The following is a 57671-nucleotide window of genomic DNA, read 5'->3' as shown; positions in this document are numbered from 1 at the left end:
TTGCCCCGAAGCAGGGTGCGTGCCAGCACAACGCCGATGGCGAGTGAAAGCAGCAGCATCAGGCGCAGAATGTTGGTGGTATTATCGACCTGTTTGGCTTCAGTGGGCAGGGTGTGGGTATCAAGGGTGAGGCGCAGATAACCCAGCGGGCCATTCTTCCCCTGAATAGGTTCAACAAGCTGTTGGTTGAAGTAGCCGCCGGCTTTTTTGCCGTCCAGCGCCAGCCTGTCTCGCACGTCGACGTGCTCACCCGCGCGGGCAATCAGGTTGCCTTGCTCATCATAGACACCGGCATCAAGAATGCGACTGTTCTCCGTGAGCAGGCGTAAAACCTGGCCTATCCGCTTCTCGTCAGGCGTTTCGTTACGCATGGACGGCGCGACGTTGAGCGTGACCTGGCGTGCCAGCGTGCGGGCCAGCTCTTCAAACTGCGGGTTGCGTTGCCGTTGATGGTTCTGGCTAAACCACGATGCCCCTTGCATCAGCACCACTAAGAGTGCGAGACAGGAAAGGACAATCACGGCGCGATGGAGCCGGAATTTCAGTTTTGCGCGAGCCATATTCCACCTGCTGAAAATTTACGGCTTAATGTTGCCAGAAGTGATGGTTACAGGGTAGCCTCATGCGTTATTTTCCCTCTGCAACCTTCCGGCGCGAACGAAATTACAGGAGCTTTAATGCCGAACATTACCTGGTGTGACCTGCCAACGGATGTCTCTTTATGGCCAGGATTGCCGCTCTCTTTAAGTGGCGATGAGGTGATGCCTCTGGATTACCACGCCGGTCGTAGCGGCTGGCTGCTGTACGGACGCGGTCTGGATAAGCAACGCCTGACCCAGTATCAAACCAAACTGGGGGCCGCGATGGTCATCGTCGCCGCCTGGTGCGTGGAAGACTACCAGGTCATTCGCCTGGCGGGATCTCTGACCCAGCGCGCCACGCGCCTGGCGCATGACGCCGGGCTGGATGTCGCACCATTGGGTAAAATTCCGCACCTGAAAACGCCTGGCCTGCTGGTCATGGACATGGACTCTACCGCCATTCAGATCGAGTGTATCGACGAAATTGCGAAGCTGGCGGGCAGCGGCGAGCTGGTGGCGGAAGTCACCGAGCGTGCGATGCGCGGCGAGCTGGATTTCACCGCCAGCCTGCGACAGCGCGTGGCGACCCTGAAAGGGGCCGATGCCAACATTCTGCGTCAGGTGCGCGATGAACTGCCCCTGATGCCAGGGCTGACGCAGCTGGTGCTGAAGCTGCAGTCCCTCGGCTGGAAGGTGGCGATCGCCTCCGGCGGCTTCACCTTCTTCGCGGATTATCTGCGGGAAAAACTGCATCTGACCACCGTGGTGGCTAACGAGCTGGAGATCATGGACGGCAAGCTGACCGGTCAGGTGATCGGCGATATTGTGGATGCTCAGTACAAAGCCAATACGCTGACGCGCCTCGCGGAAAAATATGAAATTCCGGTTGTCCAGACCGTCGCCATCGGTGACGGCGCGAACGACCTGCCGATGATCAAAGCGGCCGGTCTGGGCATTGCCTACCATGCCAAGCCAAAAGTGAATGAAAAGACGGAAGTGACTATCCGTCACGCTGACCTGATGGGGGTGTTCTGCATTCTCTCCGGCAGCCTTAATCAGAAATAACGGTCTGCTTTGTAGGCCGGGTAAGCGTAAGCACCACCCGGCTCGCAGGCCGCAGAGAAATAACGAGGTAAACCGTGGCGAAAGCTCCAAAACGCGCATTTGTCTGTAATGAATGTGGTGCGGATTATCCGCGCTGGCAGGGGCAATGCAGCGCCTGCCATGCCTGGAACACCATCACCGAAGTGCGTGGTGTGGCGGCTTCGCCGAGCGTGGCGCGCAATGAACGCCTGAGTGGCTATGCGGGCAATGCAGGCGTGTCGAAGGTACAAAAGCTTTCAGACATCAGCCTGGAGGCGCTGCCGCGCTTCTCCACCGGCTTCAAGGAATTTGACCGCGTGCTCGGCGGCGGCGTGGTGCCGGGCAGCGCGATCCTGATCGGCGGTAACCCGGGCGCGGGTAAATCGACTCTGCTGCTGCAAACGCTTTGCAAGCTCGCCGAACAGATGAAAACCCTGTACGTCACGGGCGAAGAATCACTCCAGCAGGTGGCGATGCGCGCGCACCGCCTGGGCCTGCCGACCGGCAACCTGAATATGCTGTCGGAAACCAGCATCGAGCAGATCTGCATGATCGCCGAAGAAGAGCAGCCGAAGCTGATGGTGATCGACTCCATCCAGGTGATGCACATGGCGGACATCCAGTCCTCGCCGGGCAGCGTCGCGCAGGTGCGTGAAACCGCGGCCTACCTGACGCGCTTTGCCAAAACGCGCGGCGTGGCGATTGTGATGGTGGGTCACGTGACCAAAGACGGCTCGCTGGCGGGACCGAAGGTGCTCGAACACTGTATCGACTGCTCGGTAATGCTCGACGGCGACGCAGACTCTCGCTTCCGTACCCTGCGCAGCCATAAAAACCGCTTTGGGGCGGTTAACGAACTGGGCGTGTTTGCCATGACCGAACAGGGGCTGCGCGAGGTCAGCAACCCGTCGGCCATCTTCCTGAGCCGGGGAGATGAGATCACCTCCGGCAGTTCGGTGATGGTGCTGTGGGAAGGGACGCGCCCGCTGCTCGTCGAAATTCAGGCGTTGGTCGATCACTCGATGATGGGCAACCCGCGGCGCGTAGCGGTTGGTCTGGAACAGAACCGTCTGGCGATCCTGCTGGCGGTGCTGCACCGTCACGGCGGGCTGCAGATGGCGGATCAGGACGTCTTCGTGAACGTGGTCGGCGGCGTCAAAGTCACCGAGACCAGCGCTGACCTGGCGCTGCTGCTGGCGATGGTCTCCAGCCTGCGCGACAGACCGCTGCCGCAGGATCTGGTCGTCTTTGGCGAAGTGGGCCTCGCCGGGGAAATCCGTCCGGTGCCGAGCGGCCAGGAGCGTATCTCCGAGGCGGCAAAACACGGTTTCCGTCGGGCTATCGTTCCCGCTGCCAACGTGCCGAAAAAAATCCCGGAAGGGATGCAGGTCTTTGGCGTGAAGAAACTCGCAGATGCGTTAAATGTCTTTGACGACTTATAATTACGTATTCGATTTTGCAGGAGGCACCGTAATTTATGTCATCATTTGACTACATCAAGACCGCTATCCGCCAGAAGGGCTGCACGCTGCAGCAGGTGGCTGACGCCAGCGGCATGACCAAAGGCTACCTGAGCCAACTGCTGAACGCCAAAATCAAAAGCCCCAGCGCGCAGAAGCTTGAAGCGCTGCACCGCTTTCTGGGGCTGGAATTCCCGCGTATGCAAAAGAACATTGGCGTGGTGTTCGGCAAGTTTTACCCGCTGCATACCGGGCATATCTATCTGATCCAGCGCGCCTGTAGCCAGGTGGACGAGCTGCACATCATCATGGGGTACGACGAAACCCGCGATCGTCAGCTGTTTGAAGACAGCGCCATGTCGCAGCAGCCGACCGTGCCGGACCGTCTGCGCTGGCTGCTTCAGACCTTCAAGTACCAGAAAAACATTCGCATTCATGCATTTAACGAAGAGGGTATGGAGCCGTACCCGCACGGCTGGGACGTGTGGAGCAACGGCATCAAAGCGTTTATGGAAGAGAAGGGCATTGCGCCTAACTGGATCTACACCTCTGAAGAGTCCGACGCGCCGCAGTTCCGCGAGCATCTGGGCATCGAGACGGTGCTGATCGATCCGAAACGCACCTTCATGAACATCAGCGGAGCGCAGATCCGCGAAAACCCGTTCCGCTACTGGGATTACATTCCGACCGAGGTGAAGCCGTTCTTTGTGCGCACGGTAGCTATTCTGGGCGGCGAGTCGAGCGGTAAATCAACGCTGGTCAACAAGCTCGCTAACATCTTCAACACCACCAGCGCGTGGGAGTACGGCCGTGACTATGTCTTCTCGCACCTGGGCGGCGACGAGATGGCGCTGCAGTATTCCGACTACGACAAAATCGCGCTCGGTCACGCTCAGTACATTGATTTCGCGGTGAAATACGCCAACAAGGTGGCGTTCATCGATACCGATTTTGTCACCACCCAGGCGTTCTGCAAAAAATACGAAGGGCGCGAGCACCCGTTCGTGCAGGCGCTGATTGACGAATATCGCTTTGACCTGGTGATCCTGCTGGAAAACAACACCCCGTGGGTGGCCGACGGCATGCGCAGCCTCGGCAGCTCGGTGGACAGGCGGGAATTCCAGTCCATGCTGGTGGAGATGCTCAACGAAAACAACGTTGAGTTTGTGCACGTTGAAGAGTCAGACTACGACTCCCGTTTCCTGCGCTGCGTCGAACTGGTGAAGGAGATGATGGGGGAGCAGGGGTAAGCGTTAACCGCCCTCTCCCTTTGGAGAGGGCCGGAGTGAGGGAATCAGTCCACTCAGAACTCAACCACCACTTTCCCACGCATATGCCCGTCCAGCACCTTGCGGTGCGCCTCGGTAATGCTTTCCACGCTCAGCCCGTGCAGCGTTTCACTCAGTGAGCTTTCCACCACGCCGTTATCCACCAGCTTCGCCACCTCATTGAGGATCTCACCCTGACGCGCCATATCAGCGGTCTGGTACATGCTGCGGGTGTACATGAATTCCCAGTGCAGCGCGGCGGATTTGGACTTCAGCTTGTCCTGGTTCAGCGGGTGTTCATTCTCCACGATAGAACAGATATGCCCCTGCGGTGCAATCAGGTCGCTGACCGCATCCCAGTGCCCGTCGGTGTCGTTGAGGATGAAAATGTAATCCACAAAGGTCAGCCCGTGCTTCGCCAGTTCGCCTTTCAGATCGCGGTAGTTCACCACCACATCTGCACCGCGATCGCGGCACCACCGGGCGGAATCTTCACGGGACGCGGTTGCGATCACCTTTACCTTGCTGTTGTGCTTCGCAAACGGGATCGCCAGCGATCCCACCCCGCCCGCACCGCCGATGATCAGCAGGGTTTTGTCCGCACCGGCGTCCTGAATGTTCAGCCGTTCAAACAGGCCTTCCCACGCGGTGAGCGCGGTCAACGGCAGCGCGGCGGCAGCCGCCCAGCCGAGGCTTGACGGTTTGTGCCCGACAATGCGCGCATCGATCAGCTGATGCGTAGCGTTGCTGCCCGGACGGGTGATGTCGCCTGCGTACCACACTTCATCTCCCGGTTTGAATCCGGTGACGCCAGCCCCAACGGCTTTGACGATCCCGCTGGCATCCCAACCCAGCACGCGCGGCTCCTTCAGCCCGCTTTTAGCAATACCCGCGTGGACTTTGGTATCGACCGGGTTAACGGAGACGGCTTTCACCTCCACCAGCAGATCGTGCTCGCCGGGCTGCGGCATCGGTGGAGTGATTTCAATGAAAGTAGAGGGATTTTCAGGGTTAACGGCGATGGCTTTAACTGACATGGTGTTCTCCTCAATGGCATGCGTTTTGTTGAGGCTAGTCTATTAAGTGGCCATCTGCGTGATAAGATGGACAATTAAGAACTCAGCGTTCGTACAGGATGAACAATCATGTTTAAACAGCTGCAGGATATGGCGCTATTCGCGCTGGTGGCCGAGATGGGCAGCTTTACCGCGGCAGCCCAGAAGGCGGAGCTGCCAAAATCCAGCGTGAGCCAGCGGATTAGCCAGCTGGAGCAGCAGGTGGGCATTCGCCTGCTTAACCGCACCACGCGCAGGCTGAACCTGACGTTTGCGGGCGAGCACTATCTGGTGCACTGCCGTGAAATGCTGGCGGCCAGCGAGCGGGCGGAGTACGCCATCCAGCGCCTGCGCGAAAACCCCAGCGGGCGGCTGCGCATCACCTGCCCGGCGGGGATTGGCGCGACGCTGCTGGCGCATATGAATGCCGAGTTCCAGCTTCGCTATCCCGAGGTTTCGCTGGACGTGTCGATCTCTGATGACGTGGTGGATCTGGTTGAGGCCGGCTTTGACGTGGCGCTGCGTACCGGCAAGCCGCAGGACTCCTCCCTGATTGGCCGCATGATCGGGCACTGCCCGCGCTACATGCTGGCCTCGCCGGACTATCTGGTGCGCCGTGGGCCGCTAACGCATCCCCGTCAGCTGGTGGAGCACCGCTGCATTACGCACAGAGCCTGGTCGGAGTGGCTTCTGCGAAGCGAGAGCGAGGATTACCGCTACCTGCCGGATAACGCGCACATGACCGATAACCTGGTATACGCCCGCGAATGTGCGATTGCCGGTGCGGGGATTACGCTCCTTCCGGCTTTTTTGCTGGAAGATAAGGTCGAGAAAGGGGCGCTGGTGCAGGTACTGCCGGAGTGGAACGTTGAAGGAAACGACCTGTGGCTGGCCTATCCGAGCCGTAAGCTCAACTCACCCGCGCTGATGAGCTATATCGACTTTGCAATGCAGTTTGATGAGGTGAAGCGGTATTACGTGGGTAAATAAAAAAGCCGGGTGGCGGCTTCGCCTTACCCGGCCTACAAACAGCGCAGAACCGTAGGCCGGGTAAGCGTGAGCGCCACCCGGCTTTTGGGCACTTACTTAGAAATACGCTTGTACTTAATACGCTTCGGCTCCAGCGCGTCGGCGCCCAGCGTGCGTTTCTTGTACTCTTCGTATTCGGTGAAGTTACCTTCGAAGAACTCCACTTTACCTTCATCCTGGTAGTCCAGAATGTGGGTCGCGATACGGTCAAGGAACCAGCGGTCGTGCGAGATAACCATTGCACATCCCGGGAACTCCAGCAGGGCGTTTTCCAGCGCGCGCAGGGTTTCGATATCCAGGTCGTTTGTTGGTTCATCGAGCAGCAGAACGTTACCGCCCACCTGCAGCAGCTTCGCCAGGTGCAGACGACCGCGCTCACCGCCGGACAGCTCGCCCACGCGTTTGCCCTGGTCGGTGCCTTTGAAGTTAAAGCGGCCAACGTAGGCGCGGCTTGGCATCTCGGTGTTGCCGATACGCATGATATCCAGACCGCCGGAGACTTCTTCCCACACGGTTTTGCTGTTATCCATCGCGTCGCGGAACTGGTCAACGGAGGCCAGCTTCACGGTCTCACCCAGGGTGATAGAGCCGCTGTCTGGCTGTTCCTGACCGGACATCATGCGGAACAGGGTCGATTTACCCGCGCCGTTCGGACCGATGATGCCCACGATAGCGCCTTTTGGTACGGAGAAGGTCAGATCGTCGATCAGCACGCGGTCGCCGTAGGACTTACGCAGGTTGGTCACTTCAACCACTTTATCCCCCAGACGCGCTCCAGGTGGAATAAACAGTTCGTTGGTTTCGTTACGTTTCTGGTATTCGGTGTTGTTCAGCTCTTCAAAGCGTGCCAGACGGGCTTTGCCCTTAGACTGACGGCCTTTCGTGCCCTGACGCACCCACTCCAGCTCTTTCTCGATAGACTTACGGCGCGCCGCTTCCTGAGACGCTTCCTGAGCCAGACGCTGATCTTTCTGCTCCAGCCAGGAGGAGTAGTTGCCTTCCCACGGAATACCTTCACCGCGGTCCAGCTCCAGGATCCAGCCGGCGACGTTGTCGAGGAAGTAACGGTCGTGGGTGATCGCCACAACGGTGCCTTCGAAGTCGTGCAGGAAGCGCTCCAGCCACGCCACGGATTCCGCATCCAGGTGGTTAGTCGGTTCGTCGAGCAGCAGCATGTCTGGTTTTTCCAGCAGCAGGCGGCACAGCGCCACGCGGCGGCGTTCACCCCCGGAGAGGTTCGCGATTTTTGCATCCCAGTCCGGCAGACGCAGGGCATCCGCCGCGCGCTCCAGCTGCACGTTCAGGTTGTGACCGTCGTGCGCCTGGATGATCTCTTCATACTTGCCCTGCTGTGCGGCCAGCTTGTCGAAGTCCGCATCCGGCTCGGCGTATTTGGCATACACTTCATCCAGACCTTTCAGGGCGTTAACCACTTCGGATACCGCTTCTTCAACAGATTCGCGAACGGTGTGTTCCGGGTTCAGCTGAGGTTCCTGCGGCAGGTAGCCAATCTTGATGCCAGGCTGCGGACGGGCTTCACCTTCGATGTCTGTATCAATGCCGGCCATGATGCGCAGCAGGGTGGACTTACCGGCACCGTTGAGACCCAGAACACCGATTTTTGCGCCCGGGAAGAAGCTCAGCGAGATATTTTTAAGAATATGACGTTTCGGCGGGACAACTTTGCCGACACGATGCATGGTATAAACGAATTGAGCCACGTTGGACTTCGCCTCTTTTATCGTAATGAGAAGGAATTTCAGCCTCGAAGTGTAGCCTTTTTCCCGCCCTAATCCCAGCCAGGAACGTCGGGAGTGTTAAAACGCGCAAGAAAGGTAAAAAAGTGTCCATGACGTGGCGCGTTGCAGGATGCCTGGTTAGCATAAGTTAATGAGACTTTGACGTGGCAAGACGCTGCAATTGACGAAAAAACAATGAGGAAGAGCTTGTGGAAAAAGCCAAACAGGTGGTCTGGCGTCTGCTGGCTGCCAGCGTATGCGTAATGGCGGTAAGCCAGGCGGTGCATGCCGATTCACTGGATGAACAACGTAGTCGCTACGCTCAGATTAAACAGGCGTGGGACAACAAGCAGATGGATACCGTTCAGGCGCTGATGCCGACGCTAAAGGATTATCCGCTGTATCCGTATCTGGAGTATCGTCAAATTACGGACGATCTCATGAACCAGCCCACCGTTACCGTGAATAACTTCATTCAGGCGAACCCGACCCTGCCGCCAGCCCGGAATCTTCAGTCTCGTTTTGTGAACGAACTGGCGCGACGTGAAGACTGGCGCGGGCTGCTGGCGTTTAGCCCTGAAAAGCCGAATACCACCGAAGCGCAGTGTAACTACTACTACGCAAAATGGGCGACCGGCCAGCAGGAAGAGGCCTGGGCTGGGGCGAAAGAGCTCTGGCTGACCGGGAAAAACCAGCCGAACGCCTGTGATTCCCTGTTCGGCGCGTGGCGTGCTTCCGGCAAGCAGGATCCGCTGTCCTACCTCGAGCGTATCCGCCTGGCGATGAAAGCCGGTAATACGCGTCTGGTGACTGCGCTGGCGGGGCAGATGCCGTCCGATTACCAGACGATCTCCACGGCAGTTATCTCGCTGGCAAACGATCCCAACAGCGTCCTGACCTTTGCCCGCAGTACGGGCGCGACCGATTTTACCCGCCAGATGGCGGCGGTGGCTTTTGCCAGCGTGGCGCGTGACGATGTAGAAAACGCGCGGCTGATGATCCCGCAGCTGGTGCAGGCGCAGCAGCTTAATGAGGAGCAAACGCAGGAGCTGCGCGATATCGTGGCGTGGCGACTGATGGGCACCGATGTGACCGACGAGCAGGCGCGCTGGCGAGACGATGCCATTATGCGTTCGAACTCCACGTCGCTGGTGGAACGTCGCGTGCGCATGGCGCTGGGTACGGGCGACCGTCGTGGGCTCAATACCTGGCTCGCCCGGTTGCCTATGGAGGCCAAAGAGAAAGATGAATGGCGCTACTGGCAGGCCGATCTGCTGCTGGAGCGCGGTCGTGATGATGAGGCCAAAGAAATTCTTCATACGCTGATGCAGCAGCGCGGGTTCTACCCGATGGCGGCGGCGCAGCGCCTGGGCGAGGAGTACACCTTCCGCATCGATAAAGCGCCCGCTAACGCGAATCCGGCGCTGACCCAGGGGCCAGAAATGGCGCGCGTTCGCGAGCTGATGTACTGGAATATGGACAACACCGCGCGCAGCGAGTGGGCGAATCTGGTGACCAGCCGCACCACCGATGAAAAAGCTCAGCTTGCCCGCTATGCGTTTGATAACCACTGGTGGGATCTGAGCGTGCAGGCGACGATCGCCGGTAAGCTCTGGGATCATCTCGAAGAGCGTTTCCCGCTGGCTTACAAGGATCTGTTCGATCGCTACACCAGCGGCAAAGATATCCCGCAAAGTTACGCGATGGCGATTGCCCGTCAGGAAAGCGCCTGGAACCCGAAAGTCCGTTCCCCGGTGGGCGCCAGCGGCCTGATGCAGATCATGCCGGGAACGGCGACGCACACGGTGAAGATGTTTAACATCCCTGGATACAGTAGCCCGTCACAGCTTCTCGATCCGGATACCAACATCAACATCGGTACCAGCTACCTGCAGTATGTGTATCAGCAGTTCGGCAACAACCGCATCTTCTCGTCGGCGGCATATAACGCGGGACCGGGTCGCGTGCGCACCTGGCTCGGCAACAGCGCCGGACGCATCGACGCCGTGGCGTTTGTCGAGAGCATCCCGTTCTCGGAAACGCGCGGCTACGTGAAGAACGTACTGGCTTATGACGCCTACTATCGCTACTTCATGGGGCAGAAAGATACCCTGATGAGCGATGCCGAGTGGCAGAGACGTTACTGATCGGCGTGGGTTGTGTTAAGCTGTACTCGCTAAAGAGTACAAGAGGCAGCATAACATGACCCAGCATTCCCCATATTCCTCGGCGATGGCCGAACAGCGTAACCAGGAGTGGCTTCGTTTTGTGGAGCTGCTTCGCCAGTCTTACGAGCAGGATTTGCATTTACCCCTTATGCAGCTAATGCTCACGCCAGACGAGCGTGAGGCGCTGGGCACGCGCGTGCGCATCATTGAAGAGCTGCTGCGCGGCGAGATGAGCCAGCGCGAGCTGAAAAATGAGCTCGGCGCGGGCATTGCGACGATTACCCGCGGATCGAACAGCCTGAAGTCGGCGCCCGTTGAGCTGCGCCAGTGGCTGGAAGCGGTGTTGTTGAAAAACGCCTAACGATAGATCGCGTTATGGAACGGGCTTAACGCCAGGATCACCGCCTGGTGGTAAACGCCTGAACGGGTCAGCGCGCCTGCGGTAAAGACGCCAATCGCCCCTTCTTTACGGCCAATCTCATCAATGCCGGTGTACTCCGACATCACCGGCCCGAGCGCTTCACCCGCACGCACTTTTTCCAGAATGATCTCCGGCAGGGGCAGGGTGGCCGAACGCGCTTCGCCGCGCTGTTCACGGCTTTCGATCACCACCCAGCTAAAGGTTGCGCCTTCGTCGATACCGGCTTCAATCGCCACCCAAAAGTCCGCATCCGGGGCCGCAGCTCTGGCATTTGCCACGCGATTTCGTGCGCCAGCGCGCGTTTCCTCGCTGCCAAACGGCTGTTCAGGAACGCCACTCTCGACGCCGATGGCCTCAATATGGCAGGATCCTGCGCCGAAGATCTCGTCAAATGCCCTTAGAATTGCCTGAATTTTGGCAGGATTAGTGGTAGCAGAGACAACATGGTGCATAATTAAGCTCGATTCAAAAAAAACTCATCGCAGTATAACGGAAAAAAAGCATGTTACAGGTATACCTTGTTCGCCACGGTGAAACGCAGTGGAACGCCGAGCGACGTATTCAAGGCCAGTCAGACAGTCCTCTCACTGAGAAGGGGGTGCAGCAAGCGTGGCAGGTGGCGGAACGCGCCAGAACGCTGGGCATTACCCACGTGATTACCAGCGATTTAGGTCGCACACAGCAGACGGCGCGCATCATCGCGGACGCCTGCGGCTGTGACGTCATGCTTGAGCCGCGCCTGCGCGAGCTGGATATGGGCGTGCTGGAAAAACGCCATATCGATACGCTGACGGAAACGGAAGAGGGCTGGCGTCGCACGCTGGTGAACGGTACCGAAGATGGCCGTATTCCTGAGGGCGAATCCATGCAGGAGCTCAGCGTACGTATGCATGCCGCCCTGGCGGAATGCCTGAAGCTCCCGGCAGGAAGCCGTCCGCTGCTGGTGAGTCATGGGATTGCGTTGGGATGCCTGGTGAGCACCATTCTGGGACTACCGGCTTACGCTGAGCGCCGTTTGCGTCTGCGCAACTGCTCTATTTCCCGAATTGATTATCAGGAGAGCGCGTGGCTGGCGTCAGGTTGGGTGGTGGAGATGGCAGGGGACATTTCGCATCTCGATGCCCCTGCGCTTGACGAACTGCAGCGTTAACGACGTATCGGAATCAAGAATTCCATACGCAGATTGATGGGGCCTTCTTCCGGTTTGGCATCCTGCGCCGGGTAGTAGCGCTCAATGTCCTGACCTTTACGGCGATTCAGATTCAGCATCGGCATGCAGGTTCCGTAAACGGTCAGGATGAACTCCTGAACGCCCGTTCCCAGCCCTTCATAGGCGAACATCACGTATTCACCGCCTTCCAGCACGACAGGTTTTGAACCCTGAATGTAGCCATTGGCCATCTCTGGCGTCAGCGCGGTGGTGTAGAACACCTCCTGCTCGTCGTCCTTTTCCTGGCTTGGGTGCGTTTCGTTGAGACCATACAGAATAGGCGGAATCGCCGGTGCGTGGCTCAGGAAGTCGCGCCAGAACTGGACGCGCATCTGATGACGGAACTCGGAAATCTGCTCCAGCGAACAGGAGTAGCTCTGCGTCGTGCCGATCAGATGGGTTTCCGGCAGGGTAATAATTTCATACTTCGGCATCGCGAACTCGCCCAGACGCAGCGGCGGACGCATGCCAAACGAGCTCCAGTCAGGCGAGCGACGATACAGCGCTGGCGTCAACGAGAACTGTTTTTTAAAGGCGCGGGTGAAGGTCTGCTGCGAATCGAAACGATATTGCAGGGCAATATCCAGAATCGGGCGCGCGGTCAGGCGCAGAGCCACAGCAGATTTCGATAAACGACGTGCGCGAATATAGGCCCCGATAGCATGACCGGTGACATCCTTGAACATCCTTTGCAGATGCCACTTGGAATAGCCTGCTTTAGCCGCCACATTATCCAGTGACAAAGGCTGGTCGAGATGACCTTCCAGCCAGGTGAGCAGGTCGCGAATAATTCCAGCCTGATCCATATACTATCCTCATCCTTAAAACAGCAGGTGCCTGATAACAGGTTAGCGGATAATAGCATTTTTTGATGTTTTAGCATTCAGTGTTTTTTTTGCGCATTCATGCTTTTTGTAGGGCATTATGGGCAAATATATTCTAATCCTGTGATCTTGCTACATTTTTGTCTAAAGTGTTGAATAATCGCTCAGTGTAATTTTAAAGAATGGTAACAATATGAAATACAAGACTTTGCTCTTCACCGCGCTGATGTTGATGGCCGGGCGCGTGGCACAGGCGGAACAGATAGGTTCTGTCGACACCGTGTTCAAAATGTTTGGCCCGGACCACAAAATCGTGGTGGAGGCGTTTGACGATCCGGACGTGAAAAACGTCACCTGCTATGTCAGCCGTGCGAAAACGGGCGGTATCAAGGGCGGTCTGGGGCTGGCTGAAGACACCTCCGATGCGGCGATCTCCTGTCAGCAGGTGGGCCCGGTTGAATTGAGCGATAAAATTAAAAACGGCAAAGCGCAGGGCGACGTGGTATTCCAGAAACGAACCTCGCTGGTGTTCAAAAAGCTGCAGGTTGTGCGTTTCTATGATGCCAAACGCAATACGCTGGCTTACCTGGCCTATTCCGACAAAGTGGTGGAAGGTTCACCGAAAAACGCGATCAGCGCGGTGCCGATTATGCCGTGGCGGGAATAAAAAAAACGGCGCAAATGCGCCGTTTTTTAATGCGTTAACTGCGGGATTACTCCTGCAGGTCACCGCAGAAACGGTACCCTTCGCCGTGGATCGTGGCGATGATTTCCGGCGTATCTGGTGTAGATTCGAAGTGCTTACGAATACGACGGATGGTGACGTCTACGGTACGGTCGTGCGGCTTCAGCTCACGGCCGGTCATTTTCTTCAGCAGCTCTGCACGGGACTGGATCTTGCCCGGGTTTTCGCAGAAGTGCAGCATCGCGCGGAATTCACTGCGCGGCAGTTTATACTGCTCGCCGTTCGGGCTAATCAGCGAACGGCTATTGATATCAAGTTCCCAGCCGTTGAATTTGTAGCTATCGACGCTACGACGCTCTTCGCTGACCGTGCCCAGGTTCATGGTGCGGGACAGCAGGTTGCGTGCACGAATGGTTAACTCGCGAGGGTTGAACGGCTTGGTGATGTAATCATCCGCACCGATTTCCAGGCCAAGAATTTTATCAACTTCGTTGTCACGGCCCGTCAGGAACATTAACGCGACGTTCGCCTGCTCGCGCAGTTCGCGCGCCAGAAGAAGACCGTTTTTGCCCGGCAGGTTAATATCCATGATCACCAGGTTGATATCATTTTCAGAAAGGATCTGATGCATCTCTGCGCCATCGGTCGCTTCAAAGACATCGTAGCCTTCTGCTTCGAAAATGCTCTTTAACGTGTTGCGTGTTACCAACTCGTCTTCAACGATAAGAATGTGCGGGGTCTGCATGTTTGCTACCTAAATTGCCAACTAAATCGAAACAGGAAGTACAAAAGTCCCTGACCTGCCTGATGCATGTCGCAAATTAACATGATCGGCTTAACGTGACTAAAGTACGTAATTGCGTTCTTGATGCACTTTCCATCAACGTCAACAACATCATTAGCTTGGTCTTGGGTACTTTCCCTTTGGACCCGACAGTGTCAAAAACGGCTGTCATCCTAACCATTTTAACAGCAACATAACAGGCTAAGTGACACCAGACACCCAATAAAACTACGCTTCGTTGACATATATCAAGTTCAATTGTAGCACATTAACAGTTTGATGAAATCATCGTAGCCGAATGCTAGCCTTTGTCACAATTTAACAATAAACCAACTAGTTGCGGACATTGATTTATAAACGAAGCGAATCCAATCAGAATAGAGTATTCATGTTACTATTATCATTATAAAACATAGGGATAATAGTGTTCTGTTAACATTCTAACTGATTGTTCAGACACAGAATAGTTTAGCGTTTTTAATTTGTTATGAAACGCTATTTCGGTGATTTGTGTTGCAATTTTGTAAATTCGCGCTGCGTAATATGTTGAAGTGCATCACATTTTTACCGGCTAACTGATTAAAAAGAGAGCATAAATGCATCTGTCGATTGTACTGGTTGCACCAGCCAGAGCAGAAAATATAGGCGCAGCGGCGCGTGCGATGAAGACCATGGGTTTTACCGATTTACGTATTGTGGACAGCACGGCCCATCTGGAGCCAGCCGCCCGGTGGGTGGCGCACGGTTCGGGAGATATTCTCGATAATATAACCACTTACGCTACGCTTGCCGACGCGCTGCATGACATTTCGTTTACCGTTGCAACCACCGCGCGCAGCCGGGCGAAGTTCCACTATTACGCCACGCCTGCTGAACTGGTACCCATGCTCGAAGAGAAAAGCCAGTGGCTGGAGAAAGCCGCGCTGGTATTTGGACGTGAAGATTCCGGATTAACCAACGAAGAGCTGGAATTGGCGGACGTTCTTACCGGTGCGCCGATGGTGGCCGATTATCCTTCCCTGAATTTGGGCCAGGCGGTCATGGTCTATTGCTATCAATTAGCCTCCCTAATGCAAATCCCTCAACCTCAGCCAGAAGCGGCAAATGAAAATCAGCTGGCCGCGCTGCGAACTCGCGTGCAGGGGCTGTTATCGAGCCTTGGCGTCGCGGACGATCAGAAAATGGCCGACTGGCTGCAGCAGCGTCTTGGTCGTCTTGAGCAACGGGACACCGCCATGTTGCACCGTTTGCTGCACGATATTGAAAAAAAATTGGCCGAGTAAAATACTGCCATAAGTTTTTATTATGGCGAATAAGTCTGTCTGAGCGGGTTGCGTTTGGGGTAATCGGATGAAAATAAAGCGGCGCGCAGCGAGACCTGAGAGTCTCCCAAAATGTGATCAAATTAAAAATCCATTGACTTAAGGGGCCCGATCCTTTAACCCTAAAAGAATACAGCACAGACAGATAATAATGACAGAGTACACAACATCCATGAAACGCATCAGCATCACCACCATTACCACAACCATCATCATTACCACAGGTAACGATGCGGGCTGACGCGTACAGGAAAAACAGAAAAAAGCCCGCACCTGAACAGTGCGGGCTTTTTTTTCGGCTAAAGGAAACGAGGTAGAACCATGCGAGTGTTGAAGTTCGGCGGTACATCAGTGGCAAATGCAGAACGTTTTCTGCGTGTTGCCGATATCCTGGAAAGCAACGCCAGGCAGGGGCAGGTTGCGACCGTGCTCTCTGCCCCGGCAAAAATCACGAACCATCTGGTGGCGATGATTGAAAAAACCATCGGTGGCCAGGATGCACTTCCGAACATCAGCGACGCAGAGCGTATCTTCGCTGACTTACTGCAAGGCCTGGCAGAAGCGCTGCCTGGCTTCCCGCATGCGCAGCTGAAGTCTATTGTTGAACAAGAATTCGCGCAAATTAAACATGTCCTGCACGGCATCAGCCTTCTCGGCCAATGCCCGGACAGCATCAATGCAGCGCTGATTTGTCGCGGTGAAAAACTCTCTATCGCCATCATGGCCGGCGTGCTGGAAGCGCGCGGCCATAGCGTGACCGTGATCGATCCCGTTGAAAAACTGCTGGCGGTGGGTCACTACCTCGAATCCACCGTTGATATTGCCGAATCAACCCGCCGTATCGCCGCCAGCAAAATTCCCGCTGACCACATGATCCTGATGGCAGGCTTCACCGCCGGTAACGAGAAGGGCGAGCTGGTGGTGCTGGGCCGTAACGGTTCCGACTACTCCGCCGCCGTGCTGGCCGCCTGTTTACGCGCGGACTGTTGTGAGATCTGGACCGATGTTGACGGCGTCTATACCTGCGATCCGCGCCAGGTACCGGACGCCAGGCTGCTGAAGTCGATGTCGTACCAGGAAGCGATGGAGCTTTCCTACTTCGGCGCCAAAGTACTTCACCCGCGTACCATCTCCCCGATTGCCCAGTTCCAGATCCCTTGCCTGATTAAAAACACCGGTAACCCGCAGGCGCCGGGTACGCTGATTGGCGCGAGTACCGATGAGGACGGACTGCCGGTGAAAGGCATCTCCAACCTGAACAACATGGCGATGTTCAGCGTCTCGGGTCCGGGGATGAAAGGGATGGTCGGCATGGCGGCACGCGTGTTTGCGGCCATGTCCCGCAACGGTATTTCGGTGGTGCTGATCACCCAGTCTTCTTCAGAGTACAGCATCAGCTTCTGCGTGCCGCAGGCTGACTGCCTTCGCGCCCGCCGCGCGCTGGAGGAAGAGTTCTATCTGGAGCTGAAAGAAGAATTGCTGGAGCCGCTCGCGATTCAGGAGCGTCTGGCGATCATCTCCGTGGTGGGCGACGGTATGCGCACCCTGCGCGGTATCTCCGCCAAATTCTTTGCCGCGCTGGCGCGCGCCAATATCAATATCGTGGCGATTGCCCAGGGCTCGTCAGAGCGTTCAATTTCTGTTGTTGTGGATAACGACGATGCCACCACCGGCGTTCGTGTGGTTCACCAGATGCTGTTCAACACCGATCAGGTCATCGAGCTGTTCCTGATTGGCGTGGGCGGCGTCGGCGGCGCGCTGCTGGAGCAGGTGAAGCGTCAGCAGGAATGGCTTAAGAAGAAACACATCGACCTGCGCGTCTGCGGGATCGCGAATTCCAGAGCGCTGCTGACCAACGTCCACGGCCTGAACCTGGAAAACTGGCAGGCCGAGATGAATGAGGCAAAAGAGCCGTTCAACCTGGGTCGGCTGATCCGTCTGGTAAAAGAGTATCATCTGCTTAACCCGGTGATCGTTGACTGTACCTCGAACCAGGCGGTGGCCGACCAGTACGCGGACTTCCTGCGCGAAGGTTTCCACGTGGTGACGCCGAACAAAAAGGCCAACACCTCGTCGATGGATTACTATCACCAGCTGCGTCTGGCAGCGAGCAAGTCGCGCCGCAAGTTCCTCTACGACACCAACGTGGGGGCAGGCCTGCCGGTTATCGAGAACCTGCAGAACCTGCTTAACGCGGGCGATGAGCTGCAGCGTTTCTCCGGCATTCTCTCCGGCTCGCTGTCGTTTATCTTCGGCAAGCTGGATGAGGGAATGAGCCTCTCGGAGGCCACCCGCGCCGCGCGCGAGCTGGGCTATACCGAGCCGGATCCGCGTGACGACCTTTCCGGTATGGACGTGGCGCGCAAGCTGCTGATCCTCGCGCGCGAAACGGGCCGTGAGCTTGAGCTTTCCGATATTGTGATTGAGCCGGTCCTGCCGGCAGAATTTGACAGCAGCGGTGACGTCAGCGCCTTTATGGCCAGGCTGCCGCAGCTTGACGACGCGTTTGCCGCCCGCGTGGCGAAAGCCCGTGATGAAGGTAAGGTATTGCGCTATGTTGGCAACATTGAAGAAGATGGCGTGTGCCGGGTGAAGATTGCCGAAGTGGATGGCAACGACCCGCTGTACAAAGTCAAAAACGGCGAAAACGCCCTCGCGTTTTACAGCCACTATTATCAGCCACTGCCGCTGGTGCTTCGCGGCTATGGCGCAGGGAACGATGTTACGGCGGCGGGTGTCTTTGCCGATCTGCTGCGTACCCTGTCATGGAAGTTAGGAGTTTAACATGGTCAAAGTTTATGCCCCGGCTTCCAGCGCGAATATGAGCGTCGGATTTGACGTGCTGGGTGCGGCGGTAACGCCGTTGGACGGTTCGCTGCTGGGCGATACGGTGACGGTGGAAGCGGCAGACAGCTTCAGCCTGAATAACGTGGGTCGCTTCGCCAGCAAACTGCCGTCTGAGCCACGCGAGAATATCGTCTATCAGTGCTGGGAGCGTTTCTGTCAGGAGATCGGTAAAAACGTGCCGGTCGCCATGACGCTGGAAAAAAGTATGCCGATTGGCTCCGGGCTGGGTTCCAGCGCCTGCTCGGTGGTCGCCGCGCTGGTGGCGATGAACGAGCACTGCGGCAAGCCGCTGAACAACAACCGCCTGCTTGCCTTAATGGGCGAGCTGGAAGGGCGTATCTCCGGCAGCATTCATTATGACAACGTCGCGCCATGCTTCCTCGGCGGCATGCAGCTGATGATCGAAGAAAATGGCATCATCAGCCAGCAGGTGCCAGGGTTTGATGAGTGGCTGTGGGTGCTGGCCTATCCGGGTATCAAGGTATCAACCGCGGAAGCGCGTGCGATCCTGCCCGCGCAGTATCGCCGTCAGGACTGTATCGCCCACGGGCGTCATCTGGCGGGCTTTATCCACGCCTGCTACACCCGTCAGCCGCAGCTGGCGGCCAAACTGATGAAGGACGTCATTGCCGAGCCGTACCGCACGAAGCTGCTGCCCGGCTTTAACGAGGCGCGACAGGCGTCCATGGATATCGGCGCGCAGGCGTGCGGCATCTCCGGCTCCGGCCCGACGCTGTTCGCCCTGTGCGACAAGCCTGACACTGCGCAGCGCGTGGCGGACTGGCTCTCTAAACACTACCTGCAAAATCAGGAAGGCTTTGTTCATATTTGCCGTCTGGACACGGCTGGCGCACGAGTACTGGGATAATTAATGAAACTCTACAACCTTAAAGATCATAACGAGCAGGTCAGCTTCGCGCAGGCGGTGACTCAGGGACTGGGCAAAAATCAGGGGCTGTTTTTCCCTCATGACCTGCCGGAATTCCAGCTGACCGAGATTGATGACCTGCTGAAGCAGGATTTTGTCACCCGCAGCACCAAAATTCTGTCCGCGTTTATCGGGGATGAAATTCCGCAGGAGCTGCTGGAAGAGCGCGTACGCGCGGCATTCGCCTTCCCGGCGCCGGTTCAGCAGGTTGAGCCCGATGTTGGCTGCCTGGAGCTGTTCCACGGTCCGACGCTGGCGTTCAAAGACTTCGGCGGCCGCTTTATGGCGCAGATGCTGACCCACATCAGTGGCGACAAGCCGGTGACCATCCTGACCGCGACCTCCGGGGATACCGGCGCGGCGGTCGCCCACGCGTTCTACGGCCTGAAAAACGTCCGCGTGGTGATCCTCTATCCGAAAGGCAAAATCAGCCCGCTGCAGGAGAAACTGTTCTGCACCCTCGGCGGCAACATTGAAACCGTGGCAATTGACGGCGATTTCGATGCCTGTCAGGCGCTGGTCAAGCAGGCCTTCGACGACGAAGAGCTGAAGGTGGCGCTGGGTCTGAACTCCGCCAACTCCATCAACATCAGCCGTCTGCTGGCGCAGATCTGCTACTACTTCGAAGCGGTGGCGCAGCTGCCGCAGGACGCGCGCAACCAGCTGGTGATCTCCGTGCCGAGCGGTAACTTCGGCGATCTGACGGCAGGCCTGCTGGCGAAATCCCTGGGGCTGCCGGTGAAACGCTTTATCGCCGCCACCAACGCCAATGACACCGTGCCGCGCTTCCTGAAAGACGGGAAGTGGGCGCCGAACGCCACGCAGGCGACCCTCTCCAATGCGATGGATGTGTCTCAGCCGAACAACTGGCCGCGCGTGGAAGAGCTGTTCCGCCGTAAGATCTGGCGCCTGGGTGACCTGGGCTATGCTGCGGTGACGGATGAGACCACCAAATCCACCATGCGCGAGCTGAAGGCGGTGGGATATACCTCTGAACCGCACGCGGCAATTGCTTACCGCGCGCTGCGCGACCAGCTTAACCCGGGTGAATACGGCCTGTTCCTGGGGACCGCACATCCGGCGAAGTTCAAAGAGAGCGTGGAAGCGATCCTGGGCGAAACGCTGCCGCTGCCGAAAGAACTGGCCGAGCGTGCCGATCTGCCGCTGCTGTCCCATGAGCTGCCGGCGGACTTTGCGGCGCTGCGTAAGCTGATGATGACCCGCGCGTGATTTTTGTCGGGTGCGGCTACGCCTTACCCGACCTACAACTGATGATGATGCGTGCGTGATTGTGTTGCCCGGTGGCGGCTTCGCCTTACCGGGCCTACCAAGATGAACAAATCGTAGGCCGGGTAAGCGAAGCGCCACCCGGCTTTTTTGTGAAGAAATTAAGGAGAAAAATAGCAGGGAAAAAGCAGAAATTCCCAATAAATGCGGTCACTTAGCGTTTAGGATTGCAGAGAATAACATCCCCCGTTCCCCTCGCGTAATCTCCTTACAACGGCCCACGTTGGGCAACGATAATAAGGAGTCACCGATGTCAAAACTGAAACCTGCGCTGATTGCGCTTTCACTGATGCTGGTCGCTCCCATGGCGGTTCAGGCATCTGAAATTACCCTCGTACCTGCGGTCAAACTGCAGATTGGCGACCGGGATAATAATGGGCACTACTGGGACGGTGGCCGCTGGCGCGACCATGACTGGTGGAAGGCGCATTATGACTGGCGCGATAACCGCTGGCGTCCCCAGGATGAGCATCGCGAGCGTGACCATCATCATGACGATCGTCGCCATGACGATCATCGTCCGGGCCCGGACTGGAAACACCACTAATGCAAAACCCCGCCAGCCGGCGGGGTTTGTTTTTACTGCTCGTGGCGCTTAAATACCAGCTCGCCTTTCCCCGACGCTTCTTCGTCAAAGAAATAGCCTTCGCTGTTGAAGGCGGTTAGCTGCTCCGGCTTCGTCAGGCGGTTCTGAATGATGTAGCGGCTCATCAGACCGCGCGCTTTCTTGGCGTAGAAGCTGATCACTTTGAACTTGCCGTTTTTCTTGTCGAGGAATACCGGCTTGATGACGTCGGCATCCAGTTTTTTCGGCTTTACCGACTTGTAGTATTCATCGGACGCCAGGTTAATCACTACGTTATCGCCCTGCGCGCGCAGCGCCGCATTCAGCTTATCGGTAATGATATCGCCCCAGAAATGGTACAGATCTTTGCCTTTGGCATTCTCCAGGCGAATCCCCATCTCCAGACGATAAGGCTGCATCAGATCCAGCGGGCGCAGTACGCCGTACAGGCCCGACAGCATGCGCAGATGCTGCTGGGCAAAATCGAAATCGGCTTCGCTAAAATCTTCCGCCTGCAGGCCGGTGTACACATCGCCTTTAAACGCCAGAATCGCCTGGCGAGCGTTAGCCGGGGTGAAATCCGGGTGCCACTCGTGAAAGCGGGTCGCGTTCAAATCGGCCAGCTTGTCGCTGATGCTCATCAGCGAGGCGATTTGCGGCGCTGAGAGCTTACGCGCTTCGCGGATCAGCTGTTGCGAGTAGTCCAGCAGTTCAGGCTGGGTATAGCGCTCGGTGGCGAGCGGGCTCTGGTAGTCGAGCGTTTTTGCAGGTGAAATCAGAATCAGCATATCCAGTCCTTGCAGGAAATTTAGAGCGACTTTAGCAAAAAATCGCCCTGAATTGATCGATAGCTGTTATTGCCGCGGCAAATCATCCCACGTGCCGGGGGCAAGCTGCGCCTTGATATCGGGATAGCGGGCGGGATCAAATACCGGCGGAACGCCGAGTTTGCGCTGACGCAGATAGTCTCTGGCAATCAGGGTCACCACGGGCGAGAGCAGCAGGATCGCCGTGAGGTTAGTGATTGCCATCAGCGCCATAATGATATCGGCCAGCTGCCAGACCAGCGGCATACTGAGCAGGGAGCCTACTACCACCATCAGGATAACCCCAAGACGCAGGGTTCCGATCGCGGCGCGGGAGTCGAGTTTCAGGAAAATAAGGTTATTTTCGGCGTAGAGGTAATTCACCACAATCGAGCTGAAGGCAAACAAGATCAGGATGAGAGAGACAAATCCGGCTCCCCAGCCGCCGGTCAGGGTCACCAGCGCCTGCTGGAGAAGCTGTATCCCGACGGTTCCCGACGCGTGGGGTACGGGGCCTGCCAGCAGCAAAATCATGGCGCTGGCGGAACAGATAATAATGGTATCGGTAAAGACGCCAATCATCTGCACAATGCCTTGTGCGGCCGGGTGTGGCGGCCAGGAAGAGGCGGCGGCTGCCGCATTGGGGGTTGACCCCATACCGGCTTCATTGGAGAACATGCCCCGCTGAAAACCCGCCATCAGCGCCTGGCTGAAGGTGTAGCCCAGCGCGCCGGATGCCACTTCGCGCCAGCCAAAGGCGCTTTTGACGATGGTGGCAAGCACGCCCGGCACCTGGTCGAGATGCAGTGCGGCGACGAACAGGCTCGCGGCAACCCAGAGCAGCGCCATAATGGGCACCAGCCACTGCATCAGGCGAGCGATACCCTTGAGACCGAATGAAATGGTAAGCAGAACGATCGAAGCTAAAGCGAGACCCGCGAGCCACTCGGGGCAGGAGAAGGCATAGCGCATGGCATGGGCGACCGAGTTCGCCTGGACGGTATTAAAAATAAGACCGTACGCGAGCAGTAAAAAAAGCGAGAACAGGACGCCCATCCAGCGCATCCCCAGGCCACGCGCCATGTACCAGGCTGGACCACCGCGAAACTGGCCGCGCTTATCTTTCTCTTTGTAGAGTTGCGCAAGCGAACTTTCGGCAAAGGAGGTGGCCATACCGAGAAGTGCCGTCATCCACATCCAGAAGACCGCGCCTGGCCCACCGGCGCTGATGGCCAGTGCTACCCCCGCCAGATTCCCGCTGCCCAGGCGTGCCGCAAGGCTGGTACAGAGCGCCTGAAACGACGTTAATCCGCCCGGCTGGGGCGTGACGCTGTTTTTCAGACTTCTGCCAAACTTGCGAATATAGCGAAACTGGATAAACCCACTGCGTAGCGTAAACCAAATACCTGCTCCCAGAAGCAGGTAAATCATTATCGAACCCCAGAGGACTTCGTTAATAAAGAAAAAGAAATCAGGCATTAACGTCCCTCTTGTTGATGCCAACGTGAATATGTAAGCGCTACCACTGATTGGGCATGCTGTTGCTTAGCAGCCTGTTAATATTCTGAGTTTATCATACTCTGCCTAAGCGCACTGTCTGCGGTTGCGCTACCCCTCCGTCGTGTTATCATCAGGGCAGACCGGTTACATCCCCCTAACAAGTAAACCTGTCATTTTTCCGCTGCAGGCATGCTGTCGGTAGCGTGAATTATCCAGGGCACGTTAAAAGAGAAACACTATCATGACGGATAAATTGACCTCCCTTCGTCAGTTCACCACTGTCGTAGCTGACACCGGAGATATCGCGGCAATGAAGCTGTACCAGCCGCAGGATGCCACAACTAACCCTTCTCTGATCCTTAACGCCGCACAGATCCCTGAGTATCGCAAACTGATTGACGAGGCTGTGACCTGGGCTAAAGCGCAGAGCAACGACCGCGCGCAGCAGGTTGTGGACGCTACTGATAAACTGGCCGTGAACATCGGTCTGGAGATCCTGAAACTGGTTCCGGGCCGTATCTCTACCGAAGTGGACGCGCGTCTCTCCTACGACACCGAAGCGTCTATCGCGAAAGCAAAACGTCTGATCAAACTGTACAACGATGCGGGTATCAGCAACGATCGTATCCTGATCAAACTGGCTTCTACCTGGCAGGGTATCCGCGCGGCGGAGCAGCTGGAAAAAGAAGGCATCAACTGTAACCTGACCCTGCTGTTCTCCTTCGCACAGGCGCGTGCATGTGCAGAAGCAGGCGTATACCTGATTTCTCCGTTCGTGGGCCGTATTCTGGACTGGTACAAAGCCAACACCGATAAGAAAGAGTACGCACCGGCTGAAGATCCAGGCGTGATTTCTGTGACTGAAATCTACGAATACTACAAACAGCATGGCTATGAGACCGTGGTTATGGGCGCAAGCTTCCGTAACGTCGGTGAAATCATCGAGCTGGCTGGCTGTGACCGCCTGACCATCGCGCCAGCGCTGCTGAAAGAGCTGGCTGAAAGCGAAGGTACTCTGGAGCGTAAACTCTCCTACACCGGTGAAGTGAAAGCACGCCCAGAGCGCATCACTGAATCCGAGTTCCTGTGGCAGCACAACCAGGATCCAATGGCGGTAGACAAGCTGGCGGACGGTATCCGTAAGTTTGCTGTTGACCAGGAAAAACTGGAAAAAATGATCGGCGACCTGCTGTAATCATTCCGCGTGACCGGGCTCCCGGTCACGCGACTGCTTTCGTACCCTGTCTGAATTTCCTCTCTGCGTGTATCATTCCCTTTAATCAGTACTCTTTGAATGGAATGGATATGAATACCTTACGCATCGGCTTAGTGTCGATTTCTGACCGCGCCTCCAGCGGTGTTTACCAGGATAAAGGCATCCCCGCTCTGGAAGCGTGGCTGGCCAGTGCACTGACTACCCCGTTTGAGATCCAGACTCGCCTGATTCCCGACGAACAGCCGATTATCGAGCAGACCCTGTGTGAGCTGGTGGATGAGATGAGCTGCCACCTTGTTCTGACGACGGGCGGAACCGGCCCCGCGCGCCGCGACGTGACGCCGGACGCAACGCTGGCGATCGCCGATCGTGAAATGCCGGGCTTCGGCGAACAGATGCGCCAGATCAGTCTACACTTTGTCCCGACGGCCATTCTTTCCCGCCAGGTGGGAGTGATCCGCAAGCAGGCGTTGATTCTGAACCTGCCGGGGCAGCCGAAGTCGATCAAAGAGACGCTGGAAGGGCTGAAGGCGGAAGATGGCAGCGTCCTCGTTCACGGCATCTTTGCAAGTGTACCGTATTGTATACAGCTGCTTGACGGCCCCTATGTGGAAACCGATGAGAAAGTAGTAGCAGTTTTTCGCCCGAAAAACGCACGTCGCGAAACAATCTCCTGAAATTAACCAATATGTGGCATTAGCTGAAGCGGCGATAGCGTGGTAAAGCTTTTACGGTATAGTAATTTTTTCTTTACGATTGCTGTAAAAATAAATCCACAATACACGCAAATGGTTCGCTATGTCACATAACACCCGACCTCTGAATCGACAGGACTACAAAACTCTCACGCTCGCGGCCTTAGGCGGCGCGCTGGAGTTTTACGACTTCATCATCTTTGTTTTCTTCGCCGCCGTGGTGGGAGAGCTCTTCTTCCCGGCGGATATCCCGGAATGGCTGCGTCAGGTGCAAACCTTCGGCATTTTTGCCGCCGGATATCTGGCGCGTCCGCTGGGCGGCATTATCATGGCACACTTTGGCGATCTGGTCGGGCGCAAGAAGATGTTTACCCTTAGCATTCTGCTGATGGCCGTACCGACGCTGGCCATTGGTCTGCTGCCCACCTATGCCTCGATGGGCATTCTTGCTCCGTTGCTGCTGTTGCTGATGCGCGTCCTTCAGGGCGCGGCGATTGGCGGTGAAGTGCCGGGCGCATGGGTGTTTGTCGCGGAGCATGTTCCGGCGCGCCGCATTGGTATCGCCTGCGGAACCTTAACCGCGGGGTTAACGGTAGGGATTTTGCTCGGTTCCGTCGTCGCAACAATTGTAAACACCAGCATGACGCAGCAGGCCGTGCACGACTGGGGCTGGCGTATTCCGTTCCTGCTGGGCGGGGCGTTTGGTCTGGTCGCGATGTACCTGCGCCGCTGGCTGCAGGAGACGCCGATTTTCCTCGAGATGCAGCAGCGCAAAGCGCTGGCGCAGGAGCTGCCGGTGAAGGCGGTCGTGGTACGTCATAAAAAAGCGGTGGTGGTGTCGATGCTGCTCACCTGGCTGCTCTCGGCCGGGATTGTGGTGGTGATATTGATGTCTCCGGTGTGGCTGCAAAAGCAGTACGGTTTCGCCCCAGCCGTGACGCTACAGGCGAACAGTATCGCGACAATCATGCTCTGCTTTGGCTGTCTGGCCGCCGGGCTGGCGGCAGATCGTTTCGGGGCCAGCGTTACCTTTATTGTCGGCAGCCTGTTACTGGCCGCTTCAAGCTGGGCGTTTTACCATCTGGCTGGCAGCCATCCTGAACAGCTGTTCCTGTTGTACGGCGTGGTAGGGCTGTGCGTGGGCGTTGTCGGCGCGGTACCTTACGTCATGGTGCGCGCGTTCCCGCCGGAGGTACGCTTCACTGGGATCTCATTTTCCTACAACGTGTCGTATGCCATTTTTGGCGGGCTGACGCCGATTGCGGTGACGGTGCTAATGGGCGTGTCGCCGATGGCGCCAGCCTGGTATGTACTCGCGCTCTCGCTGATGGGGCTGGTATTAGGATTTTGGCTTCGTCAGGCGGGGGGATGTCGTGCCCGCGAGGCGGGCACGACAGAGGGATCAGTGTTTTTCACCAATCGGTAGCACGGTGCGGTCAAACTGCTCCTTCAGCACTTCACCCATTGCGAGGTAGATAGCGCTTGCGCCGCAAACCAGACCAATCCAGCCTGCAACATGAACGATGCCTTCGTTATCCACCAGGTGACCAATCGCCAGCAGGGCGAACAGTACGGTCAGGCTCAGGAAAACGAACTGCAGCATGCGGTTGCCTTTCAGGGTACCGAAGAACATGAACAGGGTGAAGACGCCCCACAGGCCCAGGTAGACGCCCAGGAAGTGGGCGTTTGCCGCGTCCGCCATGCCCATTTTAGGCAGCAGCAGAATGGCAACCAGGGTCAGCCAGAAAGAACCGTAAGAGGTGAAGGCGGTTAAGCCGAAGGTGTTGCCTTTCTTATATTCCAGCAGGCCCGCAAAGATTTGCGCGATACCGCCATAAAAAATGCCCATCGCCAGGATGATGCCATCCATCGGGAACATCCCGATATTGTGCAGGTTCAGCAGAATAGTGGTCATGCCAAAACCCATCAGGCCCAGCGGAGCCGGATTAGCCAACTTAGTGTTGCCCATAAGTCCTCAAAAAAATCATCATTAATATGGTGAAATGGTTAAACCCGCGTCAGTTCTCCCTGACGGGGCGCGGCATCATAATGGGCGCAATCGATGGCGTCTATGATCTCATCAGGGTGAAATTAAAATTTTTTTTATGCTTGCCCCTTGATGGATGCCGTCGCGACCCCATCTTGTAGTCAACCGCAGTGTGTGGACCTGAAAAAAATCAAATCTGGGCAGTTGAAAAAGCACGTTCTGCCCTTATTACAGGTACACAACCACATGTTGACTGAATTTTTAGTGGAGACGTTTAGATGGGTAAAATTATTGGTATCGACCTGGGTACTACCAACTCTTGTGTAGCGATTATGGATGGCACTACTGCACGCGTGCTGGAGAACGCCGAGGGCGATCGCACCACGCCTTCTATCATTGCTTATACCCAGGACGGTGAAACTCTGGTTGGTCAGCCGGCTAAACGTCAGGCAGTGACAAACCCGCAAAACACTCTGTTTGCGATTAAACGCCTGATCGGTCGCCGCTTCCAGGACGAAGAAGTTCAGCGTGACGTTTCCATCATGCCTTACAAAATCATCGCGGCAGATAACGGCGATGCATGGCTTGATGTGAAAGGCACCAAAACGGCACCACCGCAGATTTCTGCTGAAGTGCTGAAAAAAATGAAGAAAACCGCTGAAGATTACCTGGGTGAGCCGGTAACTGAAGCTGTTATCACCGTTCCTGCCTACTTCAACGATGCTCAGCGTCAGGCAACCAAAGATGCTGGCCGTATCGCAGGTCTGGAAGTAAAACGTATCATCAACGAACCAACCGCGGCTGCTCTGGCTTACGGTCTGGATAAAGAAGTCGGCAACCGTACTATCGCGGTTTACGACCTGGGTGGTGGTACCTTCGATATCTCTATTATCGAAATCGACGAAGTTGACGGCGAAAAAACCTTCGAAGTTCTGGCAACCAACGGTGATACCCACCTGGGTGGTGAAGACTTCGATACCCGTCTGATCAACTACCTCGTTGACGAGTTCAAGAAAGATCAGGGCATTGACCTGCGTAATGACCCGCTGGCTATGCAGCGCCTGAAAGAAGCCGCTGAGAAAGCGAAGATCGAACTGTCTTCCGCTCAGCAGACCGACGTGAACCTGCCGTACATCACTGCAGACGCGACCGGTCCTAAACACATGAACATCAAAGTGACCCGTGCGAAACTGGAAAGCCTAGTAGAAGACCTGGTGAACCGTTCTATCGAGCCGCTGAAAGTTGCTCTGCAGGACGCTGGCCTGTCCGTGTCTGATATCAACGACGTTATCCTCGTTGGTGGCCAGACCCGTATGCCAATGGTGCAGAAGAAAGTGGCTGAGTTCTTTGGTAAAGAGCCACGTAAAGACGTTAACCCGGACGAAGCAGTGGCTATCGGTGCTGCGGTTCAGGGTGGCGTACTGACCGGTGAAGTGAAAGACGTACTGCTGCTGGACGTTACCCCGCTGTCTCTGGGTATCGAAACCATGGGCGGTGTGATGACTGCGCTCATCAACAAAAACACCACCATCCCAACCAAGCACAGCCAGGTGTTCTCTACCGCTGAAGACAACCAGTCTGCGGTAACCATCCATGTGCTGCAGGGTGAGCGTAAGCGTGCGGCAGATAACAAATCTCTGGGTCAGTTCAACCTGGACGGTATTAACCCGGCACCGCGCGGCATGCCACAGATCGAAGTCACCTTCGACATCGATGCTGACGGTATCCTGCACGTGTCTGCGAAAGACAAAAACAGCGGTAAAGAGCAGAAGATCACCATCAAGGCATCTTCTGGTCTGAACGAAGCGGAAATCGAAAAAATGGTTCGCGATGCCGAAGCTAACGCGGAATCCGACCGTAAGTTCGAAGAGCTGGTTCAGACCCGCAACCAGGGTGACCATCTGCTGCACAGCACCCGTAAGCAGGTTGAAGAAGCAGGCGATAAACTGCCAGCGGAAGACAAGACTGCTATCGAAGCTGCACTGAGTGCGCTGGAATCCTCACTGAAAGGTGAAGATAAAGCGGACATCGAAGCGAAGATGCAGGAACTGGCACAGGCTTCTCAGAAGCTGATGGAAATCGCTCAGCAGCAGCACGCTCAACAGCAGGCGGGCGCTGACGCTTCGGCGAACAATGCGAAAGACGACGACGTTGTCGACGCTGAGTTCGAAGAAGTTAAAGATAAAAAATAATCGCCCTGATGCAGGGTAATTAATCGGCACGGGCGTAGGAGAACTCTCCACGCCCGTGCTCGCATGTTAAGGGGCTTAAAAAAACCAATGGCAAAGCAAGACTATTACGAGATTTTAGGCGTTCCGAAAACTGCGGAAGAGCGTGAAATCAAAAAGGCGTATAAGCGCCTGGCCATGAAATTCCACCCGGACCGTAATCAGGGTGACAAAGAGGCTGAAGCCAAATTTAAAGAGATCAAAGAAGCCTACGAAGTCCTGACCGATGCACAAAAACGTGCAGCCTATGACCAGTACGGTCACGCAGCCTTTGAACAGGGCGGCATGGGCGGCGGTGGATTCGGTGGCGGCGGCTTTGGCGGCGGTGCCGACTTCAGCGATATCTTTGGCGATGTCTTCGGCGACATCTTCGGCGGTGGGCGTGGTCGTCAGCGCGCGGCGCGCGGCGCGGACCTGCGCTACAACATGGATCTGACGCTGGAAGAGGCCGTTCGCGGTGTTACCAAAGAGATCCGTATTCCGACTCTGGAAGAGTGTGACGTCTGCCACGGCAGCGGCGCGAAAGCGGGTACCCAGCCTCAGACCTGTCCAACCTGTCACGGCTCCGGCCAGGTCCAGATGCGTCAGGGCTTCTTCGCGGTACAGCAGGCCTGTCCGCACTGTCACGGTCGCGGTACGCTGATTAAAGATCCGTGCACCAAATGCCACGGCCACGGTCGCGTTGAGAAAACCAAGACCCTGTCCGTTAAAATCCCGGCTGGCGTGGATACGGGCGACCGCATCCGTCTGGCGGGTGAGGGTGAAGCTGGCGAACACGGCGCACCGGCAGGCGATCTGTACGTTCAGGTGCAGGTGAAACAGCACGCTATCTTCGAGCGCGAAGGGAACAACCTGTACTGTGAAGTGCCGATCAACTTCGCGATGGCGGCTCTCGGCGGCGAAATCGAAGTGCCGACGCTGGATGGTCGCGTCAATCTGAAGATCCCGGGCGAGACCCAGACCGGTAAGCTGTTCCGCATGCGCGGGAAAGGCGTTAAATCCGTTCGCGGTGGTGCGCAGGGCGACCTGCTGTGCCGCGTCGTCGTGGAAACGCCGGTTGGCCTGAACGATAAGCAGAAACAGCTGCTGAAAGAGTTGCAGGAGAGCTTTGGTGGTCCGACGGGAGAGAAAAACAGCCCGCGCTCCAAAAGCTTCTTCGATGGCGTCAAAAAATTCTTCGATGATTTGACCCGCTAATCCGTTAGCTGGTTTTCATCTTCAAAAAGCCCGGAAGCGATTCCGGGCTTTTTTTATTTACGGTTATTGCTCGGTAAAAGTGAATCTATACTCAATATTAATCTGTTTTTGCCGAGCTATTTGGCTTGGTATTATGGTTTTATCGAGGTATTGTTGTAAAAGAGAGAACTTAAATGAAATTACTACACCGTTTCTTTAGCAGTGAGGCGTCCGGTGGCGTGCTCCTGATTATTGCCGCAGCGGCCGCGATGGTGCTGGCTAATCTTGGCATCACACGGGATCTCTATCATGCATTTCTGGAAACGCCCGTTGAGCTGAAGGTCGGGGCGCTGGAAATTAACAAGAACATGCTGCTGTGGATCAACGATGCGCTGATGGCGGTGTTCTTCCTGCTGGTGGGGCTTGAAGTTAAGCGCGAGCTGGTGCTGGGCTCGCTTGCCAGCCGCCAGCGCGCGGCGTTCCCGGTCATTGCCGCGCTCGGTGGGATGGTGGTGCCGGCGCTGCTCTTCCTGGCGTTCACCTGGCAGGATCCGGTTGCACGTCACGGCTGGGCGATCCCGGCCGCGACGGATATCGCCTTTGCGCTCGGGGTGCTGGCCTTGCTGGGAAGCCGCGTGCCGGTTGCGCTGAAAATCTTCCTGATGGCGCTGGCGATCATCGATGACCTTGGCGCCATTGTGATTATCGCGCTGTTCTACACCAGCGATCTGTCGATCCTGTCTCTGAGCGTGGCCGCAGGCGCGATTGCGGTGCTGGCGCTGCTGAATATCTTTAATGTGCGCCGCATTGGTATCTACATCCTCGTGGGGATGGTGCTGTGGACGGCGGTGCTGAAATCCGGCGTGCACGCCACGCTGGCTGGGGTGATCGTCGGCTTCTTCGTACCGCTTAAGCCGCAGGACGGCAAGTCGCCGGCCAAACAGCTGGAGCATGTACTGCACCCGTGGGTCGCCTTTATGATCCTGCCCCTGTTTGCGTTTGCCAACGCCGGGGTTTCGCTGGGCGGCGTGACGCTGGACGGGCTGACGTCCGTGCTGCCGCTGGGCATTATTGCCGGTCTGTTTATCGGTAAGCCGCTGGGTATTAGCCTCTTTTGCTGGCTGGCGACGAAACTGAAGCTGGCGTCATTGCCGCACGGCACCACGTTTAAGCAGATTATGGCCGTCGGCGTGCTGTGTGGAATAGGGTTTACGATGTCGATCTTTATCTCGACGCTGGCGTTTGGCGCGCATGCGCCTGAGCTGATCGTCTGGGCGAAACTCGGCATTCTCATCGGGTCATTACTGGCCGCCGTAATTGGTTATACCTTGTTGAAGGTGAAATTGTCCGGACAGGCCGTCCAGGCATAACGGAACACCGGGAGGAGGCGATCCTTCTCCCGAAACACACTCAAGGAGCGAAGACGCGATGTCTCATTTGAATTACAACCATCTTTACTACTTCTGGCACGTCTATAGACAGGGCTCGGTGGTCGGGGCTGCAGAGGCGCTCTACCTGACGCCGCAAACCATCACCGGGCAAATCAAGGCGCTGGAAGAACGTTTGCAGGGCAAGCTGTTCAAGCGTAAGGGGCGCGGGATTGAACCCAGCGAGCTGGGTGAGTTGGTTTTCCGCTACGCGGACAAAATGTTTACCCTTAGCCAGGAGATGCTGGATATCGTCAACTACCGCAAAGAGTCGAACCTGCTCTTTGATGTTGGCGTGGCGGATGCGCTGTCCAAACGGCTGGTGAGCGGCGTGCTGGATGCGGCGGTGGTTGAAGATGAACAAATTCATCTTCGCTGCTTTGAATCCACCCACGAGATGCTGCTGGAACAGCTGAGCCAGCACAAGCTGGATATGATTATCTCGGATTGTCCGATCGACTCGACGCAGCAGGAAGGGCTGTTCTCGGTGAAAATTGGGGAATGCGGCGTGAGCTTCTGGTGCATTAATCCGCCGCCGGAGAAACCCTTCCCGGCCTGCCTGGAAGAGCGTCGACTGCTGGTGCCGGGAAGACGTTCCATGCTGGGGCGCAAGCTCCTGAACTGGCTTAACTCGCAGGGGTTAAACGTGGAAATCCTCGGCGAATTTGACGATGCGGCGCTGATGAAAGCCTTTGGTGAAGCCCACAACGCCATCTTCGTTGCGCCGACGCTCTACGCGCACGATCTCTATTCGGACGACAAGATTACGGAGATAGGCAGAGTGGATAACGTGATGGAGGAGTATCACGCCATCTTTGCTGAAAGGATGATTCAGCATCCGGCGGTACAGCGAATCTGTAACCGTGACTACTCGGCGCTGTTTACGCCACCGGCAATCTGAAGATATAAAAAAACCCGCGTTAAGCGGGTTCTTTTAAAACAAGCAACAACAAGCGGCGATTAAGCCAGTTTGTTGATCTGCGCGGTCAGGTTTGCTTTATGACGCGCTGCTTTGTTTTTGTGGATCAGACCTTTAGCAGCCTGACGATCCACGATTGGTTGCATTTCGTTAAATGCGTTCTGCGCAGCAGCTTTGTCGCCAGCTTCGATAGCTGCGTATACTTTCTTGATGAAAGTACGCATCATAGAGCGACGGCTTGCATTGTGCTTACGAGCCTTTTCAGACTGAATAGCACGTTTCTTAGCTGATTTGATATTAGCCAAGGTCCAACTCCCAAATATGATCTATGTGGACAATTCAAAGGCCGAGGAATATGCCCTCTATACCTTCTTTTGTCAATGGATTTGTGCAAATAAGCGCCGTTAATGTGGCGACGCTACGTTACGTAGTGATGGCGCAGGATTCTACCAGCTTGTTGTCCGTGAATACAGCTTTTCGGCATAAAAATCGCAGTTCGCGAGCAGATTTTTTCGCTGCGAAAGGTCAGCCTGATGAAATCATTACGGCTTTCTGTTTTGCACGAACAATCGCCGGTTAACCTTAACCGCTGTACAAGGTATACTTTGGCGATTTTCACTGTTTTGAGCCAGACATGAAGCTGATACGCGGCATACATAATCTCAGCAGAGCCCCGCACGGGTGCGTGCTGACCATTGGTAATTTCGACGGCGTGCATCGTGGTCATCAGGCGCTGTTGCAGGGATTGCGTAAAGAAGGGGAGGCCCGCGGCCTGCCCGTTGTAGTGATGATTTTCGAACCGCAGCCGCTGGAGCTGTTTGCGGGCGATAAATCTCCCGCCCGTCTTACACGCCTGCGCGAGAAGTTGCGCTATCTGGCTGAGTCCGGCGTGGACTATGTATTGTGCGTACGTTTCGATCGCCGCTTTGCCGCGCTGACAGCACAAAATTTCGTCAGCGACCTGCTGGTGAAGCGTCTTGGCGTGCAGTTTCTTGCCGTGGGCGATGATTTCCGCTTTGGCGCTGGTCGTCAGGGTGATTTCTTGCTATTACAGAAGGCTGGTCTGGAGTACGGTTTTGACGTCACCAGCGCGATGACCTTCTGTGAAGGCGGCGTGCGCGTCAGCAGCACGGCAGTGCGGCAGGCGCTGGCCAACGATGAACTGGATACGGCAGAAAACCTGCTGGGACATCCGTTCACCATCTCTGGTCGCGTGGTCCATGGCGATGCGCTGGGCCGCACGATAGGTTTCCCGACGGCGAATATACCGCTGCGTCGTCAGGTTTCCCCGGTTAAAGGGGTCTATGCGGTGGAAGTGGCAGGACTGGGCGAAAAGCCGTTTTACGGCGTCGCCAACATTGGCACGCGTCCGACCGTCGCCGGTGTGCGTCAACAGTTAGAAGTGCACCTGCTGGACGTTGTAATGGACCTGTATGGTCGCCATATAGATGTAATACTGCGTAAAAAAATACGCAACGAGCAGCGATTTGGTTCGCTGGATGAACTCAAAGCGCAAATTGCGCGAGATGAATTAACAGCCCGCGAGTTTTTTGGGCTTTGAACCCGGCTTAACTGCCTACGTGATAAATACGGAACCGAGAATCTGATGAGTGACTATAAATCAACCCTGAATTTGCCGGAAACAGGGTTCCCGATGCGCGGCGATCTCGCCAAGCGTGAACCGGGAATGCTGGCGCGTTGGACCGATGATGACCTGTACGGCATCATTCGTGCAGCCAAAAAAGGCAAAAAAACCTTCATTCTGCATGATGGCCCTCCCTATGCGAATGGCAGCATTCATATTGGTCACTCTGTAAACAAGATTCTGAAAGACATTATCGTGAAGTCCAAAGGACTCGCGGGATATGACTCGCCTTACGTTCCGGGCTGGGACTGCCACGGCCTGCCAATCGAGCTGAAAGTTGAGCAGGAATTTGGCAAGCCTGGTGAGAAATTCACCGCCGCCGAGTTCCGTGCGAAGTGCCGCGAATACGCAGCCACCCAGGTTGACGGTCAGCGCGCTGACTTCATCCGTCTGGGCGTACTGGGCGACTGGTCGCATCCGTACCTGACCATGGACTTCAAAACCGAAGCCAACATCATCCGTGCGCTGGGCAAAATCATCGGTAACGGCCACCTTCACAAAGGCGCGAAGCCGGTGCACTGGTGCGTGGACTGCCGTTCTGCGCTGGCAGAAGCGGAAGTGGAGTATTACGACAAAACCTCTCCGTCTATCGACGTGGCGTTCCACGCCGTCGATCAGGATGCGGTGAAAGCCAAATTTGGTGTATCGTCCGTTAACGGCCCGATCTCGCTGGTGATCTGGACCACCACCCCGTGGACCCTGCCAGCCAACCGCGCGATCTCCCTGTCCGGTGAGTTCGAATACGCGCTGGTGCAGATTGACGGCCAGGCGGTTATCCTGGCGAAAGATCTGGTTGAAAGCGTGCTGAAGCGCGCGAACATCGCCGATTACACCGTGCTGGGCACAGTTAAAGGCGACGCGCTGGAGCTGATGCGCTTCAAACACCCGTTCCTGGACTTCGACGTTCCGGCGATCCTGGGCGACCACGTCACGCTGGAGGCGGGTACCGGTGCGGTACATACCGCCGGTGGCCACGGTCCTGACGACTACAACATCAGCCTGAAGTACGGTCTGGAAATCGCTAACCCGGTGGGGCCGGACGGCTCCTACCTGCCTGGCACCTACCCGGCGCTGGACGGCATCAACGTCTTCAAAGCGAACGACATTATTGTCGACATGCTGCGCACCAGCGGCGCGCTGCTGCACGTTGAAAAAATGCAGCATAGCTATCCGTGCTGCTGGCGTCACAAGACGCCAATCATCTTCCGTGCGACCCCGCAGTGGTTCGTCAGCATGGATCAGAAGGGCCTGCGCGAGCAGTCTCTGAAAGAGATCAAAGGCGTGCAGTGGATCCCGGACTGGGGCCAGGCGCGTATCGAATCCATGGTGGCTAACCGTCCTGACTGGTGTATCTCCCGTCAGCGTACCTGGGGCGTGCCGATGTCGCTGTTCGTGCATAAAGAGACGCAGGAGCTGCACCCGAACACCCTCGAACTGATGGAAGAAGTGGCGAAGCGCGTCGAAGTTGACGGCATTCAGGCGTGGTGGGATCTCGACGCCCGTGACATCCTGGGCGCTGATGCGGACAGCTACGAGAAAGTGCCGGATACCCTGGACGTATGGTTCGATTCCGGGTCTACCCACTCCTCCGTGGTTGACGTGCGTCCGGAGTTTGCCGGTCACGCTGCCGATATGTATCTGGAAGGGTCTGACCAACACCGCGGCTGGTTCATGTCATCTCTGATGATCTCTACCGCCATGAAGGGTAAAGCGCCTTACCGTCAGGTACTGACTCACGGCTTCACCGTGGATGGTCAGGGCCGTAAGATGTCTAAATCTATCGGTAATACCGTTTCTCCGCAGGATGTGATGAACAAGCTGGGCGCAGACATTCTGCGTCTGTGGGTGGCGTCGACCGACTACACCGGCGAAATGGCGGTGTCTGACGAGATCCTGAAACGCGCTGCCGACAGCTATCGTCGTATCCGTAACACCGCGCGCTTCCTGCTGGCGAACCTGAACGGGTTTGATCCGGCAAAAGACATGGTGAAACCGGAAGAGATGGTGGTGCTGGACCGCTGGGCGGTAGGCTGCGCGAAAGCGGCGCAGGAAGATATCCTGAAGGCCTATGAGTCTTATGACTTCCACGAAGTGGTGCAGCGCCTGATGCGCTTCTGCTCCATCGAGATGGGCTCGTTCTACCTCGACATCATCAAAGACCGCCAGTACACCGCGAAAGCGGACAGCGTGGCGCGTCGTAGCTGCCAGACCGCGCTGTTCCATATCGCAGAAGCGCTGGTACGCTGGATGGCGCCGATCATGTCCTTCACCGCGGATGAAATCTGGGGTTACCTGCCGGGCGATCGTGAGAAGTATGTCTTCACGGGCGAGTGGTACGAAGGTCTGTTCGATCTCTCCAGCACCGAAGCGATGAACGATGCCTTCTGGGACGAGCTGCTGAAAGTGCGTGGCGAAGTGAACAAGGTTATCGAGCAGGCGCGTGCTGATAAGAAAGTCGGTGGCTCTCTGGAAGCGGCGGTGACCCTGTACGCGGAGCCAGAGCTGGCGGCGAAGCTGACGGCGCTGGGCGATGAATTACGATTTGTCCTGTTGACCTCCGGTGCGAAAGTTGCGGATTATGCTGACGCGTCTGCTGATGCTCAGCAGAGCGAACTGCTCAAAGGACTGAAAGTCGCGCTGAGCAAAGCCGACGGTGAGAAATGCCCGCGTTGCTGGCATTATACCACCGATGTCGGTCAGGTGGCGGAACACGCAGACATCTGCGGACGCTGTGTAAGCAACGTCGCCGGTGACGGCGAAAAACGTAAGTTTGCCTGATGAGTAAAACTCTCTGTTCAACAGGACTGCGCTGGCTGTGGCTGGTTGTGGTGGTGCTGATTATCGATCTGGGCAGCAAGTTCCTGATCCTCCAGAACTTTGCTCTGGGGGAGACGGTGCCGCTGTTCCCGTCGCTTAACCTGCACTACGCGCGCAACTACGGTGCGGCGTTCAGTTTCCTTGCCGACAGCGGTGGCTGGCAGCGCTGGTTCTTTGCGGGTATCGCTCTCGGTATCTGCGTGATCCTGGCGGTGCTGATGTACCGCTCGAAGGCAACGCAAAAGCTGAATAACATCGCCTACGCGCTGATCATTGGCGGCGCGCTGGGCAACCTGTTTGATCGCCTGTGGCACGGCTTTGTGGTCGATATGATCGACTTCTACGTCGGCGACTGGCACTTCGCGACCTTTAACCTCGCTGATAGCGCCATTTGCATCGGTGCGGCGTTAATCGTGCTGGAAGGCTTCTTGCCGAAACCGGCCGCGAAAGAGCAGGCGTAAGCATCAATGCCGGGTGGCGCTACGCTTACCCGGCCTACAGAATTTGTGGTTTCCCGTAGGCCCGGTAAGCGTAGCGCCACCGGGCAACAGGTGCCCAAAACAAGCGAGCAATTTGCATGTCTAAATCCGTACAGAGCAACAGCGCGGTTCTCGTTCACTTTACGCTGAAGCTGGATGACGGCTCCACGGCCGAATCCACCCGCAACAACGGCAAACCGGCCCTGTTTCGTCTTGGCGATACCTCCCTGTCTGAAGGTCTTGAGCAGCAGCTTCTCGGTCTGAAAGAGGGTGAGAAAAAAGCCTTTTCGCTGGAGCCGGATGCCGCGTTTGGCGTGCCAAGCCCGGATCTGATCCAGTACTTCTCCCGTCGTGAGTTTATGGACGCGGGTGAACCGGAGATCGGGGCAATTATGCTCTTTACCGCTATGGACGGCAGCGAAATGCCTGGCGTGATCCGCGAAATCAACGGCGACTCGATTACCGTTGACTTCAACCATCCGCTTGCCGGGCGCACTGTCCATTTTGATATTGAAGTGCTGGAGATCGATCCGGTACTGGAGGCCTGAAATGCAGATCCTGTTGGCTAACCCGCGCGGCTTTTGCGCCGGTGTAGACCGCGCTATCAGCATTGTTGAAAACGCGCTGGAAATTTACGGCGCGCCGATTTACGTGCGTCACGAAGTGGTGCATAACCGCTACGTGGTCGACAGCCTGCGCGAGCGCGGCGCCATCTTTATTGAGCAAATCAGCGAAGTGCCGGACGGTGCGATCCTGATCTTCTCCGCGCACGGCGTCTCTCAGGCGGTACGGAACGAAGCGAAAAGCCGCGATTTGACCGTGTTCGATGCCACCTGCCCATTAGTCACGAAAGTGCATATGGAAGTGGCGCGCGCCAGCCGCCGTGGTGAAGAGTCGATCCTGATTGGCCATGCTGGCCACCCGGAAGTCGAGGGCACCATGGGCCAGTACAGCAACCCTGAAGGGGGAATGTATCTGGTGGAGTCGCCTGAAGATGTCCTGACGCTGAACGTGAAAAACGAAGCGCGCCTGTCGTTTATGACCCAGACGACGCTCTCCGTCGACGATACCTCAGACGTGATTGACGCCCTGCGTCAGCGCTTCCCGAAAATCGTCGGGCCGCGCAAGGATGACATTTGCTACGCCACCACCAATCGTCAGGAAGCGGTGCGCGCGCTGGCTGAACAGGCGGACGTGGTGCTGGTGGTCGGCTCTAAGAACTCCTCCAACTCTAACCGTCTGGCTGAACTGGCACAGCGAATGGGGAAGGCGGCGTTCCTGATCGACGATGCCACGGATATTCAGGAAGCGTGGGTTAAAGACGCGGCCTGCGTTGGCGTGACGGCCGGGGCGTCCGCGCCGGATATTCTGGTACAAAACGTCATTTCCCGCCTGCAGGAGCTGGGCGGCGGCGAAGCGGTGCCGCTGGAAGGACGTGAAGAGAACATTGTTTTCGAAGTACCGAAAGAACTGAGAATCGACGCCCGCGAAGTCGAATAGTCCCTTTTCTGATGAAAGGCCAGCACCTCCTGTGCTGGCCTTTTTTTTACCCGTTACTTTATCGTGACGACAAAATCATGTCTTTTACTGATATTTAAGTCGGTTTCACGTTAAATTCTAATTATTGGTGTTTTCAGTTGGCAGTGCTCAGAAAGGCTGGTTAATCTGAAAACGGTTTACATCATTTTAACGTAAGAGAATAACTATGCATGATGCACAGATCCGTGTCGCCATTGCGGGCGCGGGTGGACGTATGGGCCGTCAGCTGATTCAGGCGGCACTTCAGATGGATGGCGTGGCACTTGGCGCGGCGCTGGAGCGTGACGGTTCATCGCTTCTGGGGACCGATGCTGGTGAGCTGGCGGGCGCGGGAAAGACCGGCGTCACCGTACAAAGCAGCCTGGAGGCGGTTAAAGAGGACTTCGATATCTTCATCGATTTTACCCGCCCGGAAGGGACGCTCACGCATCTGGCATTTTGCCGCCAGCATGGCAAGGGGATGGTGATCGGCACCACCGGTTTTGACGATGCGGGCAAGCAGGCTATCCAGGATGCATCCAAAGAGATTGCGATTGTCTTCGCCGCAAACTTTAGCGTGGGGGTTAACGTCATGCTGAAGCTGCTGGAGAAGGCCGCGAAGGTGATGGGCAACTACACCGATATTGAGATTGTTGAAGCTCACCACCGCTATAAGGTTGATGCGCCATCCGGCACGGCGCTGGCGATGGGCGAAGCGATTGCTCATGCACTTGATAAAGATTTAAAAGACTGTGCGGTCTATGCCCGCGAAGGCCACACCGGGGAGCGCGTGCCAGGCACCATTGGTTTCGCAACCGTCCGGGCGGGTGACATCGTCGGCGAACATACCGCGATATTCGCCGATATTGGCGAGCGCGTCGAAATTACGCATAAAGCGTCCAGTCGAATGACGTTTGCCAATGGTGCCGTTCGATCCGCTTTGTGGCTGAAAGAGAAGAAAAATGGTCTTTTTGATATGAGAGATGTGCTGGTTCTCAACAATTTGTAAGCATTATTACCCATCGTGATGTGGTTATTGCAGTCGTAATTACTTGATTGCATAGGGCAATAATTTATTGCCCTTTTATTTTATCTGTTTCGTGATTATTTTGTTCATTTAGCCTTGAAAGTATAGCTGTTCCTCTTGATTCTCGTTACTGAAATGTAAATTTTGACCATTTGGTCCACTTTTTGATGCTGCGTCGTCTCATTTTTCATTAAACCCGGCGCGCAAGCGTTTTCCGCAGTGATTTACCTGATCTTTTTGTCGATTAAGCTTCACTCGCCTCGCCAGATACGCAAAAGACTAAACAAAATATCGGTTTTAAGTTGACTTTTACCCACCAAATCTCCAGAATGCCGCCGTTTGCCAAAAATCCGCTGGCAACACATTTGCATTGATTCATGGCATGGTTATGAATTAATATGCAAATAAAGTGAGTGAATATTCTCTGGAGGGTGTTTTGATTAAGTCAGCGCTATTGGTTCTGGAAGACGGAACCCAGTTTATCGGTCGGGCCATAGGGGCAACGGGTTCGGCAGTTGGGGAAGTCGTTTTCAATACTTCAATGACCGGTTATCAAGAAATCCTCACTGATCCTTCCTATTCTCGCCAAATCGTTACTCTTACTTATCCTCATATCGGCAATGTCGGCACCAATGCGGCTGACGAAGAATCCTCTCAGGTACATGCGCAAGGCCTTGTCATTCGTGACCTGCCGCTGATTGCCAGCAACTTCCGCAACACTGAAGATCTCTCTTCTTACCTGAAGCGCCATAACATCGTGGCGATTGCCGATATCGATACCCGTAAGTTAACGCGTCTGCTGCGCGAGAAGGGTGCACAGAACGGCTGCATCATCGCAGGTGATAACCTCGATGCGACGCTGGCGCTGGAAAAAGCGAAAGCTTTCCCGGGCCTGAACGGCATGGACCTGGCGAAAGAAGTGACTACCGCTGAAGCCTACAGCTGGACTCAGGGTAGCTGGACGCTGGAAGGCGACCTGCCGGAAGCGAAAAAAGAGAGCGAGCTGCCGTTCCACGTGGTGGCCTACGATTTTGGCGCCAAGCGCAACATCCTGCGCATGCTGGTTGACCGCGGCTGCCGCCTGACGGTGGTGCCTGCACAAACGTCTGCCGAAGACGTGTTGAAGATGAATCCGGACGGTATTTTCCTGTCCAACGGCCCTGGCGACCCGGCGCCGTGCGATTACGCCATCGCCGCCATTAAGTCCTTCCTGGAAACCGATATCCCGGTATTCGGCATCTGCCTCGGCCATCAGCTGCTGGCGCTGGCGAGCGGTGCGAACACCGTCAAGATGAAGTTCGGCCACCACGGTGGTAACCACCCGGTGAAAGATATCGATAACAACACGGTGATGATCACCGCGCAGAACCACGGCTTTGCCGTCGATGAAGCCTCAATGCCGGCTAACCTGCGCGTGACCCATAAGTCGCTGTTCGATGGCACCCTGCAGGGGATTCATCGCACCGATAAGCCAGCGTTCAGCTTCCAGGGCCACCCGGAAGCGAGCCCGGGCCCACACGACGCCGCGCCGCTGTTCGATCACTTCATCGAACTTATCGAGCAATACCGTAAGACCGCTAAATAATCAGGAGCCGAGAAGACAATGCCAAAACGTACAGACATAAAAAGCATCCTGATCCTTGGCGCTGGCCCGATCGTCATCGGCCAGGCCTGCGAATTCGACTACTCCGGCGCGCAGGCGTGTAAAGCCCTGCGTGAAGAGGGTTACCGCGTTATCCTGGTGAACTCTAACCCGGCGACCATCATGACCGACCCGGAAATGGCTGATGCAACCTACATTGAGCCGATTCACTGGGAAGTGGTGCGTAAAATCATCGAAAAAGAGCGTCCGGACGCGGTGCTGCCAACCATGGGCGGCCAGACGGCGCTGAACTGCGCGCTGGAGCTGGAGCGTCAGGGCGTGCTGGCCGAGTTCGGCGTGACCATGATTGGCGCGACCGCCGACGCGATTGATAAAGCCGAAGACCGTCGCCGCTTCGACGTGGCGATGAAGAAAATCGGCCTCGACACCGCGCGCTCCGGTATCGCACACAACATGGAAGAAGCGCTGGCCGTTGCGGCTGAAGTGGGCTATCCGTGCATCATCCGTCCATCGTTCACCATGGGCGGCACCGGCGGCGGTATTGCCTACAACCGCGAAGAGTTCGAAGAGATTTGCGAACGCGGTCTGGATCTTTCCCCAACCAAAGAGCTGCTGATTGATGAATCGCTGATTGGCTGGAAAGAGTACGAGATGGAAGTGGTGCGTGATAAAAACGACAACTGCATCATCGTCTGCTCCATCGAAAACTTCGATGCGATGGGTATCCACACCGGCGACTCCATCACCGTTGCGCCAGCCCAGACGCTGACCGACAAAGAGTACCAAATAATGCGTAACGCCTCGATGGCGGTACTGCGTGAAATCGGCGTGGAAACCGGCGGTTCTAACGTGCAGTTCTCCGTGAACCCGAAAACCGGCCGTCTGATTGTTATCGAAATGAACCCGCGCGTGTCCCGTTCCTCCGCGCTGGCCTCTAAAGCGACCGGCTTCCCGATTGCGAAAGTGGCGGCGAAACTGGCGGTGGGTTATACCCTCGACGAGCTGATGAACGACATCACCGGTGGCCGCACCCCTGCGTCCTTCGAGCCGTCCATCGACTACGTTGTGACTAAAATTCCACGCTTCAACTTCGAGAAATTTGCCGGCGCCAACGACCGCCTGACCACCCAGATGAAATCCGTCGGTGAAGTGATGGCGATTGGCCGCACGCAGCAGGAATCCCTGCAGAAAGCGCTGCGCGGCCTCGAAGTGGGCGCGACCGGCTTTGACCCGAAAGTGAGCCTGGACGACCCTGAAGCGCTGACCAAAATCCGCCGCGAGCTGAAAGACGCGGGTGCGGAGCGCATCTGGTACATCGCCGACGCCTTCCGTGCCGGCCTGTCCGTCGACGGCGTGTTCAACCTGACCAACATCGACCGCTGGTTCCTGGTACAGATTGAAGAGCTGGTGCGTCTGGAAGAGAAAGTGGCTGAGCTGGGCATCAACGGCCTGGACGCAGACTTCCTGCGCATGCTGAAGCGTAAAGGCTTCGCCGACGCGCGTCTGGCTAAGCTGGCGGGCGTGCGCGAAGCGGAAATCCGCAAGCTGCGCGACCAGTATGACCTGCACCCGGTGTACAAGCGCGTCGACACCTGTGCGGCAGAGTTTTCTACCGACACCGCGTACATGTACTCCACCTATGAAGACGAGTGCGAAGCGAATCCGTCAGTTGACCGCGACAAGATTATGGTGCTGGGCGGCGGTCCAAACCGTATCGGCCAGGGCATCGAGTTCGACTACTGCTGCGTACACGCCTCGCTGGCGCTGCGTGAAGACGGTTACGAGACCATCATGGTCAACTGTAACCCGGAAACCGTCTCCACCGACTACGACACCTCTGACCGCCTCTACTTCGAGCCGGTGACGCTGGAAGACGTGCTGGAAATCGTGCGCATCGAGAAGCCAAAAGGCGTTATCGTGCAGTACGGTGGCCAGACTCCGCTGAAGCTGGCGCGCGCGCTGGAAGCGGCAGGCGTACCGGTTATCGGTACCAGCCCGGATGCGATTGACCGCGCGGAAGACCGCGAGCGTTTCCAGCAGGCGGTTGACCGTCTGAAGCTGAAACAGCCGGCGAACGCCACGGTGACGGCCATCGAACAGGCCGTAGAGAAGGCGAAAGAGATTGGCTACCCGCTGGTGGTGCGTCCTTCCTACGTCCTGGGCGGCCGCGCGATGGAAATCGTCTACGACGAAGCCGACCTGCGTCGCTACTTCCAGACGGCGGTGAGCGTCTCCAACGATGCACCAGTGCTGCTCGACCGCTTCCTCGACGATGCGGTAGAAGTGGACGTTGACGCCATCTGCGACGGCGAAATGGTGCTGATTGGCGGCATCATGGAGCATATCGAGCAGGCGGGCGTGCACTCCGGCGACTCCGCCTGTTCTCTGCCAGCGTACACCCTGAGCCAGGAGATTCAGGACGTGATGCGCCAGCAGGTGCAGAAGCTGGCCTTCGAGCTGCAGGTTCGCGGCCTGATGAACGTCCAGTTCGCGGTGAAAGATAACGAAGTCTACCTGATTGAAGTCAACCCGCGTGCGGCACGTACCGTACCGTTCGTCTCTAAAGCCACCGGTATTCCGCTGGCGAAAGTGGCGGCGCGCGTGATGGCAGGCCAGACGCTGGCACAGCAGGGCGTGACCAAAGAGATCATTCCACCGTACTACTCGGTGAAAGAAGTGGTGCTGCCGTTCAACAAATTCCCGGGCGTTGACCCGCTGTTAGGGCCAGAAATGCGCTCAACCGGGGAAGTGATGGGCGTGGGTCGCACCTTCGCAGAAGCGTTTGCCAAGGCGCAGCTGGGCAGCAGCTCTACCATGAGAAAATCGGGCCGTGCGCTGCTCTCCGTTCGCGAAGGCGATAAAGAGCGCGTGGTTGACCTGGCAGCCAAGCTGCTGAAGCAGGGCTTTGAGCTGGACGCGACCCACGGTACGGCAATTGTGCTGGGCGAAGCGGGTATCAACCCGCGTCTGGTGAACAAGGTGCATGAAGGTCGTCCGCACATTCAGGATCGTATCAAGAATGGCGAATACACCTACATCATCAACACCACCGCAGGCCGCCAGGCGATTGAAGACTCCAAGCTGATTCGCCGCAGCGCGCTGCAGTACAAAGTGCACTACGACACCACCCTGAACGGCGGTTTCGCAACGGCCATGGCGCTGAATGCGGATGCTACCGAGAAGGTGATTTCGGTTCAGGAAATGCACGCGCAGATTAGCAAGTAAGTAAAAATGCCCGGTGCCGTTCGGTTGCCGGGCATTCACCCCATCTTCAGAACCTTCTGGTTTTTTATCTTCTTTCAGTCAGTTAGCCTAAAATTGTTAGGTCGATAACGAAATTCAACTGAGAGCAGGGGAAAACACCATGCAAAATAAATTACTGATCGCCACCCTTCTTGCCGCCACTGCAACGTTTACCGTCGCGGGCTGTTCCTCTAACCAGGCAGTGAAAACCACCGATGGCAAAACCATTGTCACCGACGGAAAACCGCAGGTCGATGACGATACCGGTCTGGTGTCGTATAAAAATGCGGAAACGGGTCAGACCGAGCAGATCAACCGCGATCAGGTGAAATCAATGGGCGAGCTGGATAACTAATAAAAAAAGCCGTGGCGTTTGCCACGGCTTTTAGTCTTTCAGGAACGATTACCAGCGGTGGTTCAGCAGGATATGACCGCCATAAGCAGCATAGCTGTTCTCACCCCACTCGCCGCTGGCGCGCAGGGAGAGCGTCGTGGTTTCGTTCAGGTTGCCGGTGACGCCCAGCTCTAACTGACCACGATCTTCCGGCGTATCGTTGCTGACGGTCTCGCCGTTAAACGCCAGATCGTTCTGACCTGCGCCTTTCAGCCAGTTCACGGCAACGTACGGCTGCCAGGCTTTCACGTCTTTCTGTTCGAAGTAGCTTGATTTGACGCCCAGACGACCAAACAGACCGTCGTTGTCCAGCGTGGTAATCCGCACGCCGTCGCGATCGGTATGGTTTTCCTGATCCAGATAGCTGTAGATAACCTGCGCCTGAGGTTCGATTTTCCAGGTGCGCTCATTTTCTGAATCAATCACCCATGCATGGCCCACTTCGACGGATGCCGCGAAGCCTTCACTGTCGTAATCTTCATCATTACGGTTGCTGGTCACTTTATTGTTGTACCGGCTATAGGCGGCCCAGGTATCAACGTAGCTGCCCAGACGCAGCTTCTGATCTTCCTGCCAGGTTGCATACAGGCCGACGTTAAAGCCATCCACTTTGCCCTGCGCATCACGTACGTTGTGTTTTGCATCAGAGTGGGTCTTCGCCTGACCTGCCCCGAACATGCCACCCGCACGCAGGATGCCGTTGTCCATGGGCTTACTCATGAAGTCGCTGCCTACCTGAAGGACAGTGATGGTGGTGTCATAGCTGACTTTGTCACCGCCCGCATTGTTTTCATGGTAGCGGCCTTTGACGTACATCCAGGTGTTGAGATCTTCCTCGTTACGGAAGGTGATCTGATCGCGATCGTCACGCTTGTGCAGGAACATGCTCTGCGCGGCAAGGTAGTTACCTAAGTAAGCGCCGACCTCAGGAGCCATGACTTCGGGACCGCTATTGCTGCCGTTGTCGGTGTTACCACCGTTGTCGGTATTATCAGACGGTTCATCGGAAGGCGTGGCCTTTGACTCCAGGTACCAGTTGCCGTTGCTGTGCTGATAGAGATTATATTCCCACGCACCGGCAACCACCGGTTTGGCAAGGGTCAACTGGGCTTCGGAGCTGCCGCCAATGCTGACAATTTCCATGCCGTTAACGGTTTGCGCGCCCAGGCCGCCAATGTTGTTCACGCTGACGTCGGACTGGCCAAAGCTGCTGCCGGTAATGGTGAGATGATCGGTTGGCGAGTTGTCTTCACCCAGGGTACTGTTCATCACGATCTGACTGCCCGCAGAGCCGGTATAGTCGCCGTTAATAGTGAAATTATTGCCAACGCTGTGATTGGCGGCGCTGAGTAACAGTGTGCCACCATTGGTGACGTTGCCGTTGACCGTATCGATACCTGAAACGCTCAGCGTATCGTTACCCTGAATCGCATTCCATGCTGCCAGCGTACCACCCGTGAGGATGTTGATATTGTCGTTTACTTCGCCAGCAGTGGCAAACTGAGCGCCATTTTCGACAGTAATCGTCGCGTTGCTACTCTTTGTACCAAGCGTTGAACCAACAGCGACCAGAGTGGTGCCGCTATGCAGAACGGTATCACCCGTGTAGGTGTTTTTGCCGGTTAGCGTCAGGGTGTTGGAATCCACTTTTTCAACATTGCCGCTACCGGTAATGCCGGTGACGAACGCCGTATTACTGCCCTGATTAAAAATAAGTGTGCCGTTGTTGGTCAGTCCACCACTCAGCGTCGCGGTTTTCGTACCATCACCCAGCTGGAGAGAAGCATCTTTGGCAACGAGAGTCGTACCTGCATTAGACACATTCCCCGACAGGATTAAATCACCGCTGTTAACCAGCAGCGAATTGCCAGAACCGATAATGTCGATATTCCCTGAGAGCGCCCAGCTTTCGCCGTCCATTTCTAAAGAAGCAAAGCCATCGCCTTCCGATAAGCCAACAAAATTGCTGTCTTCTGTGCCGGTTCCTGCCAGGGTTATCGTATTTCCTTTAGAGATGCTCGAAATGACGTCGCCTTTCAGTGACGAGCCAGTGTCAAGCACCAACGTATTATTTTTGCTGCTGGCAAACGTAATAGCCGTACCGCCACCACCGATCGAACCGTTGTTAATGATATCAACTTTCGCCGTATCCGTTACGTTGATGCCGTTTTGCGCACCCTGAACGGTTCCAGTATTGGTGATTTTTGAATTGCCTTCGCTCACGGTAATACCGTTGTCACTTGTACCGCTTATTGTACCGCTGTTATTTATACCGGCACCTGTTTGGGCGTTGATACCTGTCTTGCCTTTTATCACACCCGATGACTTGTTGTTAATATTTATTGCAGAAGAGGACTCACTGACAAAGATTCCATTTTCAGAACCGGAAATATTCCCCTCATTATTTAAATCTCCCAGCATTGACTCGATGTTAATGGCGTTGCCAGTTGTAGATGTAATATTTGCGTTGAGATCGTTATTAATAATGACATGTTGCGCACGAGTATTAATCTCCAGACCATTTTCCATTCCAGAAATATTACCCTGGTTGGTGACCGTTTTTACGTTAAATCCTGTAACGGAGACGGCAGCTTCATTCCCGGAAGAGGTTATCGTAACGTCTTTATTAATGACGTATTCAGCGTCGGTGGAGAAGTTTTGTGGAATTGAGGTTGATTGGTCAATCGTGCTGGCAAAAGCGACGGCGGGGGTGAATAACAATAGGGCAGGAAAGAGACTTCCCAGAGTTTTAGTCGTTTTATTGAGTCTGAAATGTTTGTTGCTCATTTACACATCCATTTGAATTAGAAAGGCGCGATACGACGTATTAAAATCACGTCAGTATGCGGAGAAAAAGAATGAGCTCGCTACAAAGAGCGTAAAATTATTATTTTTTCAATGTTTTATGTATAGATCGATTTATTAAATAATTATTTTAGATTTTCTTAAAATATCTCATTCCTATATGGATTGAAGTGAGATATTCACATCCTGGATTTTTTGGAGAGGAAAAATCGTCCAACGAATGATGATTACCAATAGCTGCGCTTTCCTTTTCATGGCTGCTGCGCCCCTTTCACCGGGCGGGTTAACTGTCTACACTCACTGCTACAAGAAGAGAAGAAGACAGGCCATTTGATGATACTCATAATTTACGCGCACCCCTATCCGCAGCACTCGCATGCGAATAAGCGGATGCTTGAGCAGGTAAGGACGCTTGAAAACGTCGAGATACGTTCCCTCTATCAACTCTATCCCGATTTCAACATCGATATTGCCGCCGAACAGGAGGCGCTCTCCCGTGCCGATCTGATCGTCTGGCAGCATCCCATGCAGTGGTACAGCACGCCCCCGCTCCTGAAATTGTGGATTGATAAAGTCTTCTCCCACGGCTGGGCGTATGGCCACAATGGCCATGCCCTAAAAGGGAAAAGCCTGATGTGGGCGGTCACCACGGGTGGAGGGGAAAGCCACTTTGATATTGGTTCCTTCCCGGGGTTTGAGGTTCTGGCACAGCCGCTGCAGGCGACCGCACTTTATTGCGGGCTGAACTGGCTCCCGCCTTTTGCGATGCACTGCACCTTTGTCTGCGACGATGAAACGCTGCAGGCGCAGGCGCGCCATTATAAACAACGCTTACTTGAGTGGCAGGAGGCGCACCATGGATAGCCATACGCTGATACAGGCGCTGATATACCTCGGCGCGGCGGCGCTGATTGTGCCCGTGGCGGTTCGCCTGGGACTGGGCTCTGTTCTCGGCTATCTGATTGCGGGCTGCGTCATTGGGCCGTGGGGCTTTCGACTGGTGACGGATGCAGAGGCAATCCTCCATTTCGCTGAAATCGGCGTTGTGCTGATGCTCTTTGTGATTGGTCTGGAACTCGATCCGCAGCGCCTGTGGAAGCTTCGCGCCTCGGTGTTTGGCGGCGGGGCGCTGCAGATGGTGGCCTGCGGCCTGCTGCTGGGTGGGTTCTGCATCCTGCTGGGCATGGACTGGAAAGTGGCAGAGCTTATCGGCATGACGCTGGCGCTCTCCTCGACCGCCATTGCCATGCAGGCCATGAACGAGCGCAATCTGACGGTCTCCCAGATGGGACGCAGCGCGTTCTCGGTGCTGCTGTTCCAGGACATTGCCGCTATCCCGCTGGTGGCGATGATCCCACTGCTGGCGGCCAGCGGTTCCGCCACGACGCTGGGGGCGTTTGCGCTGTCGGCATTAAAAGTGGTGGGGGCGCTGGCGCTGGTGGTACTGCTTGGTCGCTACGTCACCCGTCCACTGCTGCGGTTCGTTGCCCGCTCGGGCCTTCGCGAAGTGTTCAGCGCCGTGGCGCTCTTCCTGGTGTTTGGCTTTGGTTTGCTGCTGGAGGAAGCCGGGCTGTCGATGGCGATGGGGGCCTTCCTGGCGGGCGTTCTGCTGGCGAGTTCCGAATACCGTCACGCGCTGGAAAGCGATATCGAGCCGTTTAAAGGCTTGCTGCTGGGGCTGTTTTTCATCGGCGTGGGGATGTCCGTCGACTTCGGCACGCTGGTGACGCACCCGCTGCGGATCGTCATCCTGCTGGTTGGCTTCCTGATCATTAAAATGGCGATGCTGTGGCTGATTGCGCGTCCGCTCAAGGTGCCGAATAAGCAGCGCAGCTGGTTTGCGGTTCTGCTGGGGCAGGGGAGTGAATTTGCGTTTGTGGTCTTTGGCGCAGCACAGATGGCAAATGTCCTCGACCCAGAATGGGCGAAAGCGCTGACGCTCGCGGTCGCGCTGTCGATGGCCGCGACGCCTATTCTGCTGGTGGTGCTGACGCGTCTGGAAAAATCGGGTAGCGAGCAGGAGCGCGAAGCCGATGAAATTGACGAAGAGCAGCCGCGCGTCATTATTGCCGGATTTGGCCGCTACGGGCAGATCGTTGGCCGTCTGCTGCTGTCCAGCGGAGTGAAAATGGTTATCCTCGATCACGACCCCGACCATGTCGATACCCTGCGAAAATTTGATATGAAGGTGTTTTACGGCGACGCGACCCGCGTCGATCTGCTGGAATCTGCCGGGGCGGCAAAAGCGGAGGTGTTGATTAACGCCATTGACGATCCGGAGACCAGCCTGCAGATGGTGGAAATGGCGAAAGAACATTTCCCGAATCTGACCATCATTTCACGCGCCCGCGATGTTGATCACTATATCCGGCTGCGGCAGGCGGGGGTAGAAGCACCGGAGCGTGAAACCTTTGAAGGCGCGCTGAAGTCTGGCCGCATGGCGCTGGAAAATCTGGGGCTCGGCGCGTACGAAGCGCGCGAGCGTGCGGACCTGTTCCGCCGCTTTAACACCGAGATGGTCGAAGAGATGGCGGCGATGGCCGGGAGTACGGCCACCGAGCGTGCGGCGGTGTTTAAACGCACCAGCGCGATGCTGACGGAAATCATTAACGAGGACCGTAATCACCTGTCGCTGATCCAGCGTCACGGCTGGCAGGGAACGGAAGAGGGCAAGCATACCGGGGATCCGGCTGACGAGCCGGAGAGTAAACCTTCCGCGTGAAGTGGAGTTGCCAGCAATAATAAAAAATTTCTTTATCTTTACCCTGCCGCCAGTCGACGAAAGATTAAGCTTTCCGTATAGTGGCGGCAATTTTTTGCATCCGGGAAATTTTCAATGATCAGTCTGATTGCAGCGCTGGCGGTGGACCGCGTTATCGGTATGGAAAATGCCATGCCGTGGAACCTGCCTGCCGATCTCGCATGGTTTAAACGTACTACGTTAAACAAGCCGGTAGTGATGGGCCGCCTGACCTGGGAGTCGATTGGTCGTCCATTGCCGGGCCGTAAAAATATCGTTATCAGCAGCCAGCCGGGCACTGACGATCGCGTCGAATGGGTAAAATCAGTCGACGAGGCGATTGCTGCATGCGGCAATGCCGAAGAGATCATGGTGATTGGCGGCGGGCGCGTGTACGAGCAGTTCCTGCCAAAAGCGCAGAAGCTGTATCTGACCCACATTGATGCGGAAGTGGAAGGGGATACCCATTTCCCTGACTACGATCCGGACGAGTGGGAATCGGTATTCAGTGAATTCCACGACGCGGATGCACAGAATTCTCACAGCTACTGCTTCGAGATTCTGGAACGTCGTTAAGTGATTTTTTCCCTCTCCCGGCCGGGAGAGGGAAGTGCATATCAGGAGGCAACCGCCTCGTCTCCCCCTAAATCCAGCTGTCGGTTGGACGGCTGAACAAAGTAAGTTTTATCTTCCCAGCGTAAGCAGGTTAACTCTCCGCCCCAGCAGCATCCGGTATCCAGGCCGTAGATCCCTTCCGGCGTTCCTTTTCCTTCCAGTGCAGCCCAGTGACCAAATACCACGTTGTACTCACTTGTCACCGGCCCCGGAATGGCAAACCACGGTTTTAGCGGAGCGGGCGCGCTCTCCGGCGTCTCTTTGGAATACATGTCCAGCTGTCCGTTCGGGAAGCAGAAACGCATGCGGGTGAAGGCGTTGGTAATAAAGCGCAGACGCGCCAGACCGCTGAGATCCTCGCTCCAGTGGTTCGGCATATCGCCGTACATGGCATCGAGGAAGAAAGGATAGGAGTCGCTCGCCAGCACCGCCTCAACGTCGCGCGCACAGGTTTTCGCCGTCTCAAGATCCCATTGTGGCGTGATCCCGGCATGCGCCATGACCAGCTTTTTCTCTTCGTCGACCTGCAGCAGCGGCTGACGGCGCAGCCAGTTAATCAGATCGTCGGCATCTGGCGCATCCAGCAGCGGGGTGAGGCGATCTTTAGGTTTGTTGCGGCTGATCCCGGCGAACACCGCCAGCAGATGCAGATCGTGATTGCCCAGCACCATGCGCACGCTGTCGCCTAGCGATTTGACGAAACGTAATACTTCAAGGGAGCCGGGGCCACGCGCGACTAAATCGCCCGTCAGCCAGAGTGTGTCCTGTCCTGGCGTAAAGTCGACCTGTTTTAATAATGCGATCAGTTCATCGTAGCAACCGTGAACGTCGCCAATCAGATATGTAGACATTAGATTAATGAATGAGTGTGGTTACGGCGAGACGGAACACAGGAATGGCAACGCGGAAATCATTGCCATCGACGTCGACCATTTCATAATGGCCTTGCATGGTACCCATCGGCGTTTCAATCACCGCGCCGCTGGTGTACTGATACTCTTCGCCAGGGGCGATATGAGGCTGTTCACCGACCACACCTTCCCCCTGGACTTCGATTTCGCGGCCATTGCCGTTGGTGATAAGCCAGTAGCGCCCGCGCAGCTGCACGGGCGTCCGCCCCAGATTGCGAATGGTCACGGTGTAAGCAAAGACAAAACGTTCTTCATCCGGTGAGGACTGTGATTCAACATAAACGCTTTGTACATGGACACATACGCGGGGCGAATCAATCATGGCTTAACTCTCCTTCGGCGGCGCATTTTCGCTGATGTAATTAGCCAGCTTGCAGTACTGCTCTACGGAGATGTTCTCCGCACGCATTGCCGGGTCGATCCCAAGCTCAGCTAACACCTCAACGGTGAAGGAATTGCTGAGGCTGTTACGGATCGTTTTACGACGCTGGTTAAAAGCTTCAGTGGTGATGCGGCTCAGTACACGCAGATCTTTTACCGGGTACGGTTTCGTTTTGTGCGGCACAAGGCGCACAACCGCTGAATCCACTTTCGGTGGTGGTGTGAACGCTGACGGCGGTACTTCGAGTACCGGGATCACGTTGCAGTAATATTGCGCCATCACGCTTAAACGACCATACGCTTTACTGTTCGGGCCTGCAACCAGGCGGTTAACCACCTCTTTTTGCAACATGAAGTGCATGTCGGCAATGGCATCAGTATAGCTAAAGAGGTGGAACATGAGCGGCGTGGAGATGTTATACGGCAGGTTGCCGAATACGCGCAGCGGCTGACCCATTTTTTCTGACAGTTCGCCGAAGTTCATGGTCATGGCGTCCTGCTGATAGATGGTCAGCTTCGGCCCGAGGAACGGGTGCGTTTGCAGGCGTGCGGCCAGATCGCGGTCCAGTTCGATGACGGTCAGTTCGTCGAGGCGTTCGCCTACCGGCTCGGTCAGCGCGGCAAGACCCGGGCCGATTTCGACCATCGCCTGGCCTTTTTGCGGATTAATAGCCGAGACAATGCTTTCGATCACGAACTGATCGTTTAGGAAGTTTTGCCCGAAACGTTTACGGGCTAAGTGGCCCTGATGGACTCGATTAGTCATTGAGTATTAACAATCATTTTGATGGCGAGATTAAGCGCCGTAATAAAACTGCCGACATCCGCCTTCCCCTGGCCTGCCAGATCCAGCGCAGTACCGTGGTCAACGGACGTTCGAATAAAGGGTAAACCGAGGGTGATATTCACGCCGCGGCCAAAGCCCTGGTATTTTAGCACGGGCAGGCCCTGATCGTGGTACATCGCGAGCACGGCGTCGGCATTATCCAGGTATTTCGGCTGGAAAAGGGTATCCGCAGGCAGCGGACCACTGAGATTCATCCCCTTCGCCCGCATTTCGTTGAGTACCGGAATGATGGTGTCGATCTCTTCGGTACCCATGTGCCCGCCTTCGCCGGCGTGCGGATTCAGGCCGCAGACCAGCACATGCGGCTGCGGGATCCCAAATTTTGTCTGCAGATCGTGATGCAAAATCCCGATGATCTCGCGCAGGAGTTCAGGCGTGATCGCATCCGGAATCGCTTTGATCGGCAGATGGGTGGTCACCAGAGCAACGCGCATTTCTTCCGTCGCCAGCATCATCACCACTTTCGGACTGTGCGAGCGCTCTTCAAAGAACTCCGTATGCCCGGTAAACGGTATGCCCGCTTCGTTGATGACGCCTTTGTGGACGGGGCCGGTAATCAGGGCGGCAAATTCACCCTTCAGGCAACCGTCGCAGGCGCGCGCAAGGGTTTCAACGACATAATGGCCGTTTTCCGTGCTGAGCTGGCCGGGAATGACCGGCGTACGAAGGGGAACAGAAAGAAGGGTGAGGGTACCGGCTTGCTGCGGTGCAGGCTGTTGACCTTCAACGTAAGGGATGAGCGTTAAAGGCAGACCGAGCATCGCTGCCCGGTCTTGTAACAGTGTTGCATCGGCGCAGACAACCAGTTCTACTGGCCAGCTGCGCTGGGCAAGCTGGACAACGAGGTCAGGTCCAATCCCGGCGGGTTCGCCGGGCGTGATAACAACACGATGCTGTTTCATTAGTTGCTCAGCACTTTCACGTAAGCACTGGCGCGTTGTTCCTGCATCCAGGTGGCTGCTTCTTCAGAGAACTTACGGTTAAACAGCATGCGGTAGGCTCTGTCTTTCTGTGCTGCATCCGTTTTATCAACGTTACGAGTGTCCATCAGCTCGATCAGATGCCAGCCAAACGAAGAGTGGACCGGCGCGCTGATCTGGCCTTTGTTCAGCTTCATCAACGCGTCACGGAAGGCAGGATCGTAAATATCCGCCGCTGCCCAGCCCAGATCGCCACCCTGGTTAGCAGAGCCAGGATCCTGAGAGAACTCTTTTGCTGCCTTCGCAAACGAGGTTTTACCGCTCTTAATATCTGCCGCAATCTGTTCCAGCTTCGCACGCGCCTGATCGTCAGTCATGATTGGTGACGGCTTCAGCAGAATGTGGCGAGCGTGAACTTCGGTAACGGAGATATTTTGGCTCTGGCCGCGCAGATCGTTCACTTTCAGAATGTGGAAGCCCACGCCTGAACGGATTGGACCGACGATATCGCCTTTCTTAGCCGTGCTCAGTGCCTGAGCAAAGAGGGATGGCAGCTCCTGAATACGTCCCCAGCCCATCTGGCCGCCTTTCAGCGCCTGTTGGTCTGCGGAGTAGGTGATGGCCAGCTTGCCAAAGTCACCGCCGTTACGCGCCTGTTCGACAATTGAACGTGCCTGGCTTTCTGCTTCCGCAGCCTGATCGGACGTAGGGTTCTCTGGCAGTGGGATAAGAATGTGGCTCAGGTTCAGCTCTGTGCTTGCATCGTTCTGGTTACCCACCTGTTTTGCCAGCGCGTCCACTTCCTGAGGCAGGATAGTAACGCGGCGACGCACTTCGTTGTTACGCACTTCCGAAATCAGCATCTCTTTACGGATCTGGTTACGGTAGGTAGCGTAGCTGATGCCGTCATAGGCCAGACGGCTGCGCATCTGGTCTAAAGACATATTGTTCTGCTTCGCGATGTTAGCGATCGCCTGATCGAGCTGCTCGTCAGTGACCTTCACACCCATTTTCTGCCCCATTTGCAGAACGATCTGATCCATGATCAGGCGTTCCAGGATCTGGTGGCGCAGCGTGGCGTCATCCGGAAGCTGCTGACCCGCTTCGCCCGAATTGAGCTTCACCGATTTCATCAGACCGTCAACGTCACTTTCAAGCACGACGCCGTTGTTAACCACAGCAGCGACTTTATCAACAACCTGGGGGGCCGCGAAGCTGGTATTCGCAACCATAGCGACACCGAGCAGCAGCGTTTTCCAGTTCTTCATACTTTTTCCATTTCAATTAACCGCAAAGCGGATTACGTTGCAAATCAAGCACATTACAAGGAACTGCGGTAAGGCAGAATGTTCGAGCGCAGCATTTTCTGCGTACCCAGACCGTAGTTGGAACTCAGGCCGCGTAACTCGAAGTTAAAGCCAATCACGTTATCGTATTTGCTCTGATTGTTTTCCCAGCCGTTAAGCTTACGTTCGTAACCGACACGCAGCGCGTAGCAGCAGGAGTTATATTGCAGACCTACCATCTGGTCAGCAGCTTTATTGGCGTTAGTGTCAAAGTAGTAAGCGCCTACGATTGACCAACGGTCGGCGATAGGCCAACTCGCTGCCGCACCGACCTGAGAAATACCATCCGAATATTGCGGTGATTTCCAGTAGTTGATGCTGTTCTGGTCATTGCTTTTCGGTAGCGTTGCCTGAATGTATTCCGGGCTAGCGTAGCGATAGCTTACCTGAATCATGCGATCTTCATCACGACGATACTCTATGGCGGCACTACTGTTAGCAACGTTGTCGAGACGCGTGTCATACTGCACACCGCCACGCAGGCCCCAACGGTCAGTCATACGCCAGTAGGTATCTCCCGCCCAAACTATTGCTCCCGTTTTGTTGTCTTTCTCCCACTGAATATTGTCATCGCCCGTGCGAGACTCTGTGAAGTAGTAGATTTGACCCACAGAAACGTTAAAACGTTCAACGGCTGCATCATCATAAACACGTGTTGTGACGCCGGTCGTTAACTGATTCGCTGAGGCGATACGGTCCAGACCTCCGTAGGTACGGTCACGGAACAGACCACTATAGTCAGACTGCAGTAAAGAGGAGTCGTAGTTCTGAATGTTGCTCTGGTCGCGATATGGCACGTACAAATACTGCATACGCGGTTCAAGCGTCTGGGTATAACCATCCGCCAGCAGGGCCATATCACGCTCGAAAATCAGCTTGCCGTCCATTTTAAACTGAGGGAGCGTTCGGTTGACCGACTCTTCGAGATGCGCACTGTTAGTGGAGTTGTAATTATCAAGATTTTTTGCTGATAGTGAGTCGCCATCAGCTTGGCTTCGGTATTCAGGCTTGCCCAGTCGTTTGACCACGGCAGATTGATCGTCGGCTCAAGGTGAACACGCGTGGCTTCAGGCATATCCGAATTCGTGTTAACGAAATGCACTGCCTGAGCGTAAATCCGGGTGTCGAATGGACCTACGTCATTCTGGTACCAGTTGACGTCCAGCTGTG

51 protein-coding genes, 2 pseudogenes and 1 other annotated feature (1 of these 54 running past the window's edge) are annotated in these 57671 nt (G+C 55.9%); of the genes and pseudogenes, 36 read left to right on the top strand and 17 right to left on the bottom strand.

What is annotated here, in order from left to right; translation table 11 throughout:
* Window positions 1-560, bottom strand: partial view of a YtjB family periplasmic protein gene (locus PI91_RS01090; RefSeq protein ID WP_008502067.1) — the 5' portion only. Its footprint begins 85 nt before the window's first position; only the first 560 of its 645 coding nucleotides appear in the window; it begins with the start codon at window positions 558-560; the stop codon falls past the left edge of the window.
* A 117-nt stretch (window positions 561-677) separates the two neighbouring features.
* Between PI91_RS01090 and serB the strand changes: the two genes are divergently transcribed.
* The 3 genes from serB to nadR all read left to right on the top strand — a co-directional run bounded on the left by serB (window position 678) and on the right by nadR (window position 4374).
* Complete coding sequence (gene serB / locus PI91_RS01085) at window positions 678-1646, top strand: phosphoserine phosphatase (protein WP_021240580.1); 969 nt, start codon at window positions 678-680, stop codon at window positions 1644-1646.
* 74 nt (window positions 1647-1720) lie between these two features.
* Window positions 1721-3106, top strand: coding sequence for a DNA repair protein RadA (gene radA, locus PI91_RS01080; RefSeq protein WP_003856523.1), 1386 nt, complete (start codon window positions 1721-1723; stop codon window positions 3104-3106).
* A gap of 35 nt (window positions 3107-3141) precedes the next feature.
* A complete protein-coding gene (gene nadR, locus PI91_RS01075) occupies window positions 3142-4374 on the top strand; it encodes a multifunctional transcriptional regulator/nicotinamide-nucleotide adenylyltransferase/ribosylnicotinamide kinase NadR (protein ID WP_006810194.1) in 1233 nt (410 codons plus the stop codon).
* A gap of 53 nt (window positions 4375-4427) precedes the next feature.
* Here the strand turns inward: nadR and PI91_RS01070 are convergent, their stop codons facing one another.
* Complete coding sequence (locus tag PI91_RS01070; RefSeq protein WP_039265272.1) at window positions 4428-5429, bottom strand: zinc-binding alcohol dehydrogenase family protein; 1002 nt, start codon at window positions 5427-5429, stop codon at window positions 4428-4430.
* Window positions 5430-5537: 108 nt separating this feature from the next.
* On the opposite strand from PI91_RS01070, the gene PI91_RS01065 reads away from it, so the two are divergent.
* Complete coding sequence (locus tag PI91_RS01065) at window positions 5538-6437, top strand: LysR family transcriptional regulator (protein WP_039265271.1); 900 nt, start codon at window positions 5538-5540, stop codon at window positions 6435-6437.
* Window positions 6438-6529: 92 nt separating this feature from the next.
* Here the strand turns inward: PI91_RS01065 and ettA are convergent, their stop codons facing one another.
* Entirely contained in the window at window positions 6530-8197 is a 1668-nt protein-coding gene (ettA, locus tag PI91_RS01060) for an energy-dependent translational throttle protein EttA (protein ID WP_021240576.1), read from the bottom strand.
* 227 nt (window positions 8198-8424) lie between these two features.
* On the opposite strand from ettA, the gene sltY reads away from it, so the two are divergent.
* The gene (sltY, locus tag PI91_RS01055) at window positions 8425-10362 is read left to right on the top strand and encodes a murein transglycosylase (protein ID WP_039265269.1); all 1938 of its coding nucleotides are present in this window, start codon (window positions 8425-8427) and stop codon (window positions 10360-10362) included.
* A gap of 55 nt (window positions 10363-10417) precedes the next feature.
* On the top strand, window positions 10418-10744 hold the full coding sequence (trpR, locus tag PI91_RS01050; RefSeq protein WP_039265268.1) for a trp operon repressor: 327 nt from the start codon (window positions 10418-10420) through the stop codon (window positions 10742-10744).
* On the opposite strand, the gene yjjX is transcribed toward trpR, so the two are convergent.
* On the bottom strand, window positions 10741-11256 hold the full coding sequence (gene yjjX / locus PI91_RS01045; protein WP_023326667.1) for an inosine/xanthosine triphosphatase: 516 nt from the start codon (window positions 11254-11256) through the stop codon (window positions 10741-10743). The two genes, trpR and yjjX, sit on opposite strands and share 4 nt — an antisense overlap.
* Window positions 11257-11306: 50 nt before the next feature.
* Between yjjX and gpmB the strand changes: the two genes are divergently transcribed.
* On the top strand, window positions 11307-11954 hold the full coding sequence (gene gpmB, locus PI91_RS01040; RefSeq protein WP_008502057.1) for a 2,3-diphosphoglycerate-dependent phosphoglycerate mutase GpmB: 648 nt from the start codon (window positions 11307-11309) through the stop codon (window positions 11952-11954).
* Here the strand turns inward: gpmB and robA are convergent.
* On the bottom strand, window positions 11951-12820 hold the full coding sequence (gene robA / locus PI91_RS01035) for an MDR efflux pump AcrAB transcriptional activator RobA (RefSeq protein WP_008502056.1): 870 nt from the start codon (window positions 12818-12820) through the stop codon (window positions 11951-11953). The two genes, gpmB and robA, sit on opposite strands and share 4 nt — an antisense overlap.
* 211 nt (window positions 12821-13031) lie before the next feature.
* Here robA and creA point away from each other — a divergent pair, with 211 nt between their 5' ends.
* Complete coding sequence (gene creA, locus PI91_RS01030; protein WP_023293322.1) at window positions 13032-13505, top strand: protein CreA; 474 nt, start codon at window positions 13032-13034, stop codon at window positions 13503-13505.
* 46 nt (window positions 13506-13551) lie between these two features.
* On the opposite strand, the gene arcA is transcribed toward creA, so the two are convergent.
* The gene (gene arcA, locus PI91_RS01025) at window positions 13552-14268 is read right to left on the bottom strand and encodes a two-component system response regulator ArcA (protein ID WP_003856501.1); all 717 of its coding nucleotides are present in this window, start codon (window positions 14266-14268) and stop codon (window positions 13552-13554) included.
* 95 nt (window positions 14269-14363) lie between these two features.
* On the opposite strand from arcA, the gene yjjY reads away from it, so the two are divergent.
* The 7 genes from yjjY (at window position 14364) to PI91_RS01000 (ending at window position 21238) form a co-directional block, all read left to right on the top strand.
* Window positions 14364-14504 carry a protein YjjY gene (yjjY, locus tag PI91_RS25505; protein ID WP_085928893.1) on the top strand — a complete coding sequence of 47 codons (141 nt, stop codon included), beginning with the start codon at window positions 14364-14366 and terminating at the stop codon, window positions 14502-14504.
* 399 nt (window positions 14505-14903) lie between these two features.
* Window positions 14904-15590 (top strand): tRNA/rRNA methyltransferase, encoded by a 687-nt coding sequence (locus PI91_RS01020; RefSeq protein ID WP_008502053.1) that lies wholly within the window; start codon window positions 14904-14906, stop codon window positions 15588-15590.
* Window positions 15591-15801: 211 nt separating this feature from the next.
* On the top strand, window positions 15802-15870 hold the full coding sequence (gene thrL, locus PI91_RS24355) for a thr operon leader peptide (RefSeq protein WP_015572623.1): 69 nt from the start codon (window positions 15802-15804) through the stop codon (window positions 15868-15870).
* Window positions 15809-15926 (top strand) — a sequence feature (Thr leader region). (Overlaps the previous gene by 62 nt.)
* A gap of 24 nt (window positions 15927-15950) precedes the next feature.
* Window positions 15951-18413, top strand: a complete 2463-nt coding sequence (gene thrA, locus PI91_RS01015) for a bifunctional aspartate kinase/homoserine dehydrogenase I (protein ID WP_039265267.1) — start codon at window positions 15951-15953, stop codon at window positions 18411-18413.
* A gap of 1 nt (window position 18414) precedes the next feature.
* Complete coding sequence (gene thrB / locus PI91_RS01010; RefSeq protein WP_039265266.1) at window positions 18415-19344, top strand: homoserine kinase; 930 nt, start codon at window positions 18415-18417, stop codon at window positions 19342-19344.
* A gap of 3 nt (window positions 19345-19347) precedes the next feature.
* Window positions 19348-20634: a threonine synthase gene (gene thrC, locus PI91_RS01005; protein WP_023345407.1), complete on the top strand. Its 1287-nt coding sequence runs from the start codon at window positions 19348-19350 to the stop codon at window positions 20632-20634.
* Between the two features lie 307 nt (window positions 20635-20941).
* A complete protein-coding gene (locus PI91_RS01000; RefSeq protein ID WP_039265265.1) occupies window positions 20942-21238 on the top strand; it encodes a DUF2502 domain-containing protein in 297 nt (98 codons plus the stop codon).
* Window positions 21239-21270: 32 nt separating this feature from the next.
* Here the strand turns inward: PI91_RS01000 and yaaA are convergent, their stop codons facing one another.
* Together yaaA and PI91_RS00990 are read right to left on the bottom strand one after the other, a co-directional pair.
* Window positions 21271-22044 carry a peroxide stress protein YaaA gene (gene yaaA, locus PI91_RS00995; protein ID WP_039265263.1) on the bottom strand — a complete coding sequence of 258 codons (774 nt, stop codon included), beginning with the start codon at window positions 22042-22044 and terminating at the stop codon, window positions 21271-21273.
* A 66-nt stretch (window positions 22045-22110) separates the two neighbouring features.
* The gene (locus PI91_RS00990; RefSeq protein WP_039265262.1) at window positions 22111-23541 is read right to left on the bottom strand and encodes a sodium:alanine symporter family protein; all 1431 of its coding nucleotides are present in this window, start codon (window positions 23539-23541) and stop codon (window positions 22111-22113) included.
* A gap of 262 nt (window positions 23542-23803) precedes the next feature.
* On the opposite strand from PI91_RS00990, the gene tal reads away from it, so the two are divergent.
* From tal to PI91_RS00975, 3 genes are all read left to right on the top strand, one after another.
* Window positions 23804-24757: a transaldolase gene (gene tal, locus PI91_RS00985; RefSeq protein WP_008502045.1), complete on the top strand. Its 954-nt coding sequence runs from the start codon at window positions 23804-23806 to the stop codon at window positions 24755-24757.
* A 110-nt stretch (window positions 24758-24867) separates the two neighbouring features.
* Window positions 24868-25455 (top strand): molybdopterin adenylyltransferase, encoded by a 588-nt coding sequence (gene mog / locus PI91_RS00980; RefSeq protein ID WP_039265261.1) that lies wholly within the window; start codon window positions 24868-24870, stop codon window positions 25453-25455.
* Between the two features lie 121 nt (window positions 25456-25576).
* A complete protein-coding gene (locus PI91_RS00975; protein WP_032642627.1) occupies window positions 25577-26899 on the top strand; it encodes an MFS transporter in 1323 nt (440 codons plus the stop codon).
* Here the strand turns inward: PI91_RS00975 and satP are convergent.
* The gene (gene satP / locus PI91_RS00970; protein ID WP_039265260.1) at window positions 26876-27442 is read right to left on the bottom strand and encodes an acetate uptake transporter; all 567 of its coding nucleotides are present in this window, start codon (window positions 27440-27442) and stop codon (window positions 26876-26878) included. The two genes, PI91_RS00975 and satP, sit on opposite strands and share 24 nt — an antisense overlap.
* Before the next feature lie 296 nt (window positions 27443-27738).
* On the opposite strand from satP, the gene dnaK reads away from it, so the two are divergent.
* The 4 genes from dnaK to nhaR all read left to right on the top strand — a co-directional run bounded on the left by dnaK (window position 27739) and on the right by nhaR (window position 33192).
* Complete coding sequence (dnaK, locus tag PI91_RS00960) at window positions 27739-29652, top strand: molecular chaperone DnaK (protein ID WP_008502041.1); 1914 nt, start codon at window positions 27739-27741, stop codon at window positions 29650-29652.
* Between the two features lie 87 nt (window positions 29653-29739).
* Window positions 29740-30885 carry a molecular chaperone DnaJ gene (gene dnaJ, locus PI91_RS00955; RefSeq protein ID WP_008502040.1) on the top strand — a complete coding sequence of 382 codons (1146 nt, stop codon included), beginning with the start codon at window positions 29740-29742 and terminating at the stop codon, window positions 30883-30885.
* Window positions 30886-31058: 173 nt separating this feature from the next.
* Window positions 31059-32234 (top strand): Na+/H+ antiporter NhaA, encoded by a 1176-nt coding sequence (gene nhaA, locus PI91_RS00950; RefSeq protein ID WP_023326672.1) that lies wholly within the window; start codon window positions 31059-31061, stop codon window positions 32232-32234.
* A 58-nt stretch (window positions 32235-32292) separates the two neighbouring features.
* A complete protein-coding gene (gene nhaR, locus PI91_RS00945) occupies window positions 32293-33192 on the top strand; it encodes a transcriptional activator NhaR (protein ID WP_039265259.1) in 900 nt (299 codons plus the stop codon).
* Window positions 33193-33251: 59 nt separating this feature from the next.
* Here the strand turns inward: nhaR and rpsT are convergent, their stop codons facing one another.
* Window positions 33252-33515, bottom strand: a complete 264-nt coding sequence (gene rpsT / locus PI91_RS00940; protein WP_008502037.1) for a 30S ribosomal protein S20 — start codon at window positions 33513-33515, stop codon at window positions 33252-33254.
* A 115-nt stretch (window positions 33516-33630) separates the two neighbouring features.
* Here rpsT and PI91_RS26325 point away from each other — a divergent pair.
* The 10 genes and pseudogenes from PI91_RS26325 to PI91_RS00895 form a co-directional block, all read left to right on the top strand.
* Window positions 33631-33837, top strand: a pseudogene (locus tag PI91_RS26325) (DUF2575 domain-containing protein); the annotation flags it as partial.
* Window positions 33838-33844: 7 nt separating this feature from the next.
* Entirely contained in the window at window positions 33845-34771 is a 927-nt protein-coding gene (ribF, locus tag PI91_RS00935) for a bifunctional riboflavin kinase/FAD synthetase (protein ID WP_023326674.1), read from the top strand.
* 45 nt (window positions 34772-34816) lie between these two features.
* Window positions 34817-37633 carry an isoleucine--tRNA ligase gene (gene ileS, locus PI91_RS00930; RefSeq protein ID WP_039265257.1) on the top strand — a complete coding sequence of 939 codons (2817 nt, stop codon included), beginning with the start codon at window positions 34817-34819 and terminating at the stop codon, window positions 37631-37633.
* Window positions 37633-38133 carry a signal peptidase II gene (lspA, locus tag PI91_RS00925; protein WP_008502034.1) on the top strand — a complete coding sequence of 167 codons (501 nt, stop codon included), beginning with the start codon at window positions 37633-37635 and terminating at the stop codon, window positions 38131-38133. Before ileS ends, lspA begins: the two co-directional genes overlap by 1 nt.
* 116 nt (window positions 38134-38249) lie before the next feature.
* Window positions 38250-38699 (top strand): FKBP-type peptidyl-prolyl cis-trans isomerase, encoded by a 450-nt coding sequence (gene fkpB / locus PI91_RS00920; RefSeq protein ID WP_013095528.1) that lies wholly within the window; start codon window positions 38250-38252, stop codon window positions 38697-38699.
* A 1-nt stretch (window position 38700) separates the two neighbouring features.
* Window positions 38701-39651 (top strand): 4-hydroxy-3-methylbut-2-enyl diphosphate reductase, encoded by a 951-nt coding sequence (gene ispH / locus PI91_RS00915; protein WP_032654909.1) that lies wholly within the window; start codon window positions 38701-38703, stop codon window positions 39649-39651.
* Between the two features lie 205 nt (window positions 39652-39856).
* Entirely contained in the window at window positions 39857-40678 is an 822-nt protein-coding gene (gene dapB, locus PI91_RS00910) for a 4-hydroxy-tetrahydrodipicolinate reductase (RefSeq protein WP_039265256.1), read from the top strand.
* Between the two features lie 454 nt (window positions 40679-41132).
* A complete protein-coding gene (carA, locus tag PI91_RS00905) occupies window positions 41133-42281 on the top strand; it encodes a glutamine-hydrolyzing carbamoyl-phosphate synthase small subunit (protein ID WP_010427050.1) in 1149 nt (382 codons plus the stop codon).
* An 18-nt stretch (window positions 42282-42299) separates the two neighbouring features.
* Window positions 42300-45524, top strand: a complete 3225-nt coding sequence (carB, locus tag PI91_RS00900) for a carbamoyl-phosphate synthase large subunit (RefSeq protein ID WP_008502028.1) — start codon at window positions 42300-42302, stop codon at window positions 45522-45524.
* Between the two features lie 139 nt (window positions 45525-45663).
* A complete protein-coding gene (locus tag PI91_RS00895; protein WP_021240552.1) occupies window positions 45664-45897 on the top strand; it encodes a YgdI/YgdR family lipoprotein in 234 nt (77 codons plus the stop codon).
* A 48-nt stretch (window positions 45898-45945) separates the two neighbouring features.
* Here the strand turns inward: PI91_RS00895 and PI91_RS00890 are convergent, their stop codons facing one another.
* Window positions 45946-48159 (bottom strand): autotransporter outer membrane beta-barrel domain-containing protein, encoded by a 2214-nt coding sequence (locus PI91_RS00890; protein WP_232764370.1) that lies wholly within the window; start codon window positions 48157-48159, stop codon window positions 45946-45948.
* 10 nt (window positions 48160-48169) lie between these two features.
* Here PI91_RS00890 and PI91_RS26320 point away from each other — a divergent pair, with 10 nt between their 5' ends.
* From PI91_RS26320 to folA, 4 genes are all read left to right on the top strand, one after another.
* Entirely contained in the window at window positions 48170-48739 is a 570-nt protein-coding gene (locus PI91_RS26320) for a hypothetical protein (protein WP_232764369.1), read from the top strand.
* Window positions 48740-49074: 335 nt separating this feature from the next.
* Complete coding sequence (kefF, locus tag PI91_RS00885) at window positions 49075-49605, top strand: glutathione-regulated potassium-efflux system oxidoreductase KefF (RefSeq protein ID WP_008502025.1); 531 nt, start codon at window positions 49075-49077, stop codon at window positions 49603-49605.
* The gene (gene kefC, locus PI91_RS00880) at window positions 49598-51463 is read left to right on the top strand and encodes a glutathione-regulated potassium-efflux system protein KefC (RefSeq protein ID WP_039265255.1); all 1866 of its coding nucleotides are present in this window, start codon (window positions 49598-49600) and stop codon (window positions 51461-51463) included. Before kefF ends, kefC begins: the two co-directional genes overlap by 8 nt.
* 114 nt (window positions 51464-51577) lie before the next feature.
* Window positions 51578-52057 (top strand): type 3 dihydrofolate reductase, encoded by a 480-nt coding sequence (gene folA / locus PI91_RS00875; RefSeq protein ID WP_008502023.1) that lies wholly within the window; start codon window positions 51578-51580, stop codon window positions 52055-52057.
* Between the two features lie 41 nt (window positions 52058-52098).
* On the opposite strand, the gene apaH is transcribed toward folA, so the two are convergent.
* The 6 genes and pseudogenes from apaH to lptD all read right to left on the bottom strand — a co-directional run bounded on the left by apaH (window position 52099) and on the right by lptD (window position 57618).
* Complete coding sequence (apaH, locus tag PI91_RS00870) at window positions 52099-52947, bottom strand: bis(5'-nucleosyl)-tetraphosphatase (symmetrical) ApaH (protein ID WP_032654900.1); 849 nt, start codon at window positions 52945-52947, stop codon at window positions 52099-52101.
* A 4-nt stretch (window positions 52948-52951) separates the two neighbouring features.
* A complete protein-coding gene (gene apaG, locus PI91_RS00865; protein ID WP_008502021.1) occupies window positions 52952-53329 on the bottom strand; it encodes a Co2+/Mg2+ efflux protein ApaG in 378 nt (125 codons plus the stop codon).
* A 3-nt stretch (window positions 53330-53332) separates the two neighbouring features.
* Complete coding sequence (gene rsmA / locus PI91_RS00860; RefSeq protein ID WP_008502020.1) at window positions 53333-54154, bottom strand: 16S rRNA (adenine(1518)-N(6)/adenine(1519)-N(6))-dimethyltransferase RsmA; 822 nt, start codon at window positions 54152-54154, stop codon at window positions 53333-53335.
* Window positions 54151-55137 carry a 4-hydroxythreonine-4-phosphate dehydrogenase PdxA gene (gene pdxA / locus PI91_RS00855; protein ID WP_039265253.1) on the bottom strand — a complete coding sequence of 329 codons (987 nt, stop codon included), beginning with the start codon at window positions 55135-55137 and terminating at the stop codon, window positions 54151-54153. The genes rsmA and pdxA overlap by 4 nt, the downstream gene beginning before the upstream one ends.
* Window positions 55137-56423: a peptidylprolyl isomerase SurA gene (gene surA, locus PI91_RS00850; RefSeq protein WP_008502018.1), complete on the bottom strand. Its 1287-nt coding sequence runs from the start codon at window positions 56421-56423 to the stop codon at window positions 55137-55139. Before surA ends, pdxA begins: the two co-directional genes overlap by 1 nt.
* Before the next feature lie 53 nt (window positions 56424-56476).
* Window positions 56477-57618, bottom strand: a pseudogene (gene lptD / locus PI91_RS00845) (LPS assembly protein LptD).
* Window positions 57619-57671 lie beyond the last annotated feature (53 nt).

This window comes from Enterobacter sp. FB (genome assembly GCF_000805795.1).
Taxonomy (GTDB): Bacteria; Pseudomonadota; Gammaproteobacteria; order Enterobacterales; family Enterobacteriaceae; genus Enterobacter; species Enterobacter roggenkampii.
The sequence above is the reverse complement of the archived record's forward strand: the minus strand, read 5'-3'. Positions and strand labels throughout refer to the sequence as shown.

Excerpts from the sequence above, each read along its gene's own strand:
- serB (WP_021240580.1), top strand. The coding sequence starts at position 678 with ATGCCGAACATTACCTGGTGTGACCTGCCAACGGATGTCTCTTTATGG.
- nadR (WP_006810194.1), top strand. The coding sequence starts at position 3,142 with ATGTCATCATTTGACTACATCAAGACCGCTATCCGCCAGAAGGGCTGC.
- PI91_RS01070 (WP_039265272.1), bottom strand. The coding sequence starts at position 5,429 with ATGTCAGTTAAAGCCATCGCCGTTAACCCTGAAAATCCCTCTACTTTC.
- PI91_RS01065 (WP_039265271.1), top strand. The coding sequence starts at position 5,538 with ATGTTTAAACAGCTGCAGGATATGGCGCTATTCGCGCTGGTGGCCGAG.
- trpR (WP_039265268.1), top strand. The coding sequence starts at position 10,418 with ATGACCCAGCATTCCCCATATTCCTCGGCGATGGCCGAACAGCGTAAC.
- yjjX (WP_023326667.1), bottom strand. The coding sequence starts at position 11,256 with ATGCACCATGTTGTCTCTGCTACCACTAATCCTGCCAAAATTCAGGCA.
- gpmB (WP_008502057.1), top strand. The coding sequence starts at position 11,307 with ATGTTACAGGTATACCTTGTTCGCCACGGTGAAACGCAGTGGAACGCC.
- robA (WP_008502056.1), bottom strand. The coding sequence starts at position 12,820 with ATGGATCAGGCTGGAATTATTCGCGACCTGCTCACCTGGCTGGAAGGT.
- creA (WP_023293322.1), top strand. The coding sequence starts at position 13,032 with ATGAAATACAAGACTTTGCTCTTCACCGCGCTGATGTTGATGGCCGGG.
- arcA (WP_003856501.1), bottom strand. The coding sequence starts at position 14,268 with ATGCAGACCCCGCACATTCTTATCGTTGAAGACGAGTTGGTAACACGC.
- PI91_RS01020 (WP_008502053.1), top strand. The coding sequence starts at position 14,904 with ATGCATCTGTCGATTGTACTGGTTGCACCAGCCAGAGCAGAAAATATA.
- thrA (WP_039265267.1), top strand. The coding sequence starts at position 15,951 with ATGCGAGTGTTGAAGTTCGGCGGTACATCAGTGGCAAATGCAGAACGT.
- thrB (WP_039265266.1), top strand. The coding sequence starts at position 18,415 with ATGGTCAAAGTTTATGCCCCGGCTTCCAGCGCGAATATGAGCGTCGGA.
- thrC (WP_023345407.1), top strand. The coding sequence starts at position 19,348 with ATGAAACTCTACAACCTTAAAGATCATAACGAGCAGGTCAGCTTCGCG.
- PI91_RS01000 (WP_039265265.1), top strand. The coding sequence starts at position 20,942 with ATGTCAAAACTGAAACCTGCGCTGATTGCGCTTTCACTGATGCTGGTC.
- yaaA (WP_039265263.1), bottom strand. The coding sequence starts at position 22,044 with ATGCTGATTCTGATTTCACCTGCAAAAACGCTCGACTACCAGAGCCCG.
- PI91_RS00990 (WP_039265262.1), bottom strand. The coding sequence starts at position 23,541 with ATGCCTGATTTCTTTTTCTTTATTAACGAAGTCCTCTGGGGTTCGATA.
- tal (WP_008502045.1), top strand. The coding sequence starts at position 23,804 with ATGACGGATAAATTGACCTCCCTTCGTCAGTTCACCACTGTCGTAGCT.
- mog (WP_039265261.1), top strand. The coding sequence starts at position 24,868 with ATGAATACCTTACGCATCGGCTTAGTGTCGATTTCTGACCGCGCCTCC.
- PI91_RS00975 (WP_032642627.1), top strand. The coding sequence starts at position 25,577 with ATGTCACATAACACCCGACCTCTGAATCGACAGGACTACAAAACTCTC.
- satP (WP_039265260.1), bottom strand. The coding sequence starts at position 27,442 with ATGGGCAACACTAAGTTGGCTAATCCGGCTCCGCTGGGCCTGATGGGT.
- dnaK (WP_008502041.1), top strand. The coding sequence starts at position 27,739 with ATGGGTAAAATTATTGGTATCGACCTGGGTACTACCAACTCTTGTGTA.
- dnaJ (WP_008502040.1), top strand. The coding sequence starts at position 29,740 with ATGGCAAAGCAAGACTATTACGAGATTTTAGGCGTTCCGAAAACTGCG.
- nhaA (WP_023326672.1), top strand. The coding sequence starts at position 31,059 with ATGAAATTACTACACCGTTTCTTTAGCAGTGAGGCGTCCGGTGGCGTG.
- nhaR (WP_039265259.1), top strand. The coding sequence starts at position 32,293 with ATGTCTCATTTGAATTACAACCATCTTTACTACTTCTGGCACGTCTAT.
- ribF (WP_023326674.1), top strand. The coding sequence starts at position 33,845 with ATGAAGCTGATACGCGGCATACATAATCTCAGCAGAGCCCCGCACGGG.
- ileS (WP_039265257.1), top strand. The coding sequence starts at position 34,817 with ATGAGTGACTATAAATCAACCCTGAATTTGCCGGAAACAGGGTTCCCG.
- lspA (WP_008502034.1), top strand. The coding sequence starts at position 37,633 with ATGAGTAAAACTCTCTGTTCAACAGGACTGCGCTGGCTGTGGCTGGTT.
- fkpB (WP_013095528.1), top strand. The coding sequence starts at position 38,250 with ATGTCTAAATCCGTACAGAGCAACAGCGCGGTTCTCGTTCACTTTACG.
- ispH (WP_032654909.1), top strand. The coding sequence starts at position 38,701 with ATGCAGATCCTGTTGGCTAACCCGCGCGGCTTTTGCGCCGGTGTAGAC.
- dapB (WP_039265256.1), top strand. The coding sequence starts at position 39,857 with ATGCATGATGCACAGATCCGTGTCGCCATTGCGGGCGCGGGTGGACGT.
- carB (WP_008502028.1), top strand. The coding sequence starts at position 42,300 with ATGCCAAAACGTACAGACATAAAAAGCATCCTGATCCTTGGCGCTGGC.
- PI91_RS00895 (WP_021240552.1), top strand. The coding sequence starts at position 45,664 with ATGCAAAATAAATTACTGATCGCCACCCTTCTTGCCGCCACTGCAACG.
- kefF (WP_008502025.1), top strand. The coding sequence starts at position 49,075 with ATGATACTCATAATTTACGCGCACCCCTATCCGCAGCACTCGCATGCG.
- kefC (WP_039265255.1), top strand. The coding sequence starts at position 49,598 with ATGGATAGCCATACGCTGATACAGGCGCTGATATACCTCGGCGCGGCG.
- folA (WP_008502023.1), top strand. The coding sequence starts at position 51,578 with ATGATCAGTCTGATTGCAGCGCTGGCGGTGGACCGCGTTATCGGTATG.
- apaH (WP_032654900.1), bottom strand. The coding sequence starts at position 52,947 with ATGTCTACATATCTGATTGGCGACGTTCACGGTTGCTACGATGAACTG.
- apaG (WP_008502021.1), bottom strand. The coding sequence starts at position 53,329 with ATGATTGATTCGCCCCGCGTATGTGTCCATGTACAAAGCGTTTATGTT.
- rsmA (WP_008502020.1), bottom strand. The coding sequence starts at position 54,154 with ATGACTAATCGAGTCCATCAGGGCCACTTAGCCCGTAAACGTTTCGGG.
- pdxA (WP_039265253.1), bottom strand. The coding sequence starts at position 55,137 with ATGAAACAGCATCGTGTTGTTATCACGCCCGGCGAACCCGCCGGGATT.
- surA (WP_008502018.1), bottom strand. The coding sequence starts at position 56,423 with ATGAAGAACTGGAAAACGCTGCTGCTCGGTGTCGCTATGGTTGCGAAT.